The organism is Phenylobacterium sp., assembly GCF_030698145.1.
GTDB lineage: Bacteria > Pseudomonadota > Alphaproteobacteria > Caulobacterales > Caulobacteraceae > Phenylobacterium.
Window position 1 is genome coordinate 1 of record NZ_JAUYNW010000060.1, and the last position, 54,605, is coordinate 54,605.

General features: G+C 69.1%; 51 protein-coding genes and 1 tRNA gene. 27 read left to right on the forward strand and 25 right to left on the reverse strand.

All coding sequences use genetic code 11. The features are described from left to right. Positions 1–256: 256 nt before the first annotated feature. Positions 257–1,051 (reverse strand): 2-keto-4-pentenoate hydratase, encoded by a 795-nt coding sequence (locus tag Q8Q77_RS08585; protein ID WP_305583123.1) that lies wholly within the window; start codon positions 1,049–1,051, stop codon positions 257–259. 169 nt (positions 1,052–1,220) lie between these two features. Between Q8Q77_RS08585 and Q8Q77_RS08590 the strand changes: the two genes are divergently transcribed. After that, positions 1,221–2,564, forward strand: a complete 1,344-nt coding sequence (locus Q8Q77_RS08590; RefSeq protein ID WP_305583125.1) for a polysaccharide lyase family 1 protein — start codon at positions 1,221–1,223, stop codon at positions 2,562–2,564. Here Q8Q77_RS08590 and Q8Q77_RS08595 read toward each other — a convergent pair. Continuing rightward, on the reverse strand, positions 2,561–3,949 hold the full coding sequence (locus Q8Q77_RS08595) for a mannitol dehydrogenase family protein (protein WP_305583127.1): 1,389 nt from the start codon (positions 3,947–3,949) through the stop codon (positions 2,561–2,563). The genes Q8Q77_RS08590 and Q8Q77_RS08595 overlap by 4 nt on opposite strands. After that, entirely contained in the window at positions 3,946–5,427 is a 1,482-nt protein-coding gene (locus Q8Q77_RS08600) for a UxaA family hydrolase (protein WP_305583129.1), read from the reverse strand. The genes Q8Q77_RS08595 and Q8Q77_RS08600 overlap by 4 nt, the downstream gene beginning before the upstream one ends. A gap of 148 nt (positions 5,428–5,575) precedes the next feature. Between Q8Q77_RS08600 and Q8Q77_RS08605 the strand changes: the two genes are divergently transcribed. Then, the gene (locus Q8Q77_RS08605; protein WP_305583131.1) at positions 5,576–6,598 is read left to right on the forward strand and encodes a LacI family DNA-binding transcriptional regulator; all 1,023 of its coding nucleotides are present in this window, start codon (positions 5,576–5,578) and stop codon (positions 6,596–6,598) included. 66 nt (positions 6,599–6,664) lie between these two features. Here Q8Q77_RS08605 and Q8Q77_RS08610 read toward each other — a convergent pair whose 3' ends face one another. Then, positions 6,665–6,835 (reverse strand): hypothetical protein, encoded by a 171-nt coding sequence (locus tag Q8Q77_RS08610; RefSeq protein WP_305583133.1) that lies wholly within the window; start codon positions 6,833–6,835, stop codon positions 6,665–6,667. 367 nt (positions 6,836–7,202) lie between these two features. Here Q8Q77_RS08610 and uxaC point away from each other — a divergent pair, with 367 nt between their 5' ends. The 3 genes from uxaC to kduD are packed head-to-tail and all read left to right on the forward strand — an operon-like array spanning position 7,203 to position 10,283. Next, entirely contained in the window at positions 7,203–8,651 is a 1,449-nt protein-coding gene (gene uxaC, locus Q8Q77_RS08615) for a glucuronate isomerase (RefSeq protein WP_305583203.1), read from the forward strand. Between the two features lie 17 nt (positions 8,652–8,668). Next, the gene (gene kduI / locus Q8Q77_RS08620) at positions 8,669–9,514 is read left to right on the forward strand and encodes a 5-dehydro-4-deoxy-D-glucuronate isomerase (RefSeq protein ID WP_305583135.1); all 846 of its coding nucleotides are present in this window, start codon (positions 8,669–8,671) and stop codon (positions 9,512–9,514) included. Between the two features lie 7 nt (positions 9,515–9,521). Further along, complete coding sequence (gene kduD, locus Q8Q77_RS08625; protein WP_305583137.1) at positions 9,522–10,283, forward strand: 2-dehydro-3-deoxy-D-gluconate 5-dehydrogenase KduD; 762 nt, start codon at positions 9,522–9,524, stop codon at positions 10,281–10,283. Positions 10,284–10,453: 170 nt separating this feature from the next. On the opposite strand, the gene Q8Q77_RS08630 is transcribed toward kduD, so the two are convergent. Next, positions 10,454–11,044, reverse strand: a complete 591-nt coding sequence (locus tag Q8Q77_RS08630; RefSeq protein WP_305583139.1) for a chloramphenicol phosphotransferase CPT family protein — start codon at positions 11,042–11,044, stop codon at positions 10,454–10,456. Between the two features lie 210 nt (positions 11,045–11,254). On the opposite strand from Q8Q77_RS08630, the gene Q8Q77_RS08635 reads away from it, so the two are divergent. From Q8Q77_RS08635 to Q8Q77_RS08650, 4 genes are all read left to right on the forward strand, one after another. After that, positions 11,255–14,095 carry a TonB-dependent receptor gene (locus Q8Q77_RS08635; protein WP_305583141.1) on the forward strand — a complete coding sequence of 947 codons (2,841 nt, stop codon included), beginning with the start codon at positions 11,255–11,257 and terminating at the stop codon, positions 14,093–14,095. A 78-nt stretch (positions 14,096–14,173) separates the two neighbouring features. Further along, positions 14,174–15,196, forward strand: coding sequence for a sugar kinase (locus tag Q8Q77_RS08640; RefSeq protein WP_305583143.1), 1,023 nt, complete (start codon positions 14,174–14,176; stop codon positions 15,194–15,196). Between the two features lie 105 nt (positions 15,197–15,301). Beyond that, positions 15,302–17,422, forward strand: a complete 2,121-nt coding sequence (locus Q8Q77_RS08645) for a M13 family metallopeptidase (protein WP_305583145.1) — start codon at positions 15,302–15,304, stop codon at positions 17,420–17,422. Between the two features lie 56 nt (positions 17,423–17,478). Beyond that, positions 17,479–18,240: an RNA methyltransferase gene (locus Q8Q77_RS08650; RefSeq protein WP_305583147.1), complete on the forward strand. Its 762-nt coding sequence runs from the start codon at positions 17,479–17,481 to the stop codon at positions 18,238–18,240. A 92-nt stretch (positions 18,241–18,332) separates the two neighbouring features. Here Q8Q77_RS08650 and Q8Q77_RS08655 read toward each other — a convergent pair whose 3' ends face one another. From Q8Q77_RS08655 to Q8Q77_RS08675, 5 genes are all read right to left on the reverse strand, one after another. After that, positions 18,333–18,749, reverse strand: coding sequence for a helix-turn-helix domain-containing protein (locus tag Q8Q77_RS08655; protein ID WP_305583149.1), 417 nt, complete (start codon positions 18,747–18,749; stop codon positions 18,333–18,335). 134 nt (positions 18,750–18,883) lie between these two features. Then, entirely contained in the window at positions 18,884–19,144 is a 261-nt protein-coding gene (locus Q8Q77_RS08660) for a hypothetical protein (protein ID WP_305583151.1), read from the reverse strand. Then, the gene (locus tag Q8Q77_RS08665; RefSeq protein ID WP_305583153.1) at positions 19,141–19,674 is read right to left on the reverse strand and encodes an isochorismatase family protein; all 534 of its coding nucleotides are present in this window, start codon (positions 19,672–19,674) and stop codon (positions 19,141–19,143) included. The genes Q8Q77_RS08660 and Q8Q77_RS08665 overlap by 4 nt, the downstream gene beginning before the upstream one ends. Beyond that, positions 19,671–20,303: a GNAT family N-acetyltransferase gene (locus Q8Q77_RS08670; RefSeq protein ID WP_305583154.1), complete on the reverse strand. Its 633-nt coding sequence runs from the start codon at positions 20,301–20,303 to the stop codon at positions 19,671–19,673. Before Q8Q77_RS08670 ends, Q8Q77_RS08665 begins: the two co-directional genes overlap by 4 nt. After that, entirely contained in the window at positions 20,303–20,863 is a 561-nt protein-coding gene (locus Q8Q77_RS08675) for a hypothetical protein (protein WP_305583156.1), read from the reverse strand. The genes Q8Q77_RS08670 and Q8Q77_RS08675 overlap by 1 nt, the downstream gene beginning before the upstream one ends. Positions 20,864–20,968: 105 nt before the next feature. Between Q8Q77_RS08675 and Q8Q77_RS08680 the strand changes: the two genes are divergently transcribed. The 5 genes from Q8Q77_RS08680 to Q8Q77_RS08700 all read left to right on the forward strand — a co-directional run bounded on the left by Q8Q77_RS08680 (position 20,969) and on the right by Q8Q77_RS08700 (position 26,840). Then, positions 20,969–21,952, forward strand: coding sequence for a LysR family transcriptional regulator (locus Q8Q77_RS08680; RefSeq protein WP_305583158.1), 984 nt, complete (start codon positions 20,969–20,971; stop codon positions 21,950–21,952). Positions 21,953–22,083: 131 nt separating this feature from the next. Continuing rightward, positions 22,084–24,480, forward strand: coding sequence for an ATP-binding protein (locus Q8Q77_RS08685; protein ID WP_305583160.1), 2,397 nt, complete (start codon positions 22,084–22,086; stop codon positions 24,478–24,480). 139 nt (positions 24,481–24,619) lie between these two features. Next, positions 24,620–25,048, forward strand: a complete 429-nt coding sequence (locus Q8Q77_RS08690) for a DUF5360 family protein (RefSeq protein WP_305583162.1) — start codon at positions 24,620–24,622, stop codon at positions 25,046–25,048. Beyond that, positions 25,048–25,644, forward strand: coding sequence for a TetR/AcrR family transcriptional regulator (locus Q8Q77_RS08695; RefSeq protein ID WP_305583164.1), 597 nt, complete (start codon positions 25,048–25,050; stop codon positions 25,642–25,644). The genes Q8Q77_RS08690 and Q8Q77_RS08695 overlap by 1 nt, the downstream gene beginning before the upstream one ends. Before the next feature lie 65 nt (positions 25,645–25,709). Then, a complete protein-coding gene (locus tag Q8Q77_RS08700; RefSeq protein ID WP_305583166.1) occupies positions 25,710–26,840 on the forward strand; it encodes a ferritin-like domain-containing protein in 1,131 nt (376 codons plus the stop codon). Positions 26,841–26,914: 74 nt separating this feature from the next. Here Q8Q77_RS08700 and Q8Q77_RS08705 read toward each other — a convergent pair whose 3' ends face one another. Continuing rightward, positions 26,915–27,430: a hemerythrin domain-containing protein gene (locus tag Q8Q77_RS08705; RefSeq protein WP_305583168.1), complete on the reverse strand. Its 516-nt coding sequence runs from the start codon at positions 27,428–27,430 to the stop codon at positions 26,915–26,917. 109 nt (positions 27,431–27,539) lie between these two features. Here Q8Q77_RS08705 and Q8Q77_RS08710 point away from each other — a divergent pair, with 109 nt between their 5' ends. After that, a complete protein-coding gene (locus tag Q8Q77_RS08710) occupies positions 27,540–28,583 on the forward strand; it encodes an FAD-binding oxidoreductase (RefSeq protein ID WP_305583170.1) in 1,044 nt (347 codons plus the stop codon). After that, positions 28,580–29,749: an acyl-CoA dehydrogenase family protein gene (locus Q8Q77_RS08715; protein ID WP_305583172.1), complete on the forward strand. Its 1,170-nt coding sequence runs from the start codon at positions 28,580–28,582 to the stop codon at positions 29,747–29,749. The genes Q8Q77_RS08710 and Q8Q77_RS08715 overlap by 4 nt, the downstream gene beginning before the upstream one ends. Here the strand turns inward: Q8Q77_RS08715 and Q8Q77_RS08720 are convergent. Further along, the gene (locus tag Q8Q77_RS08720) at positions 29,746–30,432 is read right to left on the reverse strand and encodes a TonB family protein (RefSeq protein WP_305583174.1); all 687 of its coding nucleotides are present in this window, start codon (positions 30,430–30,432) and stop codon (positions 29,746–29,748) included. The genes Q8Q77_RS08715 and Q8Q77_RS08720 overlap by 4 nt on opposite strands. A gap of 174 nt (positions 30,433–30,606) precedes the next feature. Between Q8Q77_RS08720 and Q8Q77_RS08725 the strand changes: the two genes are divergently transcribed. After that, entirely contained in the window at positions 30,607–31,446 is an 840-nt protein-coding gene (locus Q8Q77_RS08725) for a transglycosylase SLT domain-containing protein (protein WP_305583176.1), read from the forward strand. On the opposite strand, the gene Q8Q77_RS08730 is transcribed toward Q8Q77_RS08725, so the two are convergent. Then, on the reverse strand, positions 31,443–32,639 hold the full coding sequence (locus Q8Q77_RS08730) for a CaiB/BaiF CoA-transferase family protein (protein WP_305583178.1): 1,197 nt from the start codon (positions 32,637–32,639) through the stop codon (positions 31,443–31,445). The genes Q8Q77_RS08725 and Q8Q77_RS08730 overlap by 4 nt on opposite strands. 74 nt (positions 32,640–32,713) lie before the next feature. After that, positions 32,714–34,516 carry an ATP-binding protein gene (locus Q8Q77_RS08735; protein ID WP_305583180.1) on the reverse strand — a complete coding sequence of 601 codons (1,803 nt, stop codon included), beginning with the start codon at positions 34,514–34,516 and terminating at the stop codon, positions 32,714–32,716. A gap of 163 nt (positions 34,517–34,679) precedes the next feature. On the opposite strand from Q8Q77_RS08735, the gene Q8Q77_RS08740 reads away from it, so the two are divergent. The 3 genes from Q8Q77_RS08740 to Q8Q77_RS08750 are packed head-to-tail and all read left to right on the forward strand — an operon-like array spanning position 34,680 to position 36,944. Then, a complete protein-coding gene (locus Q8Q77_RS08740; protein WP_305583182.1) occupies positions 34,680–35,828 on the forward strand; it encodes a DUF2336 domain-containing protein in 1,149 nt (382 codons plus the stop codon). A gap of 29 nt (positions 35,829–35,857) precedes the next feature. After that, entirely contained in the window at positions 35,858–36,658 is an 801-nt protein-coding gene (locus Q8Q77_RS08745) for an NUDIX domain-containing protein (protein ID WP_305583204.1), read from the forward strand. Between the two features lies 1 nt (position 36,659). Beyond that, positions 36,660–36,944 carry a hypothetical protein gene (locus Q8Q77_RS08750; RefSeq protein ID WP_305583184.1) on the forward strand — a complete coding sequence of 95 codons (285 nt, stop codon included), beginning with the start codon at positions 36,660–36,662 and terminating at the stop codon, positions 36,942–36,944. Here Q8Q77_RS08750 and Q8Q77_RS08755 read toward each other — a convergent pair whose 3' ends face one another. The 3 genes from Q8Q77_RS08755 to Q8Q77_RS08765 all read right to left on the reverse strand — a co-directional run bounded on the left by Q8Q77_RS08755 (position 36,945) and on the right by Q8Q77_RS08765 (position 39,458). Further along, positions 36,945–37,427 (reverse strand): Hpt domain-containing protein, encoded by a 483-nt coding sequence (locus tag Q8Q77_RS08755; protein ID WP_305583186.1) that lies wholly within the window; start codon positions 37,425–37,427, stop codon positions 36,945–36,947. A gap of 76 nt (positions 37,428–37,503) precedes the next feature. Then, entirely contained in the window at positions 37,504–38,286 is a 783-nt protein-coding gene (locus tag Q8Q77_RS08760; RefSeq protein ID WP_305583188.1) for an NAD kinase, read from the reverse strand. A gap of 29 nt (positions 38,287–38,315) precedes the next feature. After that, positions 38,316–39,458, reverse strand: a complete 1,143-nt coding sequence (locus Q8Q77_RS08765) for a DUF2336 domain-containing protein (RefSeq protein WP_371130433.1) — start codon at positions 39,456–39,458, stop codon at positions 38,316–38,318. 125 nt (positions 39,459–39,583) lie between these two features. Between Q8Q77_RS08765 and glpK the strand changes: the two genes are divergently transcribed. Both glpK and Q8Q77_RS08775 read left to right on the forward strand, forming a co-directional pair. Then, a complete protein-coding gene (gene glpK, locus Q8Q77_RS08770) occupies positions 39,584–41,080 on the forward strand; it encodes a glycerol kinase GlpK (RefSeq protein ID WP_305583191.1) in 1,497 nt (498 codons plus the stop codon). A gap of 59 nt (positions 41,081–41,139) precedes the next feature. Next, complete coding sequence (locus tag Q8Q77_RS08775; protein ID WP_305583192.1) at positions 41,140–41,334, forward strand: hypothetical protein; 195 nt, start codon at positions 41,140–41,142, stop codon at positions 41,332–41,334. A 1-nt stretch (position 41,335) separates the two neighbouring features. On the opposite strand, the gene Q8Q77_RS08780 is transcribed toward Q8Q77_RS08775, so the two are convergent. Further along, entirely contained in the window at positions 41,336–41,944 is a 609-nt protein-coding gene (locus Q8Q77_RS08780) for a CHRD domain-containing protein (RefSeq protein WP_305583193.1), read from the reverse strand. A gap of 282 nt (positions 41,945–42,226) precedes the next feature. Between Q8Q77_RS08780 and Q8Q77_RS08785 the strand changes: the two genes are divergently transcribed. From Q8Q77_RS08785 to Q8Q77_RS08795, 3 genes are all read left to right on the forward strand, one after another. Next, positions 42,227–42,997 carry a class II aldolase/adducin family protein gene (locus Q8Q77_RS08785; protein ID WP_305583194.1) on the forward strand — a complete coding sequence of 257 codons (771 nt, stop codon included), beginning with the start codon at positions 42,227–42,229 and terminating at the stop codon, positions 42,995–42,997. A 239-nt stretch (positions 42,998–43,236) separates the two neighbouring features. Then, the gene (locus tag Q8Q77_RS08790; RefSeq protein ID WP_305583195.1) at positions 43,237–44,439 is read left to right on the forward strand and encodes an efflux RND transporter periplasmic adaptor subunit; all 1,203 of its coding nucleotides are present in this window, start codon (positions 43,237–43,239) and stop codon (positions 44,437–44,439) included. Then, complete coding sequence (locus Q8Q77_RS08795; RefSeq protein ID WP_305583205.1) at positions 44,439–47,603, forward strand: efflux RND transporter permease subunit; 3,165 nt, start codon at positions 44,439–44,441, stop codon at positions 47,601–47,603. The genes Q8Q77_RS08790 and Q8Q77_RS08795 overlap by 1 nt, the downstream gene beginning before the upstream one ends. Positions 47,604–47,777: 174 nt before the next feature. On the opposite strand, the gene Q8Q77_RS08800 is transcribed toward Q8Q77_RS08795, so the two are convergent. The 4 genes from Q8Q77_RS08800 to Q8Q77_RS08815 all read right to left on the reverse strand — a co-directional run bounded on the left by Q8Q77_RS08800 (position 47,778) and on the right by Q8Q77_RS08815 (position 49,882). Next, positions 47,778–48,251 (reverse strand): cytochrome c family protein, encoded by a 474-nt coding sequence (locus Q8Q77_RS08800; protein ID WP_305583206.1) that lies wholly within the window; start codon positions 48,249–48,251, stop codon positions 47,778–47,780. Positions 48,252–48,294: 43 nt separating this feature from the next. Further along, entirely contained in the window at positions 48,295–48,780 is a 486-nt protein-coding gene (locus tag Q8Q77_RS08805) for a YaiI/YqxD family protein (protein WP_305583196.1), read from the reverse strand. 132 nt (positions 48,781–48,912) lie between these two features. Continuing rightward, the gene (locus Q8Q77_RS08810; protein ID WP_305583197.1) at positions 48,913–49,593 is read right to left on the reverse strand and encodes a PEPxxWA-CTERM sorting domain-containing protein; all 681 of its coding nucleotides are present in this window, start codon (positions 49,591–49,593) and stop codon (positions 48,913–48,915) included. Positions 49,594–49,806: 213 nt separating this feature from the next. After that, a tRNA-Thr gene (locus tag Q8Q77_RS08815) sits at positions 49,807–49,882 on the reverse strand. Between the two features lie 105 nt (positions 49,883–49,987). On the opposite strand from Q8Q77_RS08815, the gene Q8Q77_RS08820 reads away from it, so the two are divergent. After that, positions 49,988–51,400: an amidase gene (locus Q8Q77_RS08820; RefSeq protein WP_305583198.1), complete on the forward strand. Its 1,413-nt coding sequence runs from the start codon at positions 49,988–49,990 to the stop codon at positions 51,398–51,400. A gap of 18 nt (positions 51,401–51,418) precedes the next feature. Here Q8Q77_RS08820 and Q8Q77_RS08825 read toward each other — a convergent pair whose 3' ends face one another. Together Q8Q77_RS08825 and Q8Q77_RS08830 are read right to left on the reverse strand one after the other, a co-directional pair. Beyond that, positions 51,419–51,862, reverse strand: a complete 444-nt coding sequence (locus tag Q8Q77_RS08825; protein WP_305583199.1) for a DUF1801 domain-containing protein — start codon at positions 51,860–51,862, stop codon at positions 51,419–51,421. Then, positions 51,859–52,911 carry an SDR family oxidoreductase gene (locus tag Q8Q77_RS08830; protein WP_305583200.1) on the reverse strand — a complete coding sequence of 351 codons (1,053 nt, stop codon included), beginning with the start codon at positions 52,909–52,911 and terminating at the stop codon, positions 51,859–51,861. Before Q8Q77_RS08830 ends, Q8Q77_RS08825 begins: the two co-directional genes overlap by 4 nt. Before the next feature lie 83 nt (positions 52,912–52,994). Between Q8Q77_RS08830 and Q8Q77_RS08835 the strand changes: the two genes are divergently transcribed. After that, the gene (locus tag Q8Q77_RS08835) at positions 52,995–53,558 is read left to right on the forward strand and encodes a TetR/AcrR family transcriptional regulator (protein ID WP_305583201.1); all 564 of its coding nucleotides are present in this window, start codon (positions 52,995–52,997) and stop codon (positions 53,556–53,558) included. 12 nt (positions 53,559–53,570) lie between these two features. Here the strand turns inward: Q8Q77_RS08835 and Q8Q77_RS08840 are convergent, their stop codons facing one another. Then, positions 53,571–54,359 (reverse strand): ABC transporter permease, encoded by a 789-nt coding sequence (locus tag Q8Q77_RS08840; RefSeq protein ID WP_305583202.1) that lies wholly within the window; start codon positions 54,357–54,359, stop codon positions 53,571–53,573. Positions 54,360–54,605: the final 246 nt, after the last annotated feature.

Below are 54,605 nucleotides of genomic sequence, written 5' to 3' on the forward strand. Positions count from 1 at the left end.
GGCGTAGTCGGTCTCGCTCCAGCCCATCTCGTCGGACATGAAGGGCTTCAGCACGCCCAGCATCTGGCGGTCGACATAGTTGATGACCACGGCCGTGAAGAGCAGGCCGCAGATCACCCACCGGCGGCGGGTCATCTTGCCGCCCTCGAAGGCGGTGGTTTCAGCGGTGGTCATGGCTTGCGCCCCTAATGCGTTTCGACCCACGGCGACATCGTTCTTGCAGCCCCGCGCCGTCGCCGCGCGCGGGGCCTTGATCTCAGCCCTCGACGGGCGCCGCGCGATAGGCCCGGCAGGCGATCTCGCCGAAGCCGGCGAAGCGCACCGCGCCCTCCTGGCCCGCGACGATGTCATGGATGCCGGCGGCCGCGCCGGTGCAGATGTACATGCCCTTGCGCAGCGGACGGCCTCGCGCGGCGACGTTCTGCGCCAGCAGGCGCAGGGATTGGACCGGTCCGCCCGGCAGGACGAAGGCGCCGCCTTGGCCCACCACCTCGCCGGCGATCACCGTCTCGCAGCGCAGCTTCTCCAGCGGGATGGTCCGCCAGTTCGCGATGGCCTCGCCGACCATCAGGCCGGCGTTGTTGCCGAAGTCGGAGACCACCGCCGTTGGCCCCAGGATGTTGATGCTGGCGAGCGGGCTGCCGGCCGGCTCCATGCCGATATGCATGGCGCCGATCAGTTCGGCGGCCTCCTCGGCGGTCCAGGTCAGCTTGTCGTCGGGGGCGTCGTGGGCCAGGCGCAGGACATATTCGGCCTCGACGGCGGCGAAACCGCCGTCGAACACCGGGAATGGGGTCACGTCGCCGGGCTTCACGCGCCACAGCGCCTTGGAGAACACCGGGCCGAAGATGCGGTTGGCCTTCAGCCGCGGCTCATGCTCGGGCGGCACCCGGCCCACCTTCCAGCCGACGACCTGGTCGGGCCAGAGGTCGAGGGCCGCATCCTGGACGAGGTAACCGGTGGCGAGATCGGTCGGCAGGGGGCCCGGAAACTCAGACAGGGCGCTCGCGGCCTGGCGCGCGCGGACAAACCGCTGCGCGACAGAAGCCACGGGATAGCCTTCGGCCGATTCCGCCGCGGGGACGCTCACGCGCAAATGCCCTCCCAAGAATCCGCCTCCAACGGCGGTGTTGTCTCTAAAGGAAACCGGTGTCATTTTCAAATCAAGCCCAAATCGGCACGATTTTGCTAATGACCGCTTCGGGCGTGGGAGTGAGACGATGATCAGGATATTGGGCTTGGCCGTGGTGGCGGTGCTTTGCCTGGGCTTGCCGGGCGCGGCGGCGCAATCGCCGGCCAAGGCCTTCGCCCCCGCCTTTCCTGGGGCGCTGGGCTGGGCGGCGGCCACGCCGGGCGGCCGGGGCGGCCAGATTCTGCGGGTGACCACGCTCGCCGCCGAGGGGCCGGGTTCGTTCCGGGAGGCGGTCGAGGCCAAGGGTCCGCGAATCGTCGTCTTCGAGGTGGGCGGGGTGATCGACCTCGGGGTGAAGACCCTGACCATCCGCGAGCCGTTCCTGACCATCGCGGGCCAGACCGCGCCCTCGCCGGGGGTGACCCTGATCCGCGGCGGCCTCGACATCGCCACCCACGACGTGGTGGTCCAGCACCTTCGCGTGCGTCCCGGCGAGGCGGGGCAGGCGAAGAAGAGCGGCAAGGACTTCGACTCGATCTCCACCCAGGGCGTGTCGTTCAATATCCTGATCGACCACAACAGCCTGACCTGGGGCACCGACGAGAACCTGTCGGCCTCCGGCCCGCGTTTCGTCGGCAAGACTCCTGACGAGTGGCGGGCGGGCACCAGCCGCGCCATCACCTTCTCGAACAACATCATCGCCGAGAGCCTGGGCTATTCGACCCACGCCAAGATCGAGCACTCCAAGGGCTCGCTGATCCACGACAACGTCACCGACATCCTGATCGTCGGGAACCTGTACGCCCACAATTATGAGCGCAATCCGCTGTTCAAGGGCGGGGCGCGGGGCGTGATCGCCAACAACCTGATCTTCAATCCAGGCCAGCGGGCGATCCACTACAACCTGATGGCCGCGGAGTGGGGCGACGCCGAATGGCAGGTCGGCCAGGTGGTGGCGGTGGGCAACGTCCTGCGCGGGGGCCTGGACACCCCGGCGGGGTTGCCGTTCTTCCAGCTGGGCGGCTATGGCGACGTGCGGTTCTACGGCAAGGACAACATCGCCGTGGACCGGTTCGGGGTCCCCCTGCCGATGTTCGGCCGCTACACCACCGCCCCGGCCAAGATTATCCAGGTGAAGAAGCCGCCGCTCTGGCCGGCCGGGTTCACGCCCATGGCGGCCGTGGACGTCCAGCAGTCGGTCCTGGCCAAGGTGGGCGCCAGGCCCTGGGACCGCGACGGCGACGACGTGCGCCTGCTGGCCGACGTGGCCGAGGGGCGCGGCGAGATTGTCGACTCGGAACTGGAGCTTCAGGGCTATCCGAATCCGAAAGAGACGCGGCGGCCGTTCGTCCCGGCCGACTGGAACCTGGACGATATGACGCCCAAGCGGCCGGAGGTGCTGGACGCCGGGGCGAAGGCGCGGGGAACCTAGGCGGGTAGGGCGCCGTAGGCGGTCCGGACCGCCGCCTGCCACCGAGCGTCCGCCGCGAGCGTCCGCGGAAACACCTCGCCCAGATCGAGGAATGCGTCGAGGCCGCGCAAGCCTGACAGCTTGCCGGCCAAGGGATCGACGATCTCGACGCCCTCCCGGGCTCGTCGCTCCACAAAGCGCATCCAGGCGGCGATCGGGACGGCGAGCCGGTCCACGGGCCGCCCGGCGGCCAGGGCCTCGGCCGTGGTCTCCAGGATGCGGAAGGGCAGTTTCTGCGAGCCGTCCCAGGCGATCTGGCTGAGCGTGTGGACGATGGCCGGATTGCGGAACCGCTTCAGGATCCCGGCGATGTAGTCGCCCGCTTCGAGATCGAGAGTGAGGGCGATGTCCTGGCGCATCATGGCTTCGACGAAGGCCGCGAGCTCGAGGTCGGCCATGGCTTGGGAGACGGTCTCATAGCCCTTCAACATGCCAGCATAGGCCAGCGTTGAGTGGGCCCCGTTCAGCAGCCGCAGCTTGGCGCGTTCGAAGGCCGCGACATCAGGCGCGATGGTGGCGCCGGCCTGCGCCAGCACGTCGGCGGGCGAACCGGCCTCGATCACCCACTGGACGAAGCCCTCGCGCTGGACCGGCCAGGCGTCGGTCAGGCCGACGGCCCGCGCCACCTCGGCGCGCAGGGCGTCGTCGGTGGCCGGGGTGATGGAGTCGACCATGGTCGAGCGGAAGGCGGTCTCGCCCGCGATCCAGGCGGCCAGGTCGGCTTCGCCCAGGGCGGCGGCGAACTGCAGGACGGCCCGGCGCAGGCGTCCGCCGTTGTCGGAGAGGTTGTCGCACGGCAGCACCGTGAGCGGCGCAAGGCCCGCGGCGCGGCGCCGGGCCAGGCCCTCGGTCAGCCAGCCGATGAAGCTGGCTGGGACCTCCGGCCGTGTCAGGTCGTGGGCGATGTCCGGGTGGGCCGTGTCGAGGTCGCCGTCCGGGGTGAGGCAATAGCCCTTCTCGGTGACCGTGGAGGTCACCAACCACACCTGCGGCGAGGTCAGGCGCGCGAACACCGCCGCCGGCGCCTGGGTGGCGGTCAGCACCTCGCGGATCGAGCCGATCACCCGGAAACTGGAGTCCGCCTCGCGTTCGGCCAGCACATAGAGCCCGTCCTGCGGGGCCAGGGCCTCGCGCAGGCCGGGGCTCCGCAGCGAGACGGCGCAGACGGCGAAGTCGGGGCGCGTCCGCAGCATTTCGTCGAAATACCAGGCCTGGTGGGCGCGATGGAAGGCGCCTGGACCGAAATGGACCACGCCGATCTTGGTCGCGTGGCGCTCATAGGCGGGCAGGGCGGTTCCCGGCCGGGCCAGGTCCAGCCGGGCGGGGGTCAGGCGCGGCGGGCTCAAAGGGTGACGCCGCGCTTCCACAGCGCGATCTCGCGTTCGCCGTTCTCCTCGGACCGGGTGGCCCGGCCCGAAGCGGTGGCCAGCACCAGCGCCATCAGCGCCTCGGCGGCCTGGTCCAGGGGTTGGCCCGCGGCGATGCGGCCGGCGTCGAAGTCGATCCAGCGCGGCTTGCGTTGGGCCAGGCCGCAATTGGTGGCGATCTTCAGGGTCGGCGCCGGGAAACCCAGCGGCGTCCCCCGTCCGGTGGTGAACAGGATCACCGTCGCCCCGGCGGCCGTGAGCGCTGTGGACGACACGGCGTCATTCCCGGGGGCTTCCAGCAGGACCACGCCCGGCCGGTCGGTGCGTTGGCCATAGCGCAGCACCTGGGTCACGGTCCCGCGCCCGGCCTTCTGCACCGCCCCCAGGGACTTCTCCTCCAGGGTGGTGACCCCGCCCTCGATATTGCCGGGGGAAGGGTTCTCCGAGATCGGCTCGCCATGGGCCAGGAAGTAGGACTTGAAGTCGTTGACCACCTCGACCACTGCGTCGAACACGGTCTCGTCCCGGGCGCGAGCCATCAGCAGGTGCTCGGCGCCGAAGATCTCCGGAATCTCGGTGAGGACGGCGGTCCCGCCGGCGCCGGTCACAGCATCTGCGACGCGGCCCACCAGCGGATTGGCGGTGAGGCCGGAAAATCCGTCGGACCCGCCGCATTTCAGGCCGATCACCAGGTCGGAGACGAGGCAGGGGACCCGCTTGTCATGTTCGGCGATCTGGACCAGGGCCTCGACGGCGTCCAGGCCGGCCTCGACCTCATCCTCGGTCATCTGGGCGGCGAAGGCGCGCAGGCGCGCGGGGTCGACGCCCTCCAGGCTGGCCAGCAAGGGCGCGAGCTGGTTGCTCTCGCAGCCCAGGCCGATGATCAGCACGCCCCCGGCGTTGGGGTGGCGCGCCAGGGCCGCGATCATCCCCCGCGTCGCGGCGAGGTCGTCGCCGAGTTGGGAGCATCCGAACGGGTGGGTCAGGGCCACGACCCCCTCCACCCGGCCCGCGAACCGGCGGTTGGCCGCCTCGGCGATCTTCTGGGCCGTGCGCGCCACGCAGCCGACGGTGCAGAGCACCCAGATCTCGTTGCGCGTGCCCACCCGCCCGTCGGCGCGGCGATAGCCGTCGAAGGTTTCCCCGCCGCCGGCGGGCAGGGGCTCCGGGGCGCTGGGGGCGAAGCTGTAGGCCTCGAGCCCGGAGAGGGCGGTGGCCAGGTTGTGGCTGTGGACATGGTCGCCGGGGGCGATGTCGGCGCTCGCCCGGCCAATCGGCCAGCCGTATTTCAGCACCGGATCGCCGGCCGCCACCGCGTTCAGCGCGATCTTGTGGCCCGCGGGGATGGCGGTGCGTGCCGTGACGCCGCCCGCGGAGTCGCCCGCCGCCAGGGCCACGAGGGCCGTGGCCACGTCGTCGCGGGGGTCGATGCGCAGGATTGAGGCGGCGTCTGTCATGGCGACGAAATTGATACCGGTGTCATGTCTAGTGCAAGCCTCACTTGTTGCGGCCACGGGGCGCAGGCTATGAACATCACATAGGACACGGCGGAAGAAGAAACCGGTGGCGGCGCGCGAAGCAGGGACGAAACCCAGGTCGGCCGGGATGGAGGGTTCCTCCCGCCGCCCGACGATCAATGACGTGGCCCGGATGGCCGGGGTCTCCAAGAAGACCGTCTCACGGGTCATCAACGAGAGTCCCTTCGTCAAGGAAGACACCCGCAAGGCGGTGCAGTCGATCATCCGCGAGACCGGCTACGCCCCCGATCCGCAGGCGCGGGGCCTGGCGTTCCGCCGCTCGTTCCTGGTCGGGCTGATTTACGACAATCCCAATCCCCAGCACACGGTCAGCCACCAGCAGGGCCTGCTGGACGCCATGGCCGGGTCCGGCTTCGAGCTGGTCGTGCGCCCTGTGGACCGGACCAGCCCGCGGCTGCTGGACGAGATGCGGGTATTCATCGAGCGCCAGAAGTTGTTCGGCGTGGTGCTGCCCTCGCCGGTCTCCGAGGATGAGCGGCTGGCGGCCCTGCTGCAGGACCTGGATGTGCGCTATGTGCGCATCGGCTCCGTCGCCCTGGACGAGCCCGGTCGCATGCTGGTCAGCCACGACGGCAAGGGCGCGGCCGAGGCGGCCCGCCACCTGGCCGACCTGGGCCATACCCGCATCGCCCTGATCACCGGCCCGGCCAGCTTCCGGTCGTCCGTGGAGCGCCGCAAGGGCTTCGAGGCGGGCCTGGCCGAGCGCGGCCTCAACCTGGACCCCGCCCTGATCAAGGTGGGCGCCTATACCTACGAGTCCGGGGTCAACGAGGCCCAGGACCTGTTCGCCCTGGAAGCCCGGCCGACGGCGGTGTTCTGCCTGAACGACGAGATGGCCACCGGGGTCTACACCGCCGCCCGCGAGCGGGGCCTGCGCATCCCCGAGGACGTGTCGGTGGTGGGCTTCGACGACAGCCCGATCGCCCGGCGGCTGTGGCCGCCCATGACCTCGGTGCGCCTGCCCCTGCGCGACATGGGCCGGATCGCCGGCGAGATGCTGGTGCCCAACCCGCTGCGCGACAAGCCCAAGGTCCAGCCCGACATCCAGCCCGAGCTGATCATCCGCACCTCCACCGCCAAGGCGGGGTAGCGCTCAGCCGACGGCTTAGCGCGAGCCAGCGGGCCGGTAGTGGGCCAGGGCACGCCGAGGTGGCCCTCAGTCACCGGCAGAGTCTCCGGTCGCGAACTCGTCGCCGAGCCGATAGGCCATCTCCGACGCCGGCCGTGCACCGCGAGTAGACTGGACATGGACCAGCGCTGCTCGGGCGATCATGTAGGCCATTCGGCTGCCATCATTGCCTTCAGCGCCGTCGATGGCGGACAGCACCAGCTCGGTCGCCCTGGCATATTGGGACGGTAGGGTCATAGGCCCAGGTTGCACCCATTCGACGTGGCCTTGCACTGCGGCGCATAGGCTGTTCGCCGTCCACTAACAGGAAAGGCCACAGCCTGTGGACAAGCACGGCTCTTTGTTGAAGTTCGGCTTTTAGTAAAGCGCCCACAGAACGCTCCACACGCTCCACACGCTCCCCTGCCACGACAAGATCGGTCATACCCCTGGCAAGGCGCACCGCAGCTTCCACTCTGACCGAGTGCGTGCAGGCGAAAGTTCATTGCCCGCACCAATGACACCGGTTACCTTACGCGCAATCGAGCGTCAGGCTCGCGATCCGGAAACGCCGAAGAGGCCCATGATGGCCAAGCCCTTGCAGCTGAACGACGATCGGCTGTTGCCGGTCGAGCCCACGACGCGGGCGATCGCGCGCGAGCTGTACGCCCAGGTGCGCGGCCTTCCGATCATCAGCCCGCACGGCCATACGGACCCCGTCTGGTTCTCCGAGAACGCGGCCTTTCCGAACGCCACCGAACTGCTGCTGGCGCCGGACCACTACCTCTATCGGATGCTCTATTCGCAGGGGATCGCGCTGGAGAGCCTGGGTGTGCCCGACCGTTCGGGGATGAGCAGCGCCGACCCGCGCGCCGCCTGGCGGATCTTCGCGGCCAACCAGCATCTGTTCCGCGGCACGCCCTCGGCCATGTGGCTGGGCCACGTGTTCGCCGAGGTCTTCGGCTTCGAGGTTCGCCTGGAGCCCGAGACGGCCGACCTCTATTTCGACGCCATCGACGAGAAGCTGGCGACGCCGGCGTTCCGGCCCCGCGCCCTGTTCGACCGCTTCAACATCGAGGCCCTGGCCACCACCGAAAGCCCGTCCGACAGCCTCAAGCATCACCTGGCGATCCGCGACTCCGGCTGGGGCGGGCAGGTGATCACCGCCTATCGGCCCGACCCGGTGATCGACGTCGAGCATGAGCAGTTCGGCCATGCCATGGAGCGGTTCGCCGAGCTGTCGGGGGAGGACGTCTATTCCTGGCGCGGCTATCTGGAGGCCCACCGCGTCCGCCGCGCGGCCTTCAAGGACGCGGGCGCGACCTCCACCGATCACGGCCACCCGACCGCAGCCACCGCCGACCTGTCGCCCGCCGACGCCCAGGCCCTGTTCGAGGTCATCGTCGCGGGCCGGGCCAGTCCCGCCCAGGCCGAGCTGTTCCGCGCCCAGATGCTGACCGAGATGGCGGCCATGAGCCTGGACGACGGCCTGGTCATGCAGATCCACCCGGGTTCGTTCCGCAACCACAACGCCGGGATCTTCGCGGGCTTCGGCCGCGACAGGGGCGCCGACATCCCGACCTCGACCGACTATGTCCGGGCGCTGAAGCCGCTGCTGGACCGGTTCGGCAACGCGGCGGGCCTTTCGGTCATCCTCTTCACCCTGGACGAGACCGCCTATGCCCGCGAGCTCGCGCCCCTGGCCGGCCATTATCCGATCCTGAAGCTGGGCCCGGCCTGGTGGTTCCACGACAGCCCCGAGGGCATGCGCCGGTTCCGCGAGCAGACCACGGAGACGGCGGGCTTCTACAACACCGTCGGCTTCAACGACGACACCCGCGCCTTCCTCTCGATCCCGGCCCGCCATGACGTCGCCCGGCGGATCGACTGCGGCTTCCTGGCCAAGCTGGTGGCGGAGCATCGGCTGGACGGGGACGAAGCCCATGAGCTGGCCATCGACCTGGCCTACAACCTTCCCAAGCGGGCCTACCGGCTGGATCGCCAGCCCGCCGCCCCCATGGCGCTGAGCGCCTGAGACCCAAGGACCTGATCATGTTCAAGAAAACCTACCACGCGACCCATCCGGACATGATGAGGGGCGCCGACAACGAGGCCCTGCGTGACCGCTATCTGGTGCAGGACATGTTCGCCGCCGACACGGTCAGCCTGAACTACAGCCACAACGAACGCTTCGTGATCGGCGGCGCGGCGCCGGTCTCCAAGGCGGTGAGGCTGCCCGACCAGACCGAACCGGCCAGCGCCGCGGGCCATCCGTTCCTGGAGCGCCGGGAGTTGGGCGTGGTCAATGTGGGCGGGGCGGGCAAGATCACCGTCGACGGCCAGGCCTTCGACATGGCCCCGCGCGACGGCCTCTATGTGCCGATGGGCTCCAAGGACGTGATCTTCGAGAGCGCCGATCCGGCCGCGCCCGCCAAGTTCTACCTGGCCTCGACCCCGGCCCATAAGGTCTGCCCGATCACCAAGATCGCCATCTCCCAGGCCAATCCCCTGGAGCGCGGCACGCCCGAGCAGTCCAACGAACGGACCATCTTCCAGTATTTCATCCCGGGGGTCTGCGAGACCGCGCAACTGCTGCTGGGGGTGACGTTCCTCAAGCCCGGCAGCGTGTGGAACACCATGCCGCCGCACCTGCACGACCGCCGCTCGGAGATCTATTTCTACTTCGACCTGGAGGGGGACAATAAGGTCTTCCACTTCATGGGCGAGCCCGAGGCCATGCGCCATATCGTGGTCGGCGCCGACGAGGCGGTGATCAGTCCGCCCTGGTCGATCCACATGGGTGCGGGGACCTCCAACTATGGGTTCATCTGGGCCATGGGCGGGGAGAACCTCGACTATACCGACATGCACGTCCTCGACATCTGCCAGTTGAAGTAGGCGATCCATGTCGTTGCAAATGTTCGATCTTTCCGGCAAGACCGCCGTCGTCACCGGGGCCAACACCGGCCTGGGCCAGGCGATCGCCGAGGCCCTGGCCGGCGCGGGCGCGGATATCGTCGCGGTGGGCCGCACGCCGCCGGTGGACACCCGCTTCGCGGTCGAGGCCAAGGGACGGCGCTTCCACGACATCACCGCTGACCTCTCCACGATGGAGCCGATCGGACGCATCGTGGCCGAGACCGTCGAGCACTTCGGCGGGGTCGACATCCTGGTGAACAACGCTGGGATCATCCGGCGCAACGACGCGCTCGAGTTCACCGAGGACGACTGGGACTCGGTGATGGACGTCAACCTCAAGACCACCTTCTTCCTGACCCAGGCGGTCGGGCGGCGGATGGTCGAGCAGGGGCGGGGCGGCAAGATCGTCAACGTCGCCTCGATGCTGTCCTTCCAGGGCGGGATCCGGGTGGCGTCCTACACCGCCAGCAAGAGCGGCATGGCCGGGATCACCAAGCTGCTGGCCAATGAGTGGGCGGCCAAGGGGATCAATGTGAACGCCATCGCGCCCGGCTACTTCGCCACCAACAACACCGAGGCCCTGCGCGCCGACGAGGGCCGCAGCCGCGATATCCTGGCCCGCATCCCGGCGGGTCGCTGGGGCCGGCCGGAAGACCTGGGGGGGGCGGCGGTGTTCCTGTCGTCCAGCGCGGCCGACTACATGCACGGGGCCATCGTCCCAGTCGACGGCGGCTGGCTGGCCCGCTAGCCCCGTAATCGGCATGGGCCATCCAAGATGCTCCCCTTCTGGGGAAGCTGGCGCCGAAGGCGACTGAGGGGGACTTTGACTCTTCCTGCCGTGGATGAATCCCCCTCCGTCTCGTCGCGAAGAAACGACGATCCACCTCCCCCAAACCGCGCTGCGCGCTGGGGGAGGATCTAGGAGCCGCGCAGTCGTTCGAAGGCCGTTGGGCCGCTTCGGGCCGCGAACGCCGCCACGATCTGGTCGGCGCAGGCGCCGGGTATGGTGTTCGTCGTGTCGACGGTGAAGTCGTAGTCGCCGTGCGCATGGACCAGGCCGACCTGGCTGCGCGCCTGGCCCGGTTGGCGGTCGCCGCGGGTGATTTCGCGCCGCTCGGCCTCGGCGAGATCGCAGTGGACGCCGACAAAGAACACCTCGCGCCCCCGGGTCGCCTCCAGCCAGTCCGTCAGCAGCCACGGCTCGAACAGCACATCGTCGACGAGCACCGAGAGACCGCAGTCGGCGAGGGCCGCCACTGATCTGTGGAAGGCCCTGACCATGGCCTGGGCGCCGGGGCCGAGGTGGAGAGGCGTCGTCCCGTCGGGTTCGTGCGTGAAATGGGTCCCGTGCGGGGTGTTGTGCCAGCTCGGCGGCATCAGCCCGAAGACGAAGGCGTCGAGACTCATGACGACCGGCTGAGGCTGCAGGCGCTTCTGCAGCGAGCGGGCGAGGGCGCTCTTCCCGGCGCTGGAGGATCCGTTCAACAGGATGATCGCCGGGTTCGTCACACGCTAAGCTTAGCAGCGGGGGACCGGGGTTCAACGGCCGGTCGGCAAGCGGTATTGCGGGTGTGACCATTTCGTGGCTATGCTAAGATGATACCGGTGTCAGAAGCTATATTGAGCAATGACACCGGTGTCAGAAATGTTGGGACTGGGATACGTCGATCCGACATGCTGCAAGGCGGCGAGGTCGGCGGTCCTGCGAGGGAGGATGCCATGGGTCGGACTTGGACGATGTCGCGTGCGTTGATGGCCGGCGCTTCGCTGGCGGCGTTGAGCCTCGCCCTGGCGGGGCCAGCAGCGGCTCAGGACGCCCCGTCCGAGGTCGATGAGGTGGTGGTCACCGGGTTTCGGGGCAGCCTGCAGCAGGCGCTGAACATCAAGCGCGACTCCTCGGTCGCCGCCGACACGATCCTGGCCGAGGACATCGGCAAGTTCCCCGACCTGAACCTGTCGGAATCCATCCAGCGGATCTCGGGCGTGGCCCTGGCGCGCGACGCCGGGGAGGGGCGTCAGATCACCGTGCGGGGCCTGAGCCCGCAGTTCACTCGTGTGCGCATCAACGGCATGGAGGCGCTGACCACCGCCGGCGGCACCGATGCCTCGGGCGGCACCAACCGCGGCCGCAGCTTTGACTTCAACATCTTCGCCTCGGACCTGTTCAATTCGATCACCGTCCAGAAGACCGCCGCGGCCCAGACCGAGGAGGGCTCGCTGGGCGCCACGGTCGACCTGCGCACCGCCCGGCCCCTGGACTACAACGGCTTCAAGTTCGCCGCCTCCGGCCAGGCCAGCTACAACACCTTGTCGGAACAGACCTCGCCACGCATGGCGGCGATGATCTCCAACACCTGGGCCGACGACACCTTCGGCGCGCTGCTGTCGGTGGCCTACAGCAAGCGCACCTTGCTGGACGTCGGAACCTCGACCGTCCGATGGGCGACGGGGACCGTCGTCTCGCCGGGCTTCGACGCCCTGCCGAACGCCGCTGGGCTACCGGCCACGGTCAATCCGGCGGCCGCGGCGGTGAACGCCGCCTACCATCCCCGCATCCCGCGCTATGACCGCTACGACCAGGAGCAGGAGCGCCTGGGCGCGACCTTCGCCCTGCAGTGGAAGCCCAGCGACCGCACCGAGCTCACCTTCGACCTGCTCTACGCCAAGCTGGACGGCAATCGCGAAGAGCAGTTCCTGGAAGTGCCCTCGTTCAGCGTCAACGCCGCCTGCACCGCGGCCAATGTGGCGACGAGCTGCGGCATCGCCGACACCAACGTCACGGCCTCGACGATCGACGCCAACAACACCCTGGTGGCCGCGACCTTCAACGACGTCGATCTGCGGGTCGAGGATCGCTACGACGAGCTGACCACGACCTTCACCCAGTACTCACTCGACTTCACCCACGAGTTCTCCGACAGCCTGCGCATCCACGCCCTGGCCGGCAGTTCGAAGTCCGACCACGACAATCCGATCCAGACCACGATCATCTGGGACCAGTTCAACGTCGACGGCTACCGCTACGACTACAGCCAGGGCCGGGCGCCGCTGCTGACCTACGGCAACGCCAACCTGACCGACGCCAACACCTGGACCCTGACCCAGGTGCGCATGCGGCCCCAAACGGCCACCAACACCTACGACACCGTCCAGGCCGAGGTGGAGTTCGAGCCCAACGAGATCTTCAAGTTCTCGGCCGGGCTGAACTGGAAGAGCTACGACTTCGAGAGCACTGAGCTTCGCCGCTCCAACGGCACCAGCGCCAACCAGGAGACGGTGGTGCCCGCGGCGGTGGCGGCCATCGCTCGGGCGAGCTACGGCAAGACCGTCACCCTGCCCACCGATGGGCTGGACGCGCCCGCCGGCACGGTGACCAACTGGGTCTCGCCGAACTATTTCGCCGCGGCGACCGCCTTCAGCCTCAACGACCCGACCGCCTTCGGCGGCGCTTGGCGGCTGGGCTCCGAACCCGCGCTCGGCAACAACCGCGGGGTGTCGGAAGAGGACAAGGGCGGCTTCGTCCAGGTCGACTGGTCGACCGAGATCGCGGGCATGCCGTTCCGCGGCAATGTCGGGGTGCGCCACGTCCAGACCCAGCAGAGCGCCTCGGGCTTCACTTTCCTGTCGGGCGCGGCGGTGTCGGTCACGGTCGATCGCGCCTATGAGGACACCCTGCCGTCGCTGAACGCGGTGCTGGAGCCGATGGAGAACCTGCTGATCCGGTTCGGCGCGGCCCAGACCATGTCGCGGCCGGACCTGGGCAACCTGACGCCCGGCGCCACGGTCAGCGTCTCGGGCACCACCCGCACGGTCACCGCCGGCAACCCCAATCTCGATCCCTTCCGGGCCGACGCCTACGACCTGTCCTTTGAATGGTACTACCAGCCCGAAGCCCTGATCAGCGTCGCGGTCTTCCAGAAGAAGATCGACAGTTTCGTCCAGACCCTGGCGACCGGCATTCCCTTCACCGGCAATCCGTTCGGCATTCCCGACAGCGTCGCCGTGGCGGCCTGCGGCTCGACCCCGGGCTGCAGCCCCTCGGCCAACTGGCTGTTCTCGACCCCGCGCAACACCCCCGGCGGCGACCTGAAGGGCTACGAGATCAGCTTCCAGCAGCCGTTGACCTTCCTGCCCGGGCCGCTGTCGCACCTCGGGATCCTGGCCAACTACACCTACGTGAAGTCGTCCATCGACTACCTGAACGCCGCCGGCGCGGTGGTGGCGACCAACGACATCACGGGCCTGTCGCGCAAGGCCTACAACGCCACGCTCTACTACGAGGACGAGAAGGTGAGCGCCCGGGTCTCGGCCAGCTATCGCAGCCGCTACCTGACTCGCGTGCCCGGAGCCGAGGCCGGCACGACCTATGACGGTGTCAACGAGACGTTCAATGTCGACGCCTCGTTCACCTACACCTGGAACGACCATCTGAAGTTCACCTTCGAGGGCGTGAACCTCACCGACGAGTTTCAGGACCAGTTCAACGACCAGACCGACCGGCTCTCGTTCTATCACCACACCGGCCGCGAGTTCCTGGTCGGGGTCCGCTACACCTACTAGCCGCCTTCTCCCCAAGAAGAGCACTCTGTCGGCGCGCCGGGATGATTGGCGCGCCGCTTTTTCAAGGAGATCACCTGCGTGGGCCGCGTCGTCTGTTTCGGGGAAATCCTCATCCGGCTCACGGCGCCGGACGCCGAGCTGCTGCTGCAGTCGCCCAGCCTGAAGGTCTGCTTTGGCGGGGCGGAGACCAATGTGGCGGTGTCCCTGGCGAGGTTGGGTCATGAGGCGGCCATGCTCTCGGTGGCGCCCGACAATGCGCTGGGCCGGGCCGGGATCGACGAGCTGCGCCGCTACGGCGTCGACATCTCGCGCGTGATCGTGACGCCGGGCCGCCAGGGGCTCTATTTCCTGACGCCGGGCGCGGCGCAGCGGACCTCCCACGTGCTCTATGACCGGGCCGGGTCGGCGTTCGCTCTCGGCGCGAGCGGGCTGGACTGGGACACGGGGCTGGCTGGGGCGGAATGGCTGCACGTCTCCGGCGTCACCGCCGCCATCGGCCAGCAGACGGCGGAAGCCGCCATCGCCGCGGTGCGCGCCGCCCATCGGCTGGGCGTCAAGGTGTCGATGGATTGCAACTACCGGGCTAGCCTCTGGCAGGCCTGGAACGGCGACGCGCCGGCGATCCTGGCCGAGATGCTGAGCCACGCCGACCTGGTGTTCGGCGACCATCGCGACATCGCCCTGGTGCGGGGGGCGAGGCTCCCCGCCGCCCAGCCGGGCGAGAGCACCGGCGATCTGCGCCGACGCGCGGCCAGCGCGGCCTTCGAGGCCTTCCCGAAGCTGCAGCGGATGGCCTGCACCGACCGGGTGCAGCACACGGTCAATCATCACGACATCTCGGGCCTGGTCTTCACCCGCGAACGCACCTGGCGCACCGAAAGCCGGCCGCTGAACCCGATCATCGACCGGATCGGGGGCGGCGACGCCTTCGCCGCGGGGATCCTGCACGGCCTGCTCGCCGGGCTGGAGGAGGGGGCGGGGCTGGAGTTCGCCATCGCCGCCGCGGCCCTGAAGCACGCCACCCCCGGCGACTTCAACCTGGCCACTCGCGCCGAGGTCGAGGCCCTGGTGGCCAGCGACAGCCTGGACGTGCGGCGCTGATATGACAGAAGTTTAATCCGCCGCCCCGCGCCACCGCTGATCGGCGGTGTATGAAAGGCCCCAAACGCCACCGGCGCCGCAGAGCGCCGCGCCTGGGAGCCCGCAATGAACTCTTGGAAGTCCGTCCTGCTGGGGGCCTGCGCCCCGATCCTGCTCGCCGGCTGCGCCACCGTTCCGCCGCCGCCGTCGGCCGCCCCGCAACCCGCTCCGCCGCCCGTGGCCGAGGCGCCCAAGCCCAAGCCGAGATTCGGGACCTTCGGCTTCGACGTGGCCGGCATGGACACCGCCGTCGCGCCCGGCGACGACTTCTTCGCCCACGCCAACGGCGCCTGGGTCAAGACCACCGAGATCCCAGCCGACCGAGGCAGCTACAACACCTTCACGGTGCTGACCGAGGCCGCCGGCGTGCGGACCCGGGCGATCATCGAGGACGCCGCCAAGGCTCAGGCCCCCGAGGGCTCCGAGGCCCGCAAGATCGGCGACTACTACGCCAGCTTCATGGACGAGGCGGCAATCGCCGTCGCCGGCCTGACGCCGCTCAAGCCCGAGCTCGACCGGATCGCCGCGATCAAGACCCGCGCCGACCTGTCGCGCGAGCTGGGGCGGGGCCTGCGAGCCGACGTCGACGCGCTCAACGCCACCGACTTCCAGACCGATCGGCTGTTCGGCCTGTGGGTGGCCGAGGACATGAACGACACCACCCAGTACCGGCCCTATCTGATGCAGGGCGGGCTGTGGCTGCCCGACCGCGAGTACTATCTGGCCGACACGCCGCGCTTCAAGGAGTTGCGGGCCAAGTACCAGGACCACGTCGCCCGGATGCTGACCCTGGCGGGCTACGCCGACGCCCCGGCCCGGGCGGCGCGCGTGCTGGCCCTGGAGACCGCCATCGCCAAGGCCCACTGGACCGTGGACGCCACGTCGGACGTGGCCAAGGCCAACACCGTCTGGACCCGCGCCGAGCTTGCGGGAAAGGCCCCCGGCCTCGACTGGAACGCCTACCTGACTGGAGCGGGCTTGGAGGCCCAGCCCCGGCTCGGCGCCTGGCAGTCCAGCGCCATCGCCGATATCGCCAAGCTGGTCGGCCGCCAGCCGATCGCGGCCTGGAAGGACTATCTGGCCTTCCATGCGGTGGCGCGGGGCGCGCCCTTCATGGGCCAGGCCCTGGTCGAGGAACACTTCGCCTTCAACGGCACGGCGCTGAGCGGCACGCCGCAGCAGCGCGACCGCTGGAAGCGGGGGGTGGACAACACCAGCCTGGCGCTCGGCGAAGCCGTCGGGAAGGTCTACGCCGAGCGGCACTTCTCGCCGGAGGCCAAGGCCCAGGTGCGGGAGATGGTGAGGAACCTGCTGGTCGCCTTCGACGCGCGGGTCGACCGCCTGGACTGGATGAGCCCGCAGACCAAGTCCAAGGCCAAGGAAAAGCTGGCCAACTTCAAGGTGGGCGTCGGCTATCCCGACAAGTGGCGCGACTACTCGGGCCTCAGCATCGTGCGCGGCGACGCCTATGGCAACTGGGAGCGGGCGGGTCTGTTCGAGTATCGGCGCAATGTCGCCAAGCTGGGCAAGCCGGTGGATCGCGACGAGTGGTACCTGCTGCCGCAGGACGTCAACGCGCTGAACATGCCCATGCAGAACATGATCATCTTCCCGGCCGCGATCCTGGAGCCGACCTTCTTCGATCCCCACGCGGACGCGGCGGTGAACTACGGCGCCATCGGCGGGGTGATCGGCCACGAGGTCGTGCATGGCTTCGACGACATCGGCGCCCTGTTCGATCCCAAGGGCAATTTGAAGAATTGGTGGACCGAGGCCGACATGGCCCAGTTCAAGGCCCGCGGCCAGGCCCTGGCCCGGCAGTACAGCGCCTATGAGCCGCTGCCCGGCCTGCACCTCAACGGTGAACAGGTGCTGGGCGAGAACATCGCAGACCTGGCGGGCCTGGCGACGGCCTATGACGCTTACCACCTGTCGCTCAAGGGCGCGCCGGCCCCAGTGATCGACGGTTTCACCGCCGACCAGCGGTTCTATTTCGGCTGGGCGCAGAACTACCGGTCCAAGTTCCGGGAGGCCGCCCTGCGGCGCGCGGTGCTCACCGGCGTCCACTCGCCGGGCATGTATCGCGCCCAGACCGTGCGCAACCAGGATCCCTGGTACGGCGCCTTCGACGTCAAGCCGGGGCAGGGGCTGCACCTGGCGCCCGCCGATCGGGTGAAAATCTGGTAGCCCAGGTCGTCCCCATCGACGATCCGGACGACCCGCGGGTCGCCGCCTATCGCGACGTGCGCGAGCGCGACCTCGTGGGCCGCCAGGGCCTGTTCGTCGCCGAGGGCGAGGTGGTGTTGCGGGTGCTGGCGCGGTCACGCCTGCATCGGCCGGTCTCGCTGCTGATCGCCCGCAAGCGCGTGGCGGCCCTGTCGGAGATCCTCGAGACCATTCCGGACGACGTGCCGGTCTACGCCGCCGGCCAGGCGGTGATGGATGCGGTGGTCGGCTTCCCGATCCATCGTGGGATCCTGGCCTTGGGAACCCGCATCGCCGATCCAGACCCGGCTGAACTGTTGGCCGGCCTCCCGGCGCGCGCGCTGGTGCTGGCCCTCTGCGGCATCGCCAACCACGACAACATGGGCGGACTGTTCCGCAACGCCGCGGCCTTCGGCGTGGGCGCGGTGCTGCTGGACGCAGATTGCTGCGACCCGCTCTATCGCAAGGCGATCCGGGTCTCGGTGGGCGCGTCGCTGGTCACGCCCTTCGCGCGGCTGGCGCCGGGCGCGGACCTGCTCGGTCTGCTGGAGGGGCAGGGCTTTGGGGCCTTGGCGCTCAGCCCAAAGGGCGCGACGACCCTGGCGGAGCTCTCAAGGCCGCCAAGGGCCGCCGTGGTGCTGGGGGCTGAGGGGCCAGGGTTGGCCGAGGCGCTGCTGGCGCGGGCCCGCACGGTGCGGATTCCCATGGCCGACGGTTTCGACAGCCTCAACGTGGCGGTGACCGCGGGCGTCGTCCTGCACCACCTCGCCTTCGCGGCCCTAGAGCAAAATCCGATTTGACTGGATCGGATTTTGCTCAGGACTCTTTGAATTTAGACCATTTTCTTCGCCGAACCGGTATCCACTTCGGCGGAAAATGGTCTAGCGGCGGACTAGCGCGCCCGGCGGACGGTGGCGACGCCGTCATCCGATTCATCGATCAGCGAGCGCGTCAGGTTGAGGATGGCGGTGCGCAGGGCCGGTTGCTGGACGCTGGCGAAAGCCTCGAGCAATTGCACCGCGCCAGGCACGGCCAGTTTCTCGAACAGGCTCTCATCGCCCTGGGGACTGGCGGTCTCACCGACAAGTTCGCCGACCGAGGTGTCCAGCTTCTGGGCGATCTTCACCAGCATCGAGGCCGAGACGCGGTTCGCGCCGCGCTCGTACTTCTGGACCTGCTGGAAGCTCACGCCCAGGTGGTCGGCCAGGGTCGACTGCGAGATGCCCAGCCACTTGCGCCGAACCCGGATGCGGTGACCCACCGCCACATCGATCGGATCCGGGCCTTGGTCTTCGCCGTTCTCGTTCACCGAAACGTCCTCTTCGCGACGCCTACTGCGCGCATACCGTTATTTGACACAGCGGCAAGCTAAGCCGCTACACCTTTATGGTGAAGTGGACGTTGCGCCGCACCGCAGCGTTAATATTCAACTTCCAGGGGAATTCAAGCGTTTGGGGCGCGATCCTGAAGGATGGCGTCGATCTGGTCGAGGACGGCGAGCGCGGTTTCCTCGCCATGACTCTCGCAAATCTCATGGGCCCGCTGGATGATGCACGACAGCGCCGCCAGATCGCGAGGACCCAGCAGGCTGGCCATTTGCAACAACTGTTCGGTCTCGTCCGAACGCGGCCCGGCGGCGTCGGCCCGGGCGGCTCGCGGCCGCGACTGACGGTCAAGGATCTCGAAAGGCAGTTTTTGGGTCATGGGGCGTTGGCCGCGGCGAGAGCCCCGGCGTCCTCTATAAACAACTCTTGGGAATCGATGATGCGGGCCATCGGCGACAGGGATACGAGCGGCGCGGCCAGGGCCTGACGCAGGGCGAGGTCGCCACCGCCGCCGAGCGCCACCGCGTCGCGGACCACCTCGACCGTCAGATCGCGGTCGACCGCGGCGAAAGCCGTGGCCAGCACGCTGTCGCACAGGGAGAAGCCGATCAGGGCCAACGGTCCGCCATAGGCACGGGCCGCCTGGCAGAAGCCCCGGTGGGAGAAGGCCGAGGGCCCGCTGCGCAGGTAGATGGGTTCGCTGGGCAGCGGCTCCAGCCCGACGATGGGCCGGCCGTCCTCCAGCGTCGCCTCGCGGCGATGGACGTGCAGGATCGGCCAGCGCCGGCGGCGGGCCTGCTCCAGGACGCGGCGGCAGGCTTCGAGCGACCGATCGGCGCCGTCGGACACCCCCGACAGCCGGCCGCGCTGCAGGTCGAGGCACACCAGGACGGAAGGGCCTGATCTCATTGAACGGCCGCGCCGAAATTGGCCGCGGGCCGCGCGGCGGAGCGGTCCAGCACCCCAGCCTCGTCCCAGGCGCCCTCGGGGCGCAGCAGCTCCAGTGGGGAACTGTCGAGGGTGAGCGCGTCGGCGGGCGGAACGCCCTCGACGATCATCTCCACATAGTCATGGTCGGAGACCACGAAGCTGCGTCGCTCCTCGCGGACGTGCGCATTGAAATACTGTTCCCAGAACGGGATGAGCCGAACCTGGCCGTAGCCGAGGATCTGGCGATAGTTCTTCTTCTCGGCCAGGCGCTTGGCGGCCAGGATCAGCATCAGGGTCGCACGGCCGCGCCGGTGCTCGCGCCGGACTGCGACGCGCTCGACCTTGGCGAAGTCGGCGAACCAGCGGATGCGCAGGGTGCCGATCGGCTCGCCGTCGCGGCGCAGGACGAGGTGGGTGGCCCCGGCGAAGTCGTTGCCGTCATACTCCTCGTCATATGGGCAGGCCTGCTCGCCCATATAGACCAGGGTGCGCACGGCCATGGCCTGCATCAGGTCGTCGAGGGTTCGGCAGACCCTGACCTCCAGCTTGGCCTCATCGACCTCGGTAGGCGCGCGCGCTTCCAGCGGCATGCGGACATTGGCGTTCATCAGGCGGCCTTTCTCTGCCGCCGCCAGGGCGGCGCCGTGACCAGTCCACCGGGACCGGGGACCGGATAGGCGCCGATACGCTTGAGCAGGGTGCGTTCGCCGCCGGGGGTGGCGGCCCGTCCGTAGAGCGGCAGGTCCGGATGGATCTCGCGATGCAGACTGACGGCGCCGGCCATGACGCTCGCCCGGCCGCGCCAAGTGGCGCCGGCCATGCCCCAGCCATACCAGGCGATCACCGGATCGCCGGGGCGGGCGATGAGATCCAGCGGAGGATCGACCCCGTTCAGGACGCCAGCGGCCAGGGTGGCGCGCGCCGCGGGCTTCAGCGGGAAGAGTGCAATCACCCCGGCCAGTCCGCCATCGGGGCCTCTGAGGGCGAAAGACGAGCACCCGGTCCAGGCCTGGATAGTCGAAAGGGTCGTGACGGTGGCGATGTGGGGGCTGACGGTGCGCGCGGCCAGGTCGCGACCCTCGGCGATCTGATCGGCGTCCGCCAGCCGCATGCCCAGTCTGGCGAGGCCTAGGACGGTTCGTTCGGCGAAATCGCGTACGAGAGACATCGTCGTCGCCTTCTTGTGCGAAGCGCTCATTTGGTAGAGCGTCAGCGACGGACTGGGCGCCCTCGAACTTCGCATGGGGTCGCCACGCCCTTGATAGGGACCTGGATGGACACGCGAGACGGCGCACGCGCCGACTGGGACGACATCAAAACCTTTGTCGCGGCCGCCCAAACCGGCAGTTTCGGCGCGGCCGCGCGACGCCTGCGCACCACCCAGCCAACGGTTACCCGTCGCATAGACGACCTGGAGACGCGCCTCGGAACGCGGCTGTTCGACAGGGGCCTGCGCGGCGTGACGCTCACCCGCGCCGGGGAGCAGGTCTATGATCGCGCCCTGACCATGCAGCGGGCCTCGGTGGAGATCGAACGCCTGGCGCTGGACAGCGAGCGGCCCGAGGCCGGCGAGGTGACCATCGCGGCGCCCGAAGGCATCGGCGGCTTCATCATCGCCCCGGAAATCGCGGAATTCATGAAGGAAAACCCCGGAATCCGCATGGGGTTGGACTGCGGCTTCTATCCCGAGAACCCGGTCGATCCGCATGTGGATCTGTCGATCCAGCTCACCGACGCGACCACCGCGCCGGAGATGACCGCCATTCCGCTGGCGACCCTGCACTACGCCTTGTTCGCCAGCCGCGAGTACCTCGACACGTATGGCGCCCCCACGCGTTTGGAGGCGGCGGCGGGCCATCGGTTCGTTTATCACTCCGCCCAGGTCCGCGAACGAGGGGTCTGGGGGGCGAAAACCTCCGCCTTCATCGAACTGGCGGGGCCGGCGTTGGTGCTCAATTCGTCCACGGCGATGCTGCACGCCATCCAGCGCGGCGCGGGGGTGGGCGCGATCCCGACGGCGATCAGCGCCCTCGAGCCCGATCTGGTGATGCTGGACATCCCGCCGCTGGCCTCGGCGACGCTCTGGCTTTGCCACCATCGCGAAGCGTTGAAGTCGGCGCGCGTCAAACGGGTTTCCGAATGGCTGGTCTCGATCTTCGACGCCCGCGAGCGGCCCTGGTTCCGGCCGGAATTCGTTCACCCATCTGAGTTCGCCGGATGGTCGTGGCCCGCGGCCACCGCGGCTGTGCGCGGATAGGACGCGCGTCGTACCGGACGCCCTAAATCCGACCTTAACCTTGTCGAACCACACTCCTTCGCCAGTGGCGTAAGAAAAATAACACGGGGAGTGCGATGTCGGCCGAGGCGGGGGCGACCCCAGAAGCAGACGTGCGCCCATTCGGCCTGGATATCTCTCAGGCCGTCTGCGATCGCGCGACGCGGCTGGCCCGGACCCTGTTCGGCGCGGTCGACGCGCGCATCCTGCTGGTCAGCGGCGACGCCACCTGGAGCAATCGCGACCCCAGCGGCAAAGTTATGCCGAGCCGGCCCCCGGCGGTCGACATCATCCTTGAGAGCGGGGAGTTGCTGTGGGTGGCCGACACCCGGCTCGATCCGCGGTTCCGTGACTCTCCGACCGTGGTGGGTCCCCCCCATGTGCGGTTCTGCGCTGGGGCGCCGATCCTGCTGGGCGATGGAACCTGCGCCGGCGTGCTGGGCGTAACCGGCTTTGAGCCGACCCCTTTCAATCAGAGCCTGGCCAATCGTCTGCGCGATCTGGCCGACACGGTGGCCGACGAATGGGAACGTGCGCGCGCGACGCATGCGCGCGAGGAGAGCGAGCGCGGACGCGCTGAGCTTTCGACGACCATGGCCGCGATCTTCGGCGCCTTGCCCGGAACGGTCGTGCTGACCGACCACGAGTTGCGGGTGCTCTGTTGCAACCCCGCCTGGGCGCGGCGCATCGGCTACGAGGTCGGCCAGGTGATCGGGCGGTCGCTCTATGAGGTGTCGCCCTGGGCCGAGAAGCACCGGGCCAGCTACGAGCGCTGTCTGGCCGGCGCGACGATACGCAATGAGCGGTTCCCCGCCGCGGCCGCCGACGGACGGGCGGTCTGGAGCCAGATCGAGCTGGCGCCTTGGTGGAACGCGCGGGGCGAGGTCGGCGGCATGGTCGCCGTCAGCCTGGACATCACCAACATGGTCGAGGCGCTGGACGAGAGCACGCGCTCCGAAGAACGGCTGACGCTGGCCATGGAGATCGCCGAGTTGCATGTCTACGAGGTCGACTGGGTTCGCCGCGAACTGGTCAAGACGGGGTGCGAGGACACCTTCTTCACCGAGCCGAAGACCTACGACGAGCTCTTCGCCGACATCTTCGGCACCATCGACCCGCGCGATCGCGCCAATGTCATGCAGCATTGGGATCGGCACCTGAACGAGGGTGCGCCCTATCGTCCTGAGTACCGTGTGGTGCGCTCGGACGACAAGGAGGTCTGGGTGCAGGGCGCCTGCCGTCTGATCAACGACGACAAGGGCCAGCCCCACCGCCTGATCGGCGCGCTGCAGAACATCACCGAGCGCAAGGCCGCCGAGCGCGCCCTGCTTCAGGCCAAGGAAGACGCCGAGACCGCCAATCGGGCCAAGTCGACCTTTCTGGCCACCATGAGCCACGAGATCCGCACGCCGCTGAACGGCGTGCTGGGCATGGCCCAGGCCATGGCCATGGACGCGCTCACGGACCCCCAGCGCGAGCGGCTGGACGTGATCCGACAGTCGGGCGAGACCTTGCTGGCCATCCTCAACGACGTGCTGGACCTGTCCAAGATCGAGGCGGGCAAGTTCGAGTTGGAAGAGGCGCCCTTCGACATCGCCGAACTGGCCCGCGGCGCCCACGCGGCCTTCAGCGCCATCGCAGGCAAGAAGGGCCTGTCCTTCGACCTGGCCATCGCTCCGACCGCCCAGGGCGTCTATCGCGGCGACTCCACGCGGGTCCGTCAGATCCTCTACAACCTGGTCTCCAACGCGCTGAAATTCACGGAAGCCGGCGAGGTCCGCGTCACCGTCGATCGCGCCGGCGACGGCCTGCGGCTGACCGTCGCCGACACCGGGATCGGCATCCCGCCGGATCGTCTGGCGAGCCTGTTCCAGAAATTCGAACAGGCTGACGCCTCGACCACGCGGCGCTACGGCGGCACGGGCCTCGGCCTGGCCATCTGCCGGGAGCTCGCCAGCCTGATGGGCGGGGTGGTCGACGCCACCAGCCTGCCGGGCAGGGGCACGACCTTCGTCGTCAAGCTTCCCCTGGCGCGGATGGGTGACAGCGTTCCGCTGCTGGCTCCGCCGCCATCGCCGGCCGAAACCGCGTCGGTGGACCACGGCGAGGCGGCGCATCTCAAGGTCCTCGCCGCCGAGGACAACGCGGTGAACCAGCTGGTCCTGCGGACTCTGCTCCAGCAGATCGGCATCGAGCCGTTCATCGTCGACAACGGCGCCCTGGCGGTGGAGGCCTGGAACCATGAGGCCTGGGACGTGATCCTGATGGATGTCCAGATGCCGGAAATGGACGGCCCCACGGCGACTGCGGTCATCCGCGCCGCGGAGGCCGCCGAGGGCCGCCCGCGCACCCCGATCATCGCCCTCACCGCCAACGCCATGGCCCACCAGGTGGCCGAATACAGCGCCGCCGGTATGGACGGCTTCGTCGCCAAGCCCATCGAGGTGGGCCGGCTGTTCGACGCCCTGCAGACCGTCCTGGACGCCAAGGACGCCGTGAAAGCGGCCTGAAATCCCACGACTCGCCGTTGCGGGACGCCGCCCGACGCCTATTCATATGATCAACGGTTAGTTTGACCGCCGGGACGTATCGACATTCGCCCGCGACCCGGTTGACTATGCCATCTCGAGTTTGGCCGGAGCCGGAACCATGAGCCGCAGCCTCGCCGCCGCCCTGGCGATCACCGATCTGCTGTTTTTGGCCTATTGGTCGCTGGCCCTGCTGAGCCAGGTCGGGGCTGTCGCGATTCCCGCCGACCTCATGTACGCCGGCTATGAGGATGCGCGCGTGGTGGCGTGGAACTGGTCGTTCTTCCCGCTGGACCTGGCCTTCTCGGTGACCGGACTGCTGGCGGTTCGCGCCGCGCGCCGTGGCGATCCGGCCTGGCGGCCCCTGGCGCTGATCTCGCTGACCCTCACTGTGGTGGCCGGCCTGATGGCCGTGGGCTACTGGGCGATCCTGCGGGAGTTCGATCCCGCCTGGTTCCTGCCCAACCTGGCGTTGGCGGCCTGGCCCTTCGCGTTCCTGCCGGGCCTTGTCTGCGACCTGACGGGGCCTGGCCAGGAGGAGGCGGTCTGATGCCCTGGGCGGACGCCGACGCCGGCCGCAGGCGCGGCTATCATGTGGGCAATCTGCGCATCCAGCTTCTTGACGAGGCCCGCGCCCTGCTACGCGAGGGCGGGATCGCCAAGCTGAACCTGCGCGCGCTCGCCGGGCGCGCGGGAATCGCGGCGGGGTCGGTCTATCACCACTACGCGAGCAAGAACGCGCTGCTGGCCGGCTTGGCGGCCGAGGGCTTCGGTGAGCTGGAGGCCGCGCTCAGCCACGCGGCGACTTCACCGGAGGGCACGCCGATCCGCGCCTCGGCCCTGGCCTATTTCGGCTTCGCCCGCAGCCAGCCCGGCGTCTACGGCCTGATGTTCGATCCGCAGATCCTGGCCGAGCCCGATGTCAGCGCCGCCCGCGATCGCGCCTTCGAGGTGCTGAAGCAGGTGATCGGCCACGCGGCCAGCCAGTCTGACCGCAGCGAGGAGCAGGTGCACAAGGTGGCGCTGGCGGTGTGGGCCTGCGGCCATGGTGCGGCTTCGATGACGCTGGCCGGCGACGAAGGCGCCCAGACGCCGCTGATGGAAGACGTGATCCAGGGCCTGGAAGTGCTGTTCCGCCGCCGCTGAACCGCTGCTATCCAAACGCCGTTCACCGGAATCTCCTCCAGGTTGCTGTACCGGGAGGAACACGAATGGCTGACGGCAATATCACCAAAGACGTCATGTATGACGCGGTGGCCCCGAACGACTTCGAGTCCATGCTGGAACTCGACCGCTACAACGCCCGCTCGACGGCGTTCGACAAAATCATCTCGGCCACGCACGACCATTTCTGGGATCCGCTGGACCCGAAGTACATCGACTTCTCTGCGCCTTGGGACATGGAGAACGACGCCCTGCTGCCCGACGACCAGATCATGTCGCTGGGGTTGCCCTACGTGCTGGACCACCTCGAGAAGACCGGCCAGAAGGCCAAGTTCATCAATGAGATGACGCTGTGGAATTTCTCCTCGATCCTGCACGGCGAGCAGGGCGCGCTGAACCTGTCGGCCAGCCTGTGCCACGTGCTGAAGGACCAGGGCGCGCAGGAGTACGCCGCCAACCAGACCCGCGAGGAAGCCCGCCACGTCACGGCGTTCGCCAAGTACATCAAGGCCCGCTGGGGCCGGCCGCGGCCCTGCGGCGCGGTGCTGAAGCAGCTCCTGGTCGACATCATCGAAGCGCCGGAAGTCTACAAGAAGATCATCGGCATGCAGATGCTGGTCGAGGGCCTGGCCATGGGGGCCTTCGCCGCCGGGTTCCAGTTCAACCGCGATCCGCTGGCCAAGAAGCTGTTCCAGCTCGTCATGACCGACGAGGCCTTCCACCACAAATTCGGGAAGATCTGGGCCGACCGCACCATCCCCAAGATGACCAAGGATGAGCGCGAGATGGTGGAGGACTGGGCCGCCCACTGCTTCCAGTCGCTGCTGTTCAACATGGGTTCGCCCAACCAGCAGGCCGGCGTCTACGCCGATTTCGGCCTCGATCCCGACCGGGTCCGCGCCGAGATGATCGTGCTGATCCAGAACGACGAGCGCCGCCGCGAACGCCTGAAGAGCCAAACCAACATCTTCCGGGTGCTCATCAAGACCCTGCTCAACGCCGGTCTGATCACCGAGCGAACCCGGGCCTTCTATGCGACCTATGTCGACATGGAGGAGCTCAAGGCCGAGGGCGACAAGATGGTCGGCGACGACATCGCTGAGGAGGGGATCAAGTACCTCCAGGAGATCAACTTCAGGGACCGCGGCGCCAAGGCGATCTCCATCGCCGCCGAATAGGCCAGGAGCGCGACAGTCGAAAGCGGACGCCGTCGCCAGACGGCGTCCGTCTCCATTTTCGAGACCAGTCGGAGCTAGTTGATCCTGGCGAGCTGGCTCATCAGCTCTTCCTTGCGCGCGGCCATGGCGGCGCCGAGGCTCTTCAGGTCGAGGTCGGTCTTACGGACCTTGGGGAAGTATTCCTTCTCCTCCTCCTTGACGTGGTGTTTGATCACCTCCGACAGCCACTTGACCTTGGCGTCATAGAGATCGTCGTCGACCTGGCCCGCCTCGAGCTGGGCGATCAGGTCCTTGGCCGAGGCGTGTTCCACCACCGCCTCGTCGACGATGGACTCGTCGTCCAAGACATCGCGCGAGGCCGGGTAGAAATACTCCTCTTCGATCCGGGTATGGACTGTCAGGGCCTTGCAGATCTTGGCGATCAGCTCAGTCTTCTTCGTCCCGGCTCGGGCTTTCTCGTATTCGGCGAACCATCCCTCCACCTCGCGGTGGTCGGCCTTCAGGAGCGCGATGGCGTCCTGCGCGCCCGGGGACTTCTTCGTGGTCTTGGTTGAGGTCTTCTTGGTGGTCGTCGCTGCGGCTGTGGCCATGTCGTGTTCCCTTCGCCAGTTGAACCCGTGTCTCGGTGAATGGCGGAACCCGCTCGCGTCCACGCGGTTCCGAGCTTGATTTCAGGCGCGAAGACCGCTCGTTAGGCGCATGGCCAAGCGGGCGAAGATCACGGTGGCGGGCGCTGGAGCCCTGGGGCTGACCACGGCGCTCGCCCTGGCCGACGCCGGGCACAGCGTCACGGTGTTCGATCCCGCGAGCCCGCTGGACAACGCCTCGGGCGTGGCCGCCGGCATGCTGGCCCCGGCGTTCGAGAGCGTGCTCGATCCCGCCGCGACGCCGCAGCTCGACCTGCTGCTGGCCGCGCGCGATCTCTGGCCGGCCCTGGAGACGAGGATCGGCGTCGTGGTCGACCGGGCCGGCGCCGTGGCCGTGGGCGAGGCCGACTTCCTGGCCCGCGCGGATGGCGGCCTGAGGTCGCTCGGCCTCCATCCCACCGATCTGGCGCGCAAGGCCCTGGAAGGCCTCGCGCCAGGCCTCGCCCCAACCTGGGGCCGCGGTGTCCTGATCCGCGAGGACTGGCGGATCGAGGCGGGCGCGGCCCTCACCGCCCTGCGCGCGGCCTGCGAAGCGGCGGGGGTGATCTTCCGCCAGGAGCCGGCCCGCGGCTTCGAGGGCGGCGAGCGGCTGGTCATCGCCACCGGCGCGGCCCGCGACCTGGCCGTGGTCGCGCCCGAGCTCTCAGCCCTGAGCCCGATCAAGGGCCATATCCTGCGCAGCCAGGCTTACGCCTATGAGGGCGTGGTGGTGCGGGGCGAAGGCGCCTATGTCACCGCGGCCCCTGGCGCCATGACGCTCGGCGCGACCATGCAGCCCGGCCGCGACGACCGCGATGTCGATCCGGAGGATGTGGCGCCGCTGCTGGCGGCTGGCGCACGGCTGTTCCCGCAGGTCGCGGACGGGCCCTACGCAGCGTCCGCCGGGGTGCGCGCCGCCACCACCGACGGCCTGCCGATGGTCGGTCGCGGCCGCCATCATGGCGTGCTGCTGGCGGTGGGCGCGCGGCGCAACGGCTGGCTGCTGGCGCCCCTGGTCGCCAGGATCATCGCGGCTTGCGTGACGGAAGGGGAAGCCGGTCCCTATGCCCAGCGACTGGACCCGGCGCGGTTCGGCATGACCAGCGAGGCGAAATGACCGGGTTCTGGCTGACGCAGGAACAGGAGGCGATCGGCCAGAGCGTCGCGCGCCTGTGCGCACGGTTCGACGCCGACTACTGGCGCCGGACTGACGAGACCGGCGAGTTCCCCGAGGCTTTCGTCGCCGCCATGGTCGAGGCCGGCTGGCTGGGCGCGGCCATGCCCGTCGAGCTGGGCGGCTCGGGTCTGGGTCTCACCGAGGCGACCGTGATGATGCAGGCCGTGGCGCAGTCAGGGGCGGGGTTCTCCGGCGCCAGCGCCCTGCACCTTAACATCTTCGGCCCAATGCCGATCGTTAAGTTCGGCAGCGACGACCAGAAGCGCCGCCACATCCCGCGCTTGATCGCCGGCCAGGACAAGATGTGCATCGGCATCACCGAGCCCGACGCGGGCCTCGACACCACCAGCCTGACCACCAAGGCGACGCGGACCAACGACGGCTATGTGCTGCAGGGCCGCAAGACGTGGACCACTTCGGCCCAGCGCGCCAACAAGATGCTGATCATCGCGCGCACCACGCCGCGCGACCAGGTGACCAAGTCCACCCAGGGCTTAAGCCTGTTCTATATCGACTTCGACCGCACCAGGATCGAGGCCAAGCCGATCCCCAAGATGGGCCGCAAGGCCGTCGAGTCGAACCAGGTCTTCATTGACAACCTGGAGATTCCCGCCGACGCCCTGATCGGCGAGGAGGGCAGGGGGTTCTATTACCTGCTGGAGGGGCTGAACCCCGAGCGGGTGCTGTTCGGGGCGGAGGCCGTGGGCCTGGGCCGCGCGGCCCTGGCGCGGGCCTCGTCCTACGCCAAGGAGCGGATCGTGTTCGGCCGGCCCATCGGCCAGAACCAGGGGGTGGCCCATCCCCTGGCCAAGGCCTGGGTCGAGCTGGAGGCGGCCAACCTGATGGCTTTCAAGGCGGCGGCCCTCTACGACGCCGGCCGCGACTGCGGGGCCGAGGCCAATGCGGCCAAGTATCTGGGCGGAGAGGCGGGTTTCAACGCCTGCGAGGCCGCGGTCCTGGCCCACGGCGGGATGGGCTACGCCAAGGAGTACGACGTTGAGCGCTACTTCCGCGAAGCCATGATCGCCCGCATCGCTCCGATCAGCCGCGAGATGGTGCTGAACTACATCGCCGAGCGCGTCCTGGGCCTGCCGAAGAGTTACTAGCCCACACCGAACCGCACGGGGATGCGCACCACCCCGCCGTCCACCGGCTGGCCGTCGGTGGTCAGGGGCCGCATCCGGAAATAGGGCGCGAGCTTGAGGGCGGCACGGCCGAACCCCTCGCTCGCAGGCGTCTCGCTGACCACCTGGCAGGCGTCCAGCTTGCCGGCGGCGCTGACGGTGCAGCTCAGCATGGCCAGGCCGCCGACCTCCCGGCGCAGGGCCGCGTCCGGATAGAAGCGGGCGAACTCCCGCGCGCCCGGCTTGGTCAGCCAGCTTGGCTGCAGGACCACCGGGCCGGCCGGCGGCGCGGGCGGGATCGTCGGCGGACCGAGCGCCGTGGGCCCAGGGTTGGGCTGGGTCGGGATCGGCGCGAGATCGGGCGCGACCGGTATCGGATTTGGGGGCGTGAACGGCGTCTCGACCGCCTGACGGGGCTGGACGGTCGGCCGCGACCTCGGCGTCTCGATGGGCTTCTTTCGGAGGGTCACGGTCTGGATGTCGAAGATCGGGCCTTCCGGCAGTTCGACGACCTCGGGCGGCATCCAGGTCTTCATCGCGAGATAGGCCGCCAGTCCGAGATGGACCGCCACCGAGGCGCCGATCGCCAGCGTCACATGGGGCGATCTGCGCCTCCGCGACGGCGTGTGGCCGGCGAACACCGGCAGAGCCTGACGGATGACCATGGCGACCTCCCTTTCCTTGTCGTCGTCGCTGACGGAGAGGGTCGCGCCGGGATCGTGGCCGGACCTTGACCTAGGGGAAGCCGAATGGTGACGCTTTCGCAGCCGAAAGATGTGCGCGCTCTCGCCGCATCATGGTTAGCGGCGCATTAACCATGTCGGCGCAAACCAGGGACCATGGCCATCCATGGAATCCGGGGCGTCGTCGAAGCCGCGATCCAACGCGCGTCCAATGCGACGGGCGTGGATTTCAGCTTCCTGATGGGCACCGCGGCGCGTGAGAGCGGCTACAACCCCAAGGCCAAGGCGTCGTCGTCGTCGGCCGCCGGCCTCTTCCAGTTCGTCGAGCAGACCTGGCTCTCCACCCTGAAGCAGCACGGGTCCAAGTACGGCTACGCCCGCTACGCCGAGCTGATTCAGAAGGGCTCCGACGGCCGCTATCACGTGGCCGGCGCCGAGGCGCGCAAGGCGGTGATGGACCTGCGGATGGACCCGCACGCGGCCTCGTTGATGGCCGGCGAGCTCACCTCCGATCACGCCTCCTACCTCAAGGGCCGCACGGGCCGCTCGCCCACGGCGGGCGAGCTTTACGCCGCTCATTTCCTGGGCCCCCACGGGTCGGCCCGCCTGATCGAGGCGATGCGGACGCGCCCGGGCGCCAGCGCCGCCAGCATCTTCCCCGACGCGGCCGGGGCCAACCGATCGATCTTCTACCGCGACGGCCGCGCGGCCACCGTGGCCGAGGTCTACGCCAACCTCACCAAGACCGGTGGCTCGGCCCCCGCGGCGACCGAACGCGCCGTCTCGGCGCCGGAGCCCCAGGGCGGCTTCATTCAGTACGCCTCGGCCCGCCAGGGCGCGGTGCAACGCGATCAGGACGCCCTGGTCGAGATCATCCTGCGCGGCAGCCAGTCGCGCGACGACGCCGGCGCCAGCGTCGGCTCGCGGCTGACCGGCTCGATGTTCTCCAGCGAGATGCTGCGGGTGCTCTCCGAGGCCCGCGAAAAGTCGAGCTAGACCGCGGCTCCGGCCGCCACCATCGCCTCGATCTGAACCTCGTCGTATCCCAGCTCGGCCAGGACCTCATGGGTGTGCTGGCCTAGGCGCGGGGCGGCGGGCCGGCGGTCCAGGTCGGCGCCGGGGAACCGGGCCGGAGCCGCGGGCGAGCGGAAGGTTCCGCCGCGGCCATCCTCGACCTCGATGATCGCGCCGGCCGCCTGGACCTGCGGATCGGCGGCGACCTCGGCCGGGGTCTGGACCGGCGCCCAGACCTGATCGGCCGCGTTCAGCCGCACGGCGATCTCGTCGAAGTCCAGCGCGCCAAAGGCCGCCTCGAACTCGGCGACGAGTTCCTTGTTGTTAGCCTTGCGTAGCTTGCCGGTCTGGAAGCGCTCGTCCTGGGCCAGCTCCGGGCGCCCGCAGGCCTTGGTGATCTGCACCCAGTCGTCGGACGCGCCGCGGGGATTGAGCACGAACCAGCGCTCGTCGCGGCTCTTGTAGAAATTGGCCACCGGATCGAATGGATCGGATCGCGGACGGTTGGAGGCGAGCTTGCCCAGCACGAGCTGCACGGCGAGGTCAGACCCCACGGCGTAGACCCCGGTGGCCAGCAGCGAGGTCTGCACCAGGCGCCCGGCGCCGGTTTGCTCGCGCTCATACAGCGCCGCCAGGATCGCCGAGACCGTGGCCAGCGAGGTGGTGTGGTCGCCGACCCCGGTGCGCAGGATGAAGGGATCCTGGCCCTTGGGCGTGTGCATCCGCGCCACGCCGGCCCGCGACCAGAAGGCGGTGACGTCGAAGCCGGGCAAGTGGGCGTCCGGCCCCTCCAGCCCGTAGCCGGTGACCACGGCGTAGACCAGGCGCGGATTGACCGCGCGCAGGGTCACGTCGTCCAGGCCCGCACGCTTCAGGGACGCCGGGCGGACGTTCGTGAGGAAGACGTCGGCCTCCGCCGCGAGCTTGGCGAGCGCGTCGCGGCCTTCCGGCTTGGCGATGTCCAGCACCACGGCGCGCTTGCCGCGGTTGTCCAGGTCGAAGGTCGGGTTGACGGATATCTCGCTCTTGGCGTCGGCGAACACGTGGCGCATCGGGTCGCCCTGCGGACGTTCGACCTTGATCACCTGCGCGCCCCAGTCGGCCAGTATGCCCCCCGCGCCGGGCGCGGCGATGTAGGAGGCGAACTCGACCACCTTTAGACCCTTGAGTACCACGCACGTCCCTCCCGACCTTTTCGGCCATAGTGACCGCTGGGGGAGGGAGCCTCAAGGCGCCGCGCAGGCAGGACTCAGGCGACGACGCGAATTCTTGGCGGATCGCGCTCCACGGCGATGGCGTCGGCCACCGCCCTGGCGACGGCGGCTACGCTGACCGGCTTGCGTAGGACGGCGTCGGCGCCGGCCTGGGTGCATTCCTTGGCCTCGGCCGCGTCGCCGCCGATGACAGCGATGATCGGCGCGCCGCACATGGGGCCGTCCAAGGCGCGGATGGCGGCGATGGTGGCCGGGCCGTCCATGTTGGGCATCCGCCCGTCGATCATCAGCAGGTCGAACTCGCAGACCTTGGAGAGGTCCACGGCGCGGCGTCCGTCGATGGCGTGCACCACCTGGTGGCCCAGCTGTTCGATCACCGCGCGCAGCATGGCGGCGTTCAGCGCGTCGTCCTCGGCGATCAGCACCCGCAGGGCGTTGCGCTCGACGGTCGCCGGAACCGCCGGCTCCGCGGCGACGCCGTCGCGGTCGGGCTGGGCGGTCAGGTCATAGGGCAGCTCCAGGCGGAAGCAGGAGCCGACGCCGACGGCGCTATGGCCCGAGAGTTCCCCCCCCATCAGGCGCGCAAGCTGCCGAGAGAGCGACAGGCCAAGCCCAGCGCCCGAGGTGCCGGCGCTGGTTCGCTCGATGCGGTTGAAGGGTTCGAAGGCCCGCTCCAGCTCGTCGGCGGCGAGGCCGGGGCCGGTGTCGGCGATCTCGATGGCCAGGCGGCCGGACGCCGACAGCTCGATTCGCGCCTCGACCCGGCCGCGCAGAGTGAACTTGAGCGCATTGCCCAGAAGGTTGGCCAGGATCTGGCGCGCACGGTGAACGTCAGCGATCGCCGCGCCCGGTTCGGCCAAGGCCAGTTCGGGGGCGACGTGCAGGGTCAGTTCCAAGGCCTTGGCCGCGGCGTTCGGGCGGTTGAGCAGGACCAGGTCGCGGATCAGGGCGACGGGGTCGAAGGGCCGGGTGTCCACCGACAGGCGGCCGGCTTCGGCGGTCTCGGAATCGAGCGTCGTGTTCAGCACGGAAATGAGGTCGTTGGCGGCGTCCAGCGCCGCGGCCAGCTGCTCGCGCGAGGGGGCCGAGCGGCCGTTATGGCCGACGGCGGCGGCGAGCACGTGGGCCACCCCGGTCAGGCCGTTGCGGATCTCGTGGCTGAGGGTGGCGACCAGATCGGACTTGGACTGCGCGAGCTTGTTGGCCGCCTCCACCATGCCGGCGCGGTCGGCGATCAGGGCCTCGCGCTCCACGGCCAGCGAGAACTGGCCGCGCAGGATGCGGTTGAGGATCAGGGCCAGCGCCATGGCCAGCGCCACCGCGCCCCAGGCCAGGTTGGCGAGCTCGGCGCTGTCGGGATCGTTGAACAGGAAGAACAGCGGCCCGGCGACCGCCGCGGAGCCGATGATCAGCAGGCTGGGCAGCCAGGGCGCGGCGAAGAACACGATGACCACCGAGGCGGCCAGCGCCGTCATCATCAGGGGCTCCCGCGCGGGCCCGGCGCCGTCGGCGAAAGCGGCCATCTGGGCCACGGCGGCGGCCCACAGCAGGCCGCTGAGGATCTGCACGCGCCCGCGCCGGACAAGGTCCGCCCGGGCCTCGGGCCGCTTCAGCCAATTGACCACCGCGTAGAACGCGCCCCAGGCGCCGGCGAAGATGGCGAAGGTGGCGCTCATCCACACGGCGTTGGGCGCGTGGGAGCCGGCCCAGACATAGACTGGAAGACTGATGGTGAAGATCGCGAGCGCGTAGGGCAGGAGGGCGGTCTGGGCGTCGAGCGCCTGTTGCGTCACCGACAGCCCGCCGCGGCCCCCGCCAAGCTCGGTCTGGACAGTCATCAAGTCGAGCTCCTCGGCGGCGAACCCCAAGCCTAGCGCGGCAGGGTTTGCGAGGGGTTACGCGAGATCGTTAATCCACACCTTCGCAGGGCAACCGATCATTAAGCCTAACCGTCCATGATGAAGCCCGGAGCCTTCGGTTCCGAACTGGGGTGAGGCGGGAATGGCGACCACGCGTGCGGCGCTGACGGACGACGATATTCGCACCCTGGTGAAGGGCGCGACGCCCGACGAGCGCGCCGTGGCCGCCCATCGGCTGTGCCGCAGCATCGAGACCGCGGACCTCTCGGACGAGGACCGCGGTCAGGCCCACGAAATCCTGCGGGTGATGGCCGCCGACGCCGCCGAGCTGGTGCGCCGCGCTGTGGCCGTGACCCTGAAGAACTCCACCGTCGTGCCGCGCGACGTGGCCCTGAAGCTGGCCCGCGACGTGGAGAGCGTCGCCCTGCCGATCCTGGGCGCCTCGCCGGCCTTTACCGACCAGGACCTCGCCGAAATCGTCCGCCTGGGCGGTCCGGTGCGCCAGGTGGTGATCGCCAAGCGGCCCCGCGTCTCGCAGGTCGTGACCGCCGCCATCGTCGAACACGGGGTGGAGCGCGCCGTGGAGGCCGCCTGCGCCAACGACAACGCCGACTTCGCCGAGATCACCCTGCAGAAGGTGATCGAACGCTTCGAGCAGTCCGAGCGGGTGCTGGCTGCGGTGGCCTATCGCGACGCCCTGCCGGTCTCGGTGACGGAACGCCTGATCGACATGGTCGGCGACGCCGTGCGCGACCATCTGCTGAACCACCACGCCGTCTCGCCGGAACTGGCCCTGCAGATCGTCATGGGGGCCAAGGAGCGCGCGACCATCGACCTGGTCGACCAGGCCGGCCGCGCCAGCGACATGAAGGCCTTCGTGTCGCACCTCAGCAAGAACCAGCGCCTCAGCGCCTCGCTGCTGCTGCGCGGCATGGCGCATGGCCACATGACCTTCCTGGAATGGGGCCTGGCCGAGCTGGCCGGGGTGCCTCATCACCGGACCTGGCTGATGATCCACGACGCCGGCCCTCTCGGCCTGCGCGCCATCTATGAGCGGGCCGGCCTGCCGGCGCGGCTCTATCCGGCCTTCCGCTCGGGCGTCGACACTTTCCATTCGATGGAGTTCGACGGTGGGGCCAGGGACCGCGAACGGTTCCAGGAGAAGATGTTGCAGCGCTTCCTCACCCAGCCCACCGCCGCGGCCCGCGAGGACGTCGACTATCTCCTTGAGAAGATGGACCGGATCTCCAGCGAGACCCGCAAGGCGTTCAGGGCCGCGCAGGGGGCCTGAGCCCGGCTGACCTCGCGTCAGCCTTGCCTATGGACGCCGGGGCGCCCAAGCTGGCGGGCATGACCCAGGACATCAAGCCCGCCGCCACTATCCTGCTGCTGCGCGACGACCCGACCTTTGAAGTGTTGATGGTCAAGCGTCACCACCAGATCGATTTCGCCTCCGGCGCCCTGGTGTTCCCGGGCGGCAAGAGCCACGCCGGCGATCACGATCCCGCCTGGGAGGGCCATGTCCTCGGTTGGGACGATTTCGACGCCGACCAGCGGGGCCTGCGGATCGCGGCGATCCGCGAAGTGTTCGAGGAGGCCGGCATCCTGCTGGGTGAGCGTCTGGACGGCTCGCCGATCGGCGGCGAGGCCTGCCCGATGGAGGTGCGCCGCGCGGTGGACGTCGGGACGACAGCGTTCCTGGATGTCGTCAAGGACCTGGGCGTGCGCCTCGATCTCAACGCGCTCACCATCTTCGCGCGTTGGATCACCCCGCCGCTGACGCCCAAACGGTTCGACACCTGGTTCTATGCGGTGAACGCGCCCGCCGACCAGGTCGCCGCCTGCGACGGACACGAGACGGTGGACGCCGAGTGGATCGAACCCCAGGAGGTCCTGCGCCTGGCCGCGGCCGGCGAGCGCAAGGTGATCTTCCCGACCCGCATGAACGTCCAGCTGCTGGCGGAGGCCGACAGCGCCGCAGACTGCATCGCCCGCGCCAACGGCCGCACCCTGGTCACCGTCGAGCCCCAGATCCGCGATAGCGCGGACGGCAAGGTGCTGGTCCTGCCGCCGGACGCCGGCTACGGCGTGGTGGCCGAACCGCTCTCCAGCGTGATGTGACGTGCGCGCGCTGCTGCTCACGCCGGTGGCTGTGTTGGCGGCGGGGTGCGGTTCGCTGTCGGAGGGCCAGGCTGAGCGCGCGCACGCCAGCCGGATTCAGGAGGCGGTCAGCGCCTACGAGACGGCCCGGCGGGGCGGCGACATCCTGGACATGTGCGTCAAGGCCAAGCTGACGGCCATCGCCTATGAGGACGCAAAGCAGAGCGCCAATCATCTGGCGTGGAAGGCGCGCGAAAGCGAGGATTGCCGGGCGGCCTACGCCGCCATGGCGCCGGCGGCGGAGTGATCAGGCGCCGGCTTCGGCGACCTTGCGTTCCAGCTCGGTGATCAGGGCGTTGCCCACCGGATGCTCGTCGGTCTTGATGTCGTCGCGCACGGCGGCCTTGATGGCGTCGATATGGGCGTCGACCAGGGCCATGGAGACGATCAGGCGCTTGTCCTTGTCGTCGATCAGTCGGCACAGCGAGGCGCCGATCCGGGTGATCAGCGGGAATTCGTATGTGCTCCCCAGGCCCTTCAGGTCATGGGCGCGGAGATAGAGCGTTTCCATGGTCTCGGCCGAGACGCCCTCGGCGCGGACCTTCTGGCGGGAGGCGTCCAGCTTGACGACCTCGTCCGACAGCCACTGGGAGAAGTTGCCCGACAGGCTCTTGAGCGCCGCCTCGGCCTTGGCGATGGCGCTCGGGTCGATCGCACCGAACCGGCCCCCGACCTTCAGCCGGAGATTGTTGGGCACGGGGATGACCTGACCCGGATTCTGCTGGCTCACGGAGCGCCTCCTACACAGTCATTCACAGACTAAGGCGCATCCGTTAACAACGAATGGAGTTGGCAACCCTCGGGCGTCAAACGGAAAACTGCTCCGCCAGAACGCGCTCCTCGAGGCTCCGGCCGGCGTCGAACAGCATGTGCAGGGCCATTTCGCGGTCTTCGGCGATGTGGACCTCCACCACGTCGCGGACCTCGAAATTGTCGGCGACGGCGCTCACCGGACGCTTGTCGGCCTCCATGATCTCGAACTTCACTCGCGCGGTGTGGGCCAGCAGGGCGCCGCGCCAGCGGCGGGGCCGGAAGGCGCTGATGGGGGTGAGGGCCAGCACACGGGCGTCCAACGGGATGATCGGGCCGTGCGCGGAGAGGTTGTAGGCGGTGGAACCGGCCGGCGTTGAGACCAGGGCGCCGTCGCAGGAGAGCTCGCCCAGCCGCACCTTGCCGTCGATGGAGATGCGCAGCTTGGCGGTCTGGCGGGTCTGGCGCAGCAGGCTGACCTCGTTGATCGCCACCGCCCGGTGTTCGCGGCGATCGGCGTCGATGGCGGTCATGGACAGCGGATGGATCACCGCCCGCTCGGCGGCGTTGATCCGCTCCAGCAGGGCGTCCTCGCTATACTCGTTCATCAGGAAGCCGACCGAGCCGCGGTTCATCCCGTAGATCGGCCGATCCCCCGAGAGGTTGTCGTGCAGGGTCTCCAGCATGAAGCCGTCGCCGCCGAGCGCCACGATCGCCTGGGCCTCGGTGCGAGAGGCTTGGCCATAGCGGGCGATCAGCGCCTCGCACGCCTCCTGGGCCTCGGGCCGGTCGCTGGCGGTGAAGGCCAGGCGGGTGAGGAAGGGCTCAGGTTTGAACATCGGCGGTCAAAAGCCCTTGGATCGCGGATTCAGTCAACCGGGCAACTGGTCGATCCAGCGGGTGCGAGCGCTTGACGGAAGGCCGCGCCAGCCACCTCCGCGCCAAAGGGTCCGAACGCGCCCCCGGCGCGGCGGGCCGCTTCGGCCCCGCCGCCGGGGCGGCCGCCGTTCAGGTCACGGATCAGTTCCAGGATGGTCGGGAAGACGCTGCGGTCGATGCTCACCGAGGCGCAGGCGAGCGCCAGCAGCTCGGGGCGATCGGAGTTCAGCGCCCGGCGAACCTGGGCCTGCTCGAAACCGCCCAGGATCGCCAGGCCGCCGACGAAGAGGTCGAGCTTGCCCTCCCGCAGCGCACGCAGCAGGTAGCCGGGACGCAGCTGCCCGGCCGCGTTCAGCTTGGCCAGGAGCTGGGCCTCCATCTCCTCGCGCTCACCTTCGCGATGGACCACGAAGGCGCCGTCGGCCGAGGAGGGCTGGCCGCCATGGGCTTCGCGGACCGACTCGCCCAGCGCTGCGTCCAGGGCCGCGGCGTCCATGCGGAAGCGCGCGACCAGGGCCTGACGCATCGACTGGCCGACCCAGACATAGAGCTTGCGGGCCAGATCGTCGGTCAGGGCTGGGTGGTGCGAGAGCGGCGCGCGCAGGGCCACGATGCGTTCGGACTCGGCGACCAGGCGGCCCATGTCGTGGGGGTTCACCTGGGCGGTGAAGTTGCCGGCGAGCGCGGTGAGAACCGCCGGTTCGTGCTGCTGCAGGATGGCGGCGACCACTGGCGGACCGAGATTGGGACGCCGCGCCACCTCGATCTGGTGTTCGATGGTGGCCTCGACCAGCAGGCGCACCAGGTCGTGATCGCGCAGCACCGGGCTGCCGGCGATGATCGGGCGGGCGATCTCGATGTCGTCGAGCGCCAGGACGTTGACCAGGGCCGGGGGCGCCCAGTCGGCCCGGGCCAGCTTGTGGGCCAGCCGTGCGCGGATATCGCGCTCGGCCTCGACCACCAGGTCCATGAAGATGGAGTTGAGCAGGCTCTGGATCGGCGGCGAGGTCATCAGCGCTCGCGCGCCTTCGCCCGCGTCACAGAGGTCGGCGATGGCTAGCAGCAGGCGCTCGCGATCCGCGGGCGTCCGGCTCTTGGCCAGGCCCAGGATCTCGTCGGCTTTCGCGGCCACGCTCAAACTCGGAACTCCCGCTGCCCAAGCTGGCGAATCTGCCCGGGAGCGATGAAAACATGGTTAGAAGGCGCTGACCATGAAAGGCCCCAAGGGCCGCTGGCGCCGCAGGGAGCGATACGAGGATGGCTGAACCGTTGATCTTGGCCCTGGACCAGGGCACGACCTCGACCCGCGCCATCCTGTTCGACGCCAAGGGCGCGCCGCTGGCCGACGCCGGCCGGCCGCTGGAGCAGTTCTACCCCGAGGATGGCTGGGTCGAACATGACGCCGAGCAGATCTTCGAAACCTGTGTCGAGGTGCTGCGCGAGGCCGTCGAGAAGGCCGGGCGCTCAATGGCCGACGTCACCGCCATAGGGGTCACCAACCAGCGCGAGACGGTGGTGATCTGGGACAAGGTCACCGGCAAGCCGATCCATAAGGCGATCGTCTGGCAGGACCGGCGCACGGCGCCCACCTGCGAACGGCTGCGCGCCGCGGGACTGGAGCCTCGGGTCACCAGCATCACCGGCCTGTTGCTCGACCCCTATTTCTCCGGAACCAAGATCGCCTGGCTGCTGGGCGCTGTCCCCGGCGCCAGGGGCCGCGCCCAGGCCGGCGAGCTGCTGGTCGGGACCATGGACAGTTGGGTGATCTGGAAGCTGACCGGCGGCGCGGTCCATGCCACCGACGCCACCAACGCCTCGCGCACCCTGCTGTTCGACCTGAAGACCCAGGCCTGGTCGAGCGAGATGCTGGACATGCTGGACGTGCCCGCCGCCCTGCTGCCCGAGGTGCTGGACTGCGCCGACGACTATGGGACGACCTTGCCCGAACTGTTGGGCGCGGCGGTTCCCATCCGCGGCGTGGCCGGAGATCAGCAGGCGGCGCTGATGGGACAGGGCTGCATCCGCGCCGGCGAGATGAAGGCCACCTACGGCACCGGCTGCTTCATGCTGGTCAACACCGGCGAGCATCTGGCCCCCTCCCGTTCGCGGCTGCTGACCACGGTGGCGGCGCGGTTGAACGGACGGGCGACCTACGCCCTGGAAGGCTCGATCTTCATCGCCGGCGCGGCCCTGCAATGGGTCAACGAAGGGCTCGGCGTGGCGGGCGGCGGCTCGGGCGTCGAGGCCCTGGCCCAGACCGCCAAGGAAGATCACGGCGTGGTCATGGTCCCGGCCTTCACCGGGCTGGGCGCGCCCTGGTGGGACGCCGGGGCGCGGGGCGCGATCTTCGGCCTGACGCGGGACGCGGGGCTCGCCGAGATCGCCGAGGCCGCCTTCGACGCCTGCGCCCTGCAGACCCGTGACCTGATCGAAGCCATGCGGGCCGATGCGCCGGGGGCCTTCGGGGCTCAAGTGGAGCTGCGGATCGACGGGGGCATGGCGCGCAGCAAGTGGTTCAGCCAACGCCTGGCCGACCTCACCGGGGTGGCGGTCGGACGGGTCAGCTTCCAGGAGATGACGGCGCTGGGGGCGGCCCTGTTCGCCGGCATCGGGGCGGGGATCTACGCCAACGCCGAGGAGGCGACCGCCGCGCGCGCCCAGACCGAGCGTTTCGAGCCGAAGCTCGACGGCCACGGCCGCGAGCAGGCCTACGCCCGGTGGCTGGACGCCGTGGCCCGCGTTCGCGCCAACTGAGGCGGGAACCTCACGGGGCGCCGCCCGCTTCCTCCTGGCAGGCAGACCAGGAGGCGATGATGGCCGACAACAACCAGATCCAGGGCGAAGGGGACTACAAAGCCGCGCGCCGGTTCCGCAAGGAACAGGAAGCGTTCGCGAAGACCGGCCCGGTCGAGCAGAAAGCCAAGGAGGCCGAGGCCGCCTTGGACACGCCCGAGGGCGAGGAGTTGGAGCGCGCCCGGCGTGAGTCCGCCGCCAAGCGCGCCCAGTAGTTCAAGCCAGGGCGGCGAGGGTCCGGTCGCGGCGGCGGCGCAGCGCCGTCCCGGCCAGGCCGAAGCCGGTGATCATCAGGGCCCACGTCTGGGGTTCGGGAACCACGCTCAACTGACCGCGGATCTCACCGCCCGGGTACACCGTGGTGTGCAGGTTGAAATAGGAATCCTCCGCCTTCATCCCGGCGTAGAGGGCGGCGAACGCACCGGCTGCCGTCCCGCCGCTGGCGGTGATGAAGCCGGGCCTGTAGCTGCTGGCGTCTGTCATGTCGAAGACGTGGAAGTAGCTGCCGCTGGTCACCCCGCTTGGGAAGCCCGTGAAGGTCGGGACAGTGGTGGCCACCCCGACATTGGTGCCCTCCGGCGCGCAGCAGTGGATGTGGGCCGCGGTGACCAGGCCGGTCAGGCCGGTGAAGTCCGCCGAGACCGTCATGGTCAGCAGGACATCGTCTATGGCCACCAGCACATCGCCGCTGCCAAGGCTGGCGACAGGGGGCACCTCACTGCTCCCGGACAGGGTCGTGCCGAAATAGACGATGGCGGCGTCAGCCGAACCGGCGACGGCGAGAAACGCGGCTGCGGCGCTCGCCGCCAGCAATCTACGAGACATTTTGACCTCCCAGGTCCGATGAAAGCCCAAGTCGAGAATAAGGGTCACGCCCGAGGCCCGTGAGCAAACAGCCGGACGATCGCAAAGTTGGACCGCGGGTGCGCCGGACACAGGCTCTCTGAGCAGATACGCGCGAAGCGCCACAAGGATGCGTCGCGTACCGTTGTTCTCGCACTTGGCGTCGCGCGGACGGGTTCGAACATCCGTTTGACGCGGAGCCTTGACGCTAGGACCCCGCGGCGCGACCCTAGTGATCAAGGGTCACATGCAAGGGAGGCCGCCATGGCCGACGGTTCGCTGGCGAACGTGAGTTCGCTCAAGGGCAAGGTCAGCGCCGAGGAGTGGCAAGCGCGGGTCGATCTCGCCGCGCTCTACCGGCTGGTGGCCCTGCACGGCTGGGACGACGCCATCTACACTCACATCTCCGCCCGCATCCCGGGGCCGGAGCACCACTTCCTCATCAACCCCTACGGCATGTATTTCGGCGAGATCACCGCCTCGTCGCTGGTGAAGATCGACCTGGAGGGGAACATCCTCCAGGAGACCCCGTATTTCATCAATCCGGCGGGGTTCACGATCCATTCGGCGATCCACGCCGCGCGCGAAGACGCCCACTTCGTCATGCACCTGCACACCGATCAGGGCGTCGCGGTCTCGGCGCAGAAGGAAGGCCTGCTACCGCTGGCCCAGCATGCGGTGATCGTGCGCACCATGCTGGCCTATCACGACTATGAAGGCATCGCCCTGAACCTGGACGAGCGCGAGCGCCTGGTGGCCGACATCGGCGACAAGCACGTCATGCTGTTGCGCAACCACGGCACGCTCGCCGTGGGCTCCAGCGCGGCCGACTGCTGGATCCGCATGTTCTACCTGGAGCGCGCCTGCAAGCAGCAGGTCATGGCGCTGTCGGCGGGCCGCGAGAACGTGCTGTTCGCGCCGGAGGAAGCGCAGGCCGAGGTCGGGTTGCAACTGTCCCGCGGCCTGGGCGGCGGCCTGGCCTGGCCCGGCGCGTTGCGTCAACTGGACCGCGCGCTGCCCGGCTACGACGCCTGAGTCGCGCGCAAGTCGTTGGATAGAATGGGCGCTCCTCATGGGGCGCCCATATTCTTTGCGGCACATGGTCTCGTCCTGACCGGATTGGGCGTAACCTCGCGGCGCCGGCGTTCTATTTCAGACCAGACACGCGAAGCCATCGTTCTGTCACTGGACGGCGCCTATGTGGACCCCATAAGACCGGCGGGAATTTTCATCCTTCCCGCCCGTATTTCGCGGCCTTCCGGAGTTCCAGTCGCTTGATCAGACGCCACTTCTTCCTCGTCGGCGCCCTCGTCGTCCTCGCCTTGATGGTCGTGGCCGGTGGCTGGAAGCTGACTCTGGGCAAGAAGGAGGGGCCGGGCGGTCCGCCTGGCGCGGCCATGGCGGCGCAGAAGGGCGGCGGCGGGCCGACGGGCAAGGGCGGCGGCGGTCGTGGTCCCGGCGGCGGCGGCGGCCCCGCCCAGGTCTCCGTGGCGCTGGTCGTATCCAAGGTGTTCATCGATTCCATCGACGTGATCGGCGTGGCCAAGGGCCGGCAGTCGGTCACCCTGACCGCGGCGGCGACCCAGCTGGTCGATCGCGTGCGCTTCACCGACGGCCAGGCCGTGGCCAAGGGTGCGGTGCTGGTCGAACTGAAGGACACCGAGCAGAACGCGGGCCTGGCCCAGGCCCAAGCGCGCCTTGTCCAGGCCCAGCGCGACTTCGACCGCTGGAAGGCGCTCGCAGCCCAGGGCTACGCCTCCAAGACCGCGCTGGATCAGCGCGAAGCGACCTATCTGGCCGCCCGCGCCGACGTCCAGGCCGCTCAGGCCCGCCAGGCCGACCGCACCATCCGCGCCCCGTTCGCCGGCGTCGTCGGCCTGTCTGATATCGCTCCGGGCGCCTTGATCAACCCAGGCGCGGCCATCGTCACCCTGGACGACGTCAGCGCAGTGCGGGTCGATTTCGAGGTCCCGGACCGCTACCTCGCCTCGCTCCGCGAGGGCCAGCTGATCTACGCCAAGACCGACGCCTATCCCGGGGAGACCATCCAGGGGCGGATCGCCAAGCTGGACAGCCGCATCGATGAGCGTACCCGCTCGATCACCGCCCGGGCCGAGTTCGCCAATCCCGGCCGCAAGCTGAAGCCCGGCATGATGATGCGGGTGGCCATATCGCGTGGCCAGCGCCAGGCGCTCGCCGCGCCGGAGGCGGCCGTCGCCGTGCAGGGCGACAGCGCCTTCGTCTACGTGCTGGCCAAGCGCGGTGAGGCGACCATGGCCGAGCAGCGTCCGGTGATCACCGGGGTGCGCCAGGACGGCTTCGTCGAGATTCGTGAGGGCGTGGCCGCGGGCGACCGGATCGTCGCCGACGGCCTCAACAAGATCCAACCCGGTCAGCCGGTGCGTATCGCCAGCCAGGGCGGACGTCCGAGCGGCGCGAGCCAGCCAGGGGCGCGCGGGCCGCGGCCCGGGGCATGATGCTCTCCGACCTCTCCGTCCGCCGGCCGGTGTTCGCCGCAGTCGCGGCGATCATCCTGTGCGTCGTCGGCGTGGCCTCGTTCCTGTCGCTGACGGTGCGCGAGCTGCCCAGCGTCGATCCGCCGGTGGTCTCGATCTCCACCAACTATCGCGGCGCCTCGGCCGAGGTGGTCGAGGAGCGGATCACCGAGGTGATCGAGCGCCAGATCTCGGGCATCCAGGGCATCGACCGCGTCAACTCGTCCTCGCGGGACGGCCAGTCGCGGATCAACATCTCCTTCAGGCTCGACCGCGACCTGGACGATGCGGCCAACGACGTTCGCGACGCGGTCAGCCGGGTCGCCGCCAACTTGCCGCTGCAGGCTGACCCGCCGCAGATCGCCAAGGCCACCGCCGACGGCGCGCCGATCATCTTTGTCTCGTTCTCCTCGACCACGCTGAACCGCCTGCAGCTCTCAGACTACGCCAACCGCTACCTGGTGGAGCGGTTCTCGACGATCCCCGGCGTCGCCCAGGTCGGCGTGGGCGGTCTCCAGCTCTATTCGATGCGCATCTGGCTCGACCCCGACGCCATGGCCGCCCGCGGCATCACGGTGGACGACGTCGAAACCGCCCTGAACACCCAGAACCTGGAACTGCCGGCGGGCGCCCTGGAGGCGCCCAGCAAGGACTTCACCATCCGGGTGGGACGCGGCTATTCCACGCCGGCGGAGTTCGCCCAGATGCCGGTGGTGGCCTCCGGCGCACGAGCCGCCGCCGCCGCGACGGGCGCCTCGACCCAGGAATACATCACCCGCCTGGGCGATATCGCCAGGGTGGAGGAGGGGCCCGACGAGCGGCGTCGTTCGTTCCGGTCCAACGGCCGCGAGCAGGTGGGCATCGCCATCACCCGCCAGTCCCAGGCCAACGACCTGGAGATATCGGACGGGGTCAACGCGATCCTGCCGGAGCTGAACAAGTCGCTGCCCAAGGGCACCAGCCTTCAGATCGCCGTCGACTTCACCGTGTTCACCCGCCACGCCATCGAAGAGGTGTGGATCAACATGGGCATCTCGCTGGCCCTGGTCGCCCTGGTGAACTTTGCGTTCCTGGGCACTTGGCGCGCGGCGCTGATCCCCTCGGTCGTGGCGCCGATCTGCATCCTGTCCACCTTCATCGTCATGGCGCCGCTCGGCTTCTCGCTGAACCTGCTGACCCTGCTGGCCCTGGTGCTGGCCATTGGTCTGGTGGTCGATGACGCCATCGTCGTGGTCGAGAACATCCAGCGGCGGATCGACGAGGGCGAACCGCCCATCGTCGCCGCCCAGCGCGGGGCGCGGCAGGTGTTCTTCGCGGTGATGGCCACCACCATCGTGCTGATCTCGGTCTTCGCGCCGCTGATGTTCCTGCCGGGCTTCACCGGCAAGCTGTTCGTGGAGCTGGCGGTGGCCATCGCCGCGGCCGTGGCCTTCTCGGCGCTGCTGGCGCTCAGCCTCTCGCCGATGCTGGCCTCCAAGCTGCTGCGGCCGGCCCAGGGCGAGGGCTTCATCGCGCGCAACGTCGACAACGCCATGGCCAAGGTGCGCAATTCCTATCACGCCTCCCTGGAGGCGCTGCTGGGCCGGCGCGAGGCCTCCATCGCCGGCGGCGTGCTGGTGGCGGTCCTGGCGCTCGCGGCGCTCGGCCTGTTCACGGTCCTGCCGCGCGAGCTGGTGCCGGACGAGGACCGGGGCCGTGTCGAACTCAATATCCAAGGCCCTGAAGGCGCGGGCTACGACTACACCCGCAAGGCCACAGGCCAGGTCGAGAGCCGGTTGAAGGGCCTGCTCGATGAGGGGGTGATCAGCCGCTACATCATCGGGGTCCCGCGCTTCAACGGAAACCAGTTCAACTCAGGCTTCGGCAACGCCGCCCTGGCCGAGGACGCCAAGATCACCTCCAACGAGCTGGCGGCCCAGCTCAACCGCGAGTTCTCCTCGATCACCTCGGTGCGGGCCATCGCCTCGGTGCGCGGCGGCCTGCAGCGCGGCGGGCCCGGCGGCGGCGGCGGCGGCGGGGTCGACGTCATCGTGGTCGGCAACGAGTATCCGGAGATCGAACGCTGGATCCAGCCGCTGCTGACCGCGGCCCAGGCCAATCCGGGCCTGGCCCGGGCGCGCATCGACTATGAGCCCACCAGCCCGCGTGTCCTGGTCAATATCGACCGGGAGAAGGCCGCGGCCCTGGGGGTTTCGGCCCAGGCGGTGGGCCGGGCCCTGGAGACCAATTTCGGCACCCGGCGGGTGACCACCTACATCAAGAACGGCCAGGAATACGACGTCATCCTGCAGACCGACCGGGCGCGCCGCCAGACCGAGCAGGACCTGGGCAACCTCTATGTCCGCACCCGCACCGGTGAGACCGTGCCGCTCGCCTCGCTGGTCACCACCGTGGTGCGCGGCGACACCCCTGACCGCGCCCGCGTCGACCGCCTGCGCTCGGTCACGCTCTCGGCCCAGCTCAACCCCGGCTATCCCGTGGGCGAGGCGGTGAAGTTCTTCGAGGGCGAGATCGCCAAGCAGCCGGCCGGGCCGCAGGTCAAGTGGGGCGGAATCGCCCGCGACTTCCTGGAGGCGGGCGGCGCCGTGGGCCTGGCCTTCGGCATGGCCCTGCTGCTGGTCTTCCTGGTGCTGGCCGCGCAGTTCGAGAGCTGGATCCATCCGGCGGTGATCATGCTGACCGTGCCGGTCGCAGCCCTCGGCGGGCTGTTCGGCCTGCTGATCGCGGGCTCCACCATCAACACCTACAGCCAGATCGGGCTGATCATCCTGGTGGGGATCGCCGCCAAGAACGGCATCCTGATCGTGGAGTTCGCCAATCAGCTGCGTGACGACGGCCTGACCATCCGCGAGGCGGTGATCGAGAGCGCCTCTCTGCGCCTGCGGCCGATCATCATGACCTCGATCTCGGCGGCGGCGGGCTCGATCCCGCTGATCGTCTGGGGCGGGGCCGGCGGCGAGAGCCGCAAGACGATCGGCGTGGTCATCTTCTTCGGGGCGATCTTCGCGACCCTGCTGACCCTGTTCATCGTGCCGGTGTTCTACAACATGCTGGCGCGCTTCACGAAGTCGCCCCAGGCCACCGCCCGGCGCATCGAAGCCTTCGAGGACGCCGAGCAGGCCCGCGCGGCCAACGCCGCGGAGTAGGCCAAGCCCAGATCCTCCTCCAGCGCGCAGCGCGATTTGGGGGAGGTGGATCGTCGCCTCTTTGCGACGATACGGCGGGGGTTGAAGCCCACAAGCAAGGGTCAAAGTTCCCCTCAGTCCGCCATTCGGCGGACAGCTCCCCCAGCGGGGGAGCATCCGGAAGCAGTCGGCTCCTTACGGCGCCGTGTAGCCGGACTCGACCTTCATGTAGGCGATCAGGTCGACACGGTCCTTGGGGTCCTTGAGGCCGGCGAAGGTCATCTTGGTGCCGGGCAAGAAGGTGCGCGGCTCGGCCAGCCATTTGTCCAGGTGCTCGCCGTCCCAGACGAAGCCGGCGGCCTTGACCGCGTCGGAATAGTTGTAGCCCTCAAGCGAGCCGGCCTTGCGGCCGAAGACGCCGTGCAGGTTCGGACCGGTCAGGTTGGCGCCGCCCGGAACGATGGTGTGGCACGACTTGCAGAGCCCGAACTTGCGCTTGCCGTTCTCGATGTCGGCGGTGTTGTAGGGCGCGGGCAGGGTGGCCACCAGGGCGGCCTTCTGCGCATCCGTCATCTCCGGGGCCGCGGCGGGCGCCGCGGGCGCCTCGGCCTTCTGGCCGCAGCCGGCCAGTAGGGCGCAGGCCCCAATCAAAATCGTCGCCGCGCGCATTGTCATGACCCAAACCTCTGCAATGGATTGATTGGCGTTCTAATCACGGCTGCGGGCGTTGCAAGGCGCGCCGGCGCCGTTCCTTCTGAATGATCTCGTCCAGCGCCTGGAGGAAGCGCGAGCGGTCGTTGCGGTCGAACGGCTTTGGACCGCCCAGGATGTCGCCGGTGGACCTCAACTGCTCCATCAGCGCCCGTTGGGCGATGGCCGCGCCGATGGAGTTCTCGGTGAACGGTTTGCCGTTGGGCGCCACCGCATGGGCGCCGGCCTGGAGCACCCGTTCGGCCAGGGGAATGTCGTTGGTCACCGCCACGTCGCCCGGCGCCACATGCTCGGCGATCCAGTCGTCGGCGACGTCGGGTCCGGCGTCGACGATCACCCGGGCGATCATCGGCGACTGGGGGATCATCATGAAGGCGTTGGAGACCACCCAGGTCTTGAGGCCGTAGCGCGCGGCGACCTTGTAGATCTCATCCTTCACCGGACAGGCGTCGGCGTCGATGAACACCTCGATGGGTTTGTCGGCCAAGGTGGGATCCTAGGTGGGCGTCGTCCCTCCATGCCTCGGGCGGCGGCGACCCTCAACGAAAAACGCCGCCGGTCCGGGGACCGACGGCGCTTCCAACGCTTACGCTTACTGTTACGCTACTGGCACTGAGACTTAGGCGAAGGCCGTCGCTTGCTTGCGACGAGCGCTGCGCGCCATCGAACCGACGCCGCCGAAGCCGATGATCATCATCGCCCAGGTCGCCGGTTCCGGAACCACCGAGCCGATATTGCTGATCTCGAAGGCGTCCGACTTCGAGAACAGGGTGAAGCCGGTGATCAGGTCGTCGGTCTGGAAGGTGAAGCGACCGTTGGTGTCGATGGCGTGACGATCGCCGTACTGCACCGCGCCCGAAACCACGCCCAGATCCGCACCGTCGAAGAAGTAGTCCCCGCTGGTGGTGTGGAAGGTGATGTGGTTGCCGGTGTCGAGCGAGCCGATGTAGAGGCTCACGCGCTTGGCGCCCGTGGTCGTGAAGGTGGCCGATTCACCGCCGGCGACGCTCAGATACTGGGTCTGATCGTCGTCGGTGGGGTGCACCGGGCCGAGGCCCGGAGCGGCGCTGGCGTCCGGCGAGCTGTGGTTGCCGGTGACCAGATCGCCGCCGACCAGGCTCCAACCCGGAGCGAGGGTGAGGGGGCCGTCGAAGTCGCTGACGAGGTATTCACCGGGGTTCAGGGCGGTTTGATAACCCCCGAACGCGGCGATCGTCACCGCGGCGTTGGCCGCCGTGGCGCCGATGCTGGCGGTCGCCGCGAAAACGGCCCCGACCAGGAGTTTCTTCAGAGTAGTCACGTTTGGAGTCTCCAATTGAGATTGTGTACCAGGTTCACACCCGAGCTCCGCAATGGGCGTGCCAACTCCTGGTTGGGGTTTAAGGGCTGCGCCGGGGTCTGCGGGCCAAGGACCGCGTTCGACTTCAACCCGCGATTGCGAAAGCGGGTGAGTTTGACCCAGGGCGTGGGGATGCCTTGCGGCGGCAGGGGTTCCGCTTCTGCGGAGCGTCGGTGGTGCCGGATGCAGGACTCGAACCCGCGACCTTCGGTTTACAAAACCGCTGCTCTACCAGCTGAGCTAATCCGGCCCTTGGACCGGCCGCTTATGAAGGCAAGCCGGCGGCTGACGCAAGGTCCCCGTTGGCCTTCGCGTCAGCCTGTGATCCCCTGGCGAAAACGCTGGGGAGAACGCCATGGACTTCGAAGACTACCGCAAGCACGACGCCGTGGGCCTGGCGGGCCTCGTGGCCAAGGGCGAGGTCAGCGCCTCGGAGCTGTTGGAGACGGCCGTCACCCGGATGGCGCAGGTCAATCCTGCGATCAACGCCGTCACCATGGACCTGACCGAATGGGGCCGCGCGGAGGCGAAGCGCGAGCCGACCCCCAGGGCGCTGTCGGGCGTGCCGTTCCTGCTGAAGGACCTCGGCGCGCAACTGGCTGGCTCGGCCACCAGCTCGGGCTCTGCGGTGTTCAAGGACCAGGCGGCCCAGGCCGACAGCGCCATCGTCACGTCCTACAAGCAGGCGGGGATGGTGATCTTCGGCAAGACCAACACCCCGGAGTTCGGTCTGATGCCGGTGACGGAACCGGCGCTGCTGGGCGCCTGCCGCAATCCTTGGGACGTCTCGCGCACCCCAGGCGGCTCGTCGGGCGGGGCGGCCTCGGCGGTGGCGGCGGGGATCGTACCGGCCGCTCACGCCAGCGACGGCGGCGGTTCGATCCGCACCCCTGCCTCGGCTTGCGGCCTGTTCGGCATGAAGCCCTCGCGCGGCCGGGTCTCCTTCGCGCCGATGGGCGAGGGCTGGGGCGGGGCCTCGATTCAGCATGCGGTGACCCGTTCGGTTCGCGATTCCGCCGTCCTGCTGGACGCGGTGTGCCGGCCCCAGGTCGGCGACCCCTATTTCCTGGCCCCGCCCGAGCGGCCCTTCGCGGGCGAGGTCGGGCGCGATCCGGGCAAGCTCGCCATCGGCTTCACCACCGCGGCCCTGGCCTCCGACGCCCTAGACCCTGAATGCAAGGCCGCGGTGCTGGAGGCGGCGCGGCTGTGCGAGGGCCTAGGCCACGTGGTCGAGGAGGTCGTCGTGCCGGGCGACCTGGCCGCCATGCAGCAGGGCGCCGGGGACGTGATCGGCGCCAGCATCGCCGCCACCCTGGAGGCCGAGGCCGAGCGGCGCGGCCGGGCCATCGAGCCCGACGAGGTCGAGGTGCTGACCTGGGCCATGTATCAGCGCGGCAAGCGGGTGACGGGCTCCAACTACGTCCGCGGCCTGGCGGCGATCCACGCCTATGGCCGAGCCGTGGCGGCGCTGTTCCAGCGTTATGACGTGCTGCTGCTCTCGACCCTGGGCAGCCCGGCCATTCCCATCGGCCACCTGACCGAGGACCTGCGCCAGTACACGCCGCGCCTGTTCGCCTTCATGCCGAACACCCAGGCCTTCAACAACACGGGCCAGCCGGCCATGACCGTGCCGTTGGCCTGGAGCCAGGGCGGCCTTCCTATCGGCATCCAGTTCGTTGGTCGGATGGGGGAGGAGGCGGGGCTGTTCCGCCTGGCGGGACAGCTGGAGCAGGCGCGGCCCTGGTTCAACCGCGTCGCACCGCTATAGGCGGCTCAGGCTTCTTCGCTACGCGGATGATCCGAGGCGCACCCGGATGTCCAGATACGCCGCCGCTATGAGCTCGCTCAGCGCGGCGGCGTTCGCCGGTGGGCCCAGCCGGAGCTTCACGTGCCGCATGCGTTTGCCCGCGCCTTCCAGGAGGCCCGCCGGGTCGTCGAGCTCCGCCCCGTAGAAGAAGCCGACGTTCACATGAGCCCTGAAGGCGTTGACGTATCCAAACGCCGCGTCCTCCACGCAGGCGACGGGGCAACCGTCATGCATGAGCTCACGGACATCGGCGCCGCAGCCGCGCATCTGCTCAAACCAGGTCCGTGCGATCGCCCGCAGTTCGTCGGCCGGCTCGGAGAGCCAGGCGTCGATCTCGCGGTCCAGTCGGACCTCACGGGAGAACCAGGAGTCGATCGCGGGGTCGTGTTCGACCGCGCCGGAAAGCCGGAAGAGCTGGCTCATCCCACCGCGACGCCGGCTTGAATTGGCCCGAGGCCTGGCCCCAGGTCCGCGAAGCCGAGCTTGGCGGCGAGTTGGCGCGCCCTGGCGGCATGGTCAGGTTCTCGGTGGATCTGCAGGTAGCGGGCGAGAACGAGGAACCGCTCGTTCGGATCGAGATCGCCGTCCCCTAGCGCCAACTCGGTGGTGACCTGCTCGAACATCGGATGGAAGGCCGGCCGGCGACCATCGACGTCGGTGAAGCCATAGACCTCGGCGAGGTCTGCGGCGAACAGCACCTGGCCCGCCTTCCGATGAACCTCGCGATCGGCGGCGAGGGCCGCCACGGCCCTGCCAACGAAGAAGGGGGACTCCGATTCGGCGAAGAACGGGTCCTTGGCGACGGCGTCGCGCCAGCTGGCCTCGGAGACGCCGAAATGGCTCAGCACCGCCTCGGAGCGCAGGAATCCCGGGCAGAGGGCCAGCGCCGTTACGCCGGTTCCGTGGAGGTCCCAGGCCATGGCGTAGCCCAGCCGGTTCACCGTGCTCTTCACCAGGTCGTAGAGCAGGTGACCGCGATAGCCCGCGTGGTGGCCGTCCGAGACCTCGACGATCAGCCCGCCGCCCTGTCGCAGCATGAGGGGCGCTGCGTGACGGGCGGTGATCATGTGACTGATGACTGCTTGGTCCACGAGGGCGCGGACCGTTCCGATGTCGAGCTCCCAGAACTTGGCGCTCCAGTCGATCATCGGGTCGCCGCCCCAGATGTCGTTGACGAGGATGTCCAGTCGCCCTCGCTCAGCCTCGACACGGGCGATCAGGGCGGCGACCTCGCCCTCGCGGGTGTGGTCGGTGCGGACCGCCACGCCCTCGCCGCCCTGTCCATCGACCAGCGCCGCGGTCTCCTCCAGGGTCTCCGGCCGGCCCATCGGCGAAACTTGGCCCGCGCCGCTCCGGCCGCTGCAGTAGACCACCGCGCCCGCCGCGCCGAGCATGCAGGCGATGCCGCGGCCCGCGCCGCGCGTCGCGCCGGCGACCAGCGCCACTTTGCCGTCCAGGGGTCGGTTCGCCATGCCTCCACCTCCGGCCCTTGGCGGCTCGGGCGAACCGCACTAGGCTGTTTGTGAGTGAACATTCATTCATAAAATAGGTCAAGATGCCTCGCCCTCGGCGGATCAGCGACGAAGACGTGCTTGCCGGGGCGTTGAGGGTGATGTTCCGCAAGGGGCCGGCCGAGTTCACCCTGGCGGCCGTGGCGGCGGAGGCGGGGATCGCCCCCCCGACCCTCGTGCAACGGTTCGGCGACAAACGGGGTCTGATCCTGCGCGCCCTGGCCCAGGACAACGGCGAGTTCGCCAGCGCCGTGGCCGAGGCGCCGCGGACGCGCGGGCGCGCCTCGGTGATCGCCCTGTTCGGGCTGCTCACACCTGACATCCAGGATCCGGACGTCTTGGCCACCGGACTGCTGTGGCTGCGCGAGGACTTCCGCGATCCGGCGCTGAACGCCCTGGCGCGCGAGCGCTGGAGGATGCTGCGCGAGGCGGTCGCCGAGCGGCTTCCACCCTTGCCCGTGTCGCCGGAACTCGCCGCCCGGCTGCTCGAGGCGCAGTGGCAGGGCGCGTTCAACCAGTGGGGCTTCTTCCGAGAGGGGAGCCTGCCGAACTTTGTCGCGGACTCCCTGGAAGCCTGGTTCGACCTCGCCGAGGCGCCCCGGCGCTGAGACGGTCCGGCTCTAGGCCGATTGGCGCCGGCGCATCTGGACGATGTAGGCGGCGATCACCCCCGTGGCCACCAGGCCGATCAGCAGGGTGGAGACGGCGTTGATCTCCGGGTTCACGCCCAGCCGCACCTGGCTGTAGATCCGCATCGGCAGGGTGGTGGCGCCGGGGCCCGAGGTGAAGCTGGCGATCACCAGGTCATCCAGCGACAGGGTGAAGGCCAGCATCCAGGCCGCGGCGACCGCGGGGGCGATATTGGGCAGGGTGATCACCAGGAAGGCCTTGAACGGCGGACAGCCGAGGTCCTGGGCGGCTTCCTCCAACTGCCGGTCGAAGGCCGCCAGCCGGGCCTGGATCACCACCGTCGCGTAGCAGAGGGTGACCGTGGCGTGGCCGACCACCACCGTCCAGAAGCCTCGCGGCAGGCCGAAGGCGACGAACAGCAGCAGCAGGGACAGGCCCAGCACCACCTCGGGCATGACCAGGGGCGCATAGACCATGCCAGCGAACAGGGTGCGGCCCTTGAACCGCCCGGCGCGGACCAGGGCGACTGCGGCCAAGGTTCCGAGGATCGTCGCCAGGGTCGCCGAGATCACGCCGACCCGGAAGGTGACCCAGATGGCGTCCAGAAGTTGTTCGTTCTTGAGCAGCGAGGCGTACCAGCGGGTGGAGAACCCGCCCCACACCGTGACCAGCCGGCTGGCGTTGAACGAATAGACCACCAGCAGGACGATCGGCAGGTAGAGGAAGCCGAAGCCGACCAGCAGCGAGACGCGGTTGAACGCCGTGAGGCCGCGCTTCATGTCGACGATGCTCCCCCTCTGGGGGAGCTGTCGGCGAAGCTGACTGAGGGGGACTTTGACTCTTTCCGCCGTGGATGAAGCCCCCTCCGTCTCGATGCTTCGCATCGATCCACCTCGTGTATTTGGCTTGCGCTAGATTTGCAGAGCGGCCGGCCGAGGCGCTCATCACGCCAGCGGCCGGCCGCCGCACCGTCGAGACCGTCGCCACCTAGGTTCACAGCCCGTGGGGGAGCTTGGGTCCGGCGG

Excerpts from the sequence above, each read along its gene's own strand:
- Q8Q77_RS08590 (WP_305583125.1), top strand. The coding sequence starts at position 1,221 with ATGATCAGGATATTGGGCTTGGCCGTGGTGGCGGTGCTTTGCCTGGGC.
- Q8Q77_RS08600 (WP_305583129.1), bottom strand. The coding sequence starts at position 5,427 with ATGACAGACGCCGCCTCAATCCTGCGCATCGACCCCCGCGACGACGTG.
- Q8Q77_RS08605 (WP_305583131.1), top strand. The coding sequence starts at position 5,576 with ATGGAGGGTTCCTCCCGCCGCCCGACGATCAATGACGTGGCCCGGATG.
- uxaC (WP_305583203.1), top strand. The coding sequence starts at position 7,203 with ATGGCCAAGCCCTTGCAGCTGAACGACGATCGGCTGTTGCCGGTCGAG.
- kduI (WP_305583135.1), top strand. The coding sequence starts at position 8,669 with ATGTTCAAGAAAACCTACCACGCGACCCATCCGGACATGATGAGGGGC.
- kduD (WP_305583137.1), top strand. The coding sequence starts at position 9,522 with ATGTCGTTGCAAATGTTCGATCTTTCCGGCAAGACCGCCGTCGTCACC.
- Q8Q77_RS08635 (WP_305583141.1), top strand. The coding sequence starts at position 11,255 with ATGGGTCGGACTTGGACGATGTCGCGTGCGTTGATGGCCGGCGCTTCG.
- Q8Q77_RS08645 (WP_305583145.1), top strand. The coding sequence starts at position 15,302 with ATGAACTCTTGGAAGTCCGTCCTGCTGGGGGCCTGCGCCCCGATCCTG.
- Q8Q77_RS08660 (WP_305583151.1), bottom strand. The coding sequence starts at position 19,144 with ATGACCCAAAAACTGCCTTTCGAGATCCTTGACCGTCAGTCGCGGCCG.
- Q8Q77_RS08665 (WP_305583153.1), bottom strand. The coding sequence starts at position 19,674 with ATGAGATCAGGCCCTTCCGTCCTGGTGTGCCTCGACCTGCAGCGCGGC.
- Q8Q77_RS08670 (WP_305583154.1), bottom strand. The coding sequence starts at position 20,303 with ATGAACGCCAATGTCCGCATGCCGCTGGAAGCGCGCGCGCCTACCGAG.
- Q8Q77_RS08675 (WP_305583156.1), bottom strand. The coding sequence starts at position 20,863 with ATGTCTCTCGTACGCGATTTCGCCGAACGAACCGTCCTAGGCCTCGCC.
- Q8Q77_RS08680 (WP_305583158.1), top strand. The coding sequence starts at position 20,969 with ATGGACACGCGAGACGGCGCACGCGCCGACTGGGACGACATCAAAACC.
- Q8Q77_RS08690 (WP_305583162.1), top strand. The coding sequence starts at position 24,620 with ATGAGCCGCAGCCTCGCCGCCGCCCTGGCGATCACCGATCTGCTGTTT.
- Q8Q77_RS08695 (WP_305583164.1), top strand. The coding sequence starts at position 25,048 with ATGCCCTGGGCGGACGCCGACGCCGGCCGCAGGCGCGGCTATCATGTG.
- Q8Q77_RS08700 (WP_305583166.1), top strand. The coding sequence starts at position 25,710 with ATGGCTGACGGCAATATCACCAAAGACGTCATGTATGACGCGGTGGCC.
- Q8Q77_RS08705 (WP_305583168.1), bottom strand. The coding sequence starts at position 27,430 with ATGGCCACAGCCGCAGCGACGACCACCAAGAAGACCTCAACCAAGACC.
- Q8Q77_RS08710 (WP_305583170.1), top strand. The coding sequence starts at position 27,540 with ATGGCCAAGCGGGCGAAGATCACGGTGGCGGGCGCTGGAGCCCTGGGG.
- Q8Q77_RS08715 (WP_305583172.1), top strand. The coding sequence starts at position 28,580 with ATGACCGGGTTCTGGCTGACGCAGGAACAGGAGGCGATCGGCCAGAGC.
- Q8Q77_RS08720 (WP_305583174.1), bottom strand. The coding sequence starts at position 30,432 with ATGGTCATCCGTCAGGCTCTGCCGGTGTTCGCCGGCCACACGCCGTCG.
- Q8Q77_RS08725 (WP_305583176.1), top strand. The coding sequence starts at position 30,607 with ATGGCCATCCATGGAATCCGGGGCGTCGTCGAAGCCGCGATCCAACGC.
- Q8Q77_RS08735 (WP_305583180.1), bottom strand. The coding sequence starts at position 34,516 with ATGACTGTCCAGACCGAGCTTGGCGGGGGCCGCGGCGGGCTGTCGGTG.
- Q8Q77_RS08740 (WP_305583182.1), top strand. The coding sequence starts at position 34,680 with ATGGCGACCACGCGTGCGGCGCTGACGGACGACGATATTCGCACCCTG.
- Q8Q77_RS08745 (WP_305583204.1), top strand. The coding sequence starts at position 35,858 with ATGGACGCCGGGGCGCCCAAGCTGGCGGGCATGACCCAGGACATCAAG.
- Q8Q77_RS08760 (WP_305583188.1), bottom strand. The coding sequence starts at position 38,286 with ATGTTCAAACCTGAGCCCTTCCTCACCCGCCTGGCCTTCACCGCCAGC.
- glpK (WP_305583191.1), top strand. The coding sequence starts at position 39,584 with ATGGCTGAACCGTTGATCTTGGCCCTGGACCAGGGCACGACCTCGACC.
- Q8Q77_RS08775 (WP_305583192.1), top strand. The coding sequence starts at position 41,140 with ATGGCCGACAACAACCAGATCCAGGGCGAAGGGGACTACAAAGCCGCG.
- Q8Q77_RS08780 (WP_305583193.1), bottom strand. The coding sequence starts at position 41,944 with ATGTCTCGTAGATTGCTGGCGGCGAGCGCCGCAGCCGCGTTTCTCGCC.
- Q8Q77_RS08785 (WP_305583194.1), top strand. The coding sequence starts at position 42,227 with ATGGCCGACGGTTCGCTGGCGAACGTGAGTTCGCTCAAGGGCAAGGTC.
- Q8Q77_RS08795 (WP_305583205.1), top strand. The coding sequence starts at position 44,439 with ATGCTCTCCGACCTCTCCGTCCGCCGGCCGGTGTTCGCCGCAGTCGCG.
- Q8Q77_RS08800 (WP_305583206.1), bottom strand. The coding sequence starts at position 48,251 with ATGCGCGCGGCGACGATTTTGATTGGGGCCTGCGCCCTACTGGCCGGC.
- Q8Q77_RS08820 (WP_305583198.1), top strand. The coding sequence starts at position 49,988 with ATGGACTTCGAAGACTACCGCAAGCACGACGCCGTGGGCCTGGCGGGC.
- Q8Q77_RS08825 (WP_305583199.1), bottom strand. The coding sequence starts at position 51,862 with ATGAGCCAGCTCTTCCGGCTTTCCGGCGCGGTCGAACACGACCCCGCG.
- Q8Q77_RS08830 (WP_305583200.1), bottom strand. The coding sequence starts at position 52,911 with ATGGCGAACCGACCCCTGGACGGCAAAGTGGCGCTGGTCGCCGGCGCG.
- Q8Q77_RS08835 (WP_305583201.1), top strand. The coding sequence starts at position 52,995 with ATGCCTCGCCCTCGGCGGATCAGCGACGAAGACGTGCTTGCCGGGGCG.
- Q8Q77_RS08840 (WP_305583202.1), bottom strand. The coding sequence starts at position 54,359 with ATGAAGCGCGGCCTCACGGCGTTCAACCGCGTCTCGCTGCTGGTCGGC.